Origin of the sequence: Sunxiuqinia rutila, from assembly GCF_050589705.1 — a bacterium.
Taxonomy (GTDB): Bacteria; Bacteroidota; Bacteroidia; order Bacteroidales; family Prolixibacteraceae; genus Sunxiuqinia; species Sunxiuqinia rutila.
This window is the reverse complement of sequence record NZ_JBNGOT010000002.1, coordinates 173,015-229,645: the sequence shown is the minus strand read 5'-3', so window position 1 is coordinate 229,645 and position 56,631 is coordinate 173,015. Positions and strand designations below refer to the sequence as shown.

Sequence of the window (56,631 nt, the reverse complement as noted above, 5' to 3'; positions counted from 1 at the left end):
AGAGTTTTTACTACCCAATGACATTGTTAGCCTGACTTTGATGAACCGGAGTCTGACTGATGAGTTTGGTAATTACCCGGCAGACAGTCTGCAAAACTATTTTTACCGCCGTGCTTTTAATGTAGATGCCGCTGTTTTGGACAGTTCAGCTTCAGATACGACTCTAAAGGTTTTAGCTGATTTACTGTTTGAATCCGGACGATATGATGTGGTCATTCCTGAAGAGCGAAATATACCGCGTACTGAGAGCTATTTTAAGGTTTTACCGCCTTTGGATTGGGATTATGTCACCGAAGTGTGTGAGACCTATCAAACCGATGCTTTGCTGGTTCTGGAGCGTTATACCAACAAAATCATGACCGATTATATGTTAGGTCCAGGTCCATATTCGGATTTCCACCTGGCCTCCATCGATTCAAAATACGATGCAGTTGTGAAGGTCTACGATCCTTCACGCGAAGAAATTCTAATCCAGCTTTTGGTGGGAGACACCATATTTTGGGAGGAGCAGGACTATTCATCCAAAAATTTATTCACCAACCAGTTGGTTCCAGTAAAACAGGCTTTGATTGAAACCGGAATTCAGGTAGCACTTGAACTGGACGCCAAGCTGGCACCTCAATGGCAAACCCAGGCACGAAATTATTTTGTTCTGAAAGAAGCCGATTCAGCCTTATTGGAATCAGCCATTCGGGAGAACAACTGGGGCAAAGCCTACGATCACTGGAAGTCAATTTTAAACCGCACAAGCAAAGCTTCTGATAAAAGCAAGCTGGAATATAATTTGGCTGTAGCCAGTGAAATGATTGGCAATTTGAATGAAGCCGCTGAATGGGCTACTCAATCCTACAAAACACAATACCGCAGACAAACGGAGTTGTATTTATACCAACTAAAAAGCCGCAAAAAAACGGTTGATGAATTTAAAAAGATTCTTTCCGATTAGTTTTTATAGATAACCGGAGCTCTTTTCAGAGCCCGGATCATCAGGTACAAACCGCCCAGAACAAATGGGATGCTTAGCAGTTGTCCCATATTCAAAGCCATTCCCGCTTCAAAAGCCTCCTGGTCTTCTTTGATAAATTCGATGAAGAAGCGAGCCAGGAAGATCATTACAAAGAACAAGCCGACAATGAATCCCTGACGATTGCGTAAATCGGTTTTCCAATACGTATAAAGCATAACTCCAAAAGTTATCAGGTAAGCAAAGGCTTCATACAATTGGGTTGGGTGTTTAGCAACAGTTTCACCATTGCGCTCAAAGATCATTCCCCAAGGCAAGCTGGTTTGAATTCCATAGATTTCAGAATTCATCAGGTTACCCGTACGAATCAGAGCAGCCACTAAAGCAGTAGGAACCACTACCCGATCCAAAACCCAGAAAACCGAGCGTTTGGACACTTTCTTGCTCCAAATCATTAAGGCAATAAAAATGCCGGCGGCACCGCCATGACTGGCGAGTCCACCGTGCCATACTTTCAGAATTTCAGCCGGATGCTGAGAATAATAGTCCCAACCATAGAAAAATACATGTCCGAGTCTGGCGCCAACAATCGTGGCCACAATCATATAGATAAAAAGACTTTCCAACCACTCCGGATTAATCTTTTCAAACTTAAACATGCGCTCTGCCTGGTAATAGCCAAATAAAAAGCCAAAGGCAAATAACAGGCCGTACCATCGAACAGATATTGGACCAAGACTAAAAATTTCAGGATCTATATTCCAGTGAATAAAGGCTAAAAATTCCATGTAGTTTTATTTTTTATTCGGCGTTTTTGCCGTGACAGCTTTTGTATTTTTTTCCGCTACCGCAAGGGCAAGGCTCATTACGTCCTACTCTTTTCTCCACCCTTACCGGTTGAACCCGGGGCTTCTCTCTTGTGTCCTGTCCTGCACTTCGCGAACCACCTTCCGGCATGTCAGACTTTTGAGTTGAGTATTTACTCATATCCGTCCGTTTCCGGTCTTCTGCTTCGCGTACTTCATTCGGATCAGAAATTGGGATATGCCCCTTCATTAAGGTTGATACAACATCTTTATTCACCTTTTGTACCATCACCTTAAAGAGGTTGAACGATTCAAACTTATAAATCAGCAAAGGATCTTTCTGCTCGTAGGTCGCATTCTGAACCGATTGTTTCAAGTCATCCATCTCGCGTAATTGCTCTTTCCATGCTTCATCAATGGTAGAAAGAACCACTTGCTTTTGGTATGACTTCACCAATTCTTTTCCGTGGTTATTATACGCTTTCTCCAGGTTGGTAATAATTTGGAAAATTCGTTTCCCATCAGAAATTGGAACAACAATATTTTGGTAAATATGAGATTTACGCTCGTAAACATCCTTAATAACCGGGTAAGCTTGCTTTGAAATGGTTTCAACTTTCCGGGTAAAGGTGTTGATCATGACCTGGTAGATTTTGTCAATAATTTCTTCCGGCTTCAATTTCCCAAAATCCTCTTCAGAAACCGGAGATTCAATAGAAACTAAACGAACCAATTCCAAGTTGAAGTCTTCAAACTGATCACTGCCATAGTATTCGTTCACCAGATTTTCCAGTGAATCATACATCATGTTCAACAAGTCAACTTCAAGTCGCTCACCAAACAAGGCATGGTGACGTTTTTTATAGATGACTTCACGTTGCGAGTTCATTACATCATCGTATTCAAGCAAACGCTTACGAATACCGAAGTTGTTTTCTTCAACCTTTCGTTGGGCACGCTCAATTGATTTGGTAATCATCGAGTGCTGAATCACTTCTCCTTCATCCAAGCCCAAACGGTCCATAATTCCGGTAATCCGGTCTGAGTTGAACAAACGCATCAAATCGTCTTCCAACGAAACAAAGAACTGAGAACTACCTGGGTCTCCCTGACGTCCGGAACGTCCACGAAGCTGGCGGTCAACGCGACGCGAATCATGGCGCTCGGTACCAATAATAGCCAAACCACCACGCTCTTTAACTTCTTTTGTCAGTTTAATATCGGTACCACGACCCGCCATGTTTGTAGCGATCGTCACCATTCCAGCAACACCGGCGTCAGCAACAATATCTGCTTCACGAGCATGCATTTTCGCATTCAGTACGTTATGCTTAATGCCTCGTATTTTCAACATCCGGCTCAGCAATTCTGAAATTTCAACCGAAGTCGTTCCCACCAAGACAGGGCGTCCGGCTTTATTCAGTTCAACGATTTCCAGAATAACGGCATTGTATTTTTCGCGTTTTGTCTTATAAACCAAATCTTCCCGGTCATCCCGAATAATCGGACGGTTGGTAGGAATAACTACAACCTCCAATTCGTAGATGTCCCATAATTCGCCAGCTTCGGTCTCCGCAGTACCAGTCATACCACTCAATTTATGGTACATCCTGAAATAATTCTGCAAAGTGACTGTTGCAAATGTTTGGGTGGCTGCTTCAACCTTCACACGTTCTTTCGCTTCAATCGCCTGGTGCAAACCATCCGAATAACGACGGCCTTCCATAATACGGCCGGTTTGCTCATCTACAATTTTAACTTTATTGTCGATTACCACGTATTCCACGTCTTTTTCAAACATGGCGTAAGCTTTCAACAACTGGTTAATGGTGTGTACCCGTTCTGATTTTACGGCATAGTTTTGCAATAAATCATCCTTCTTTTCCAATTGCTCTTCGTGAGATAACTGGCTGTCATTCTCAATTTCAGCAATCATGCCGCCCATATCGGGCAGTACAAAGAATTCCGGATCATCCACATCGGCCGAAATCAGGTCAATTCCTTTATCGGTAAGCTCAACTGAGTTTTGTTTTTCTTCGATGATAAAGTAAAGCGGATCCGTTACAATATGCATGTTTTTGCTGTTATCCTGCATATAGTAATTTTCCGTCTTTTGCATCGCTGCTTTAATTCCCTCTTCACTCAGGAATTTAATAATGGCTTTGGTTTTGGGAAGCCCTTTGTGCGCTCGAAGCAACTGCAATGCCCCTTCTTCCCGCTCTTCTTTGGTTGGATTATCTTTGGTTAGCAGGCGTTTGGCATCCGTTAAACATTGCGAAACAAAATTCTTTTGTGCCGAAACCAATTTCTCCACTTTGGGTTTCAGTTCGTCAAATTTTTGATTATCTCCCTTAGGTACAGGCCCAGAAATAATCAACGGCGTACGGGCATCATCAATCAATACCGAGTCAACCTCATCGACAATGGCATAATGGTGCTTGCGCTGCACCAGGTCTTGTGGGTTAATGGCCATGTTGTCACGCAAGTAATCAAAACCAAACTCATTGTTGGTTCCATAGGTAACATCCGAATTGTAGGCTTTACGACGGGCATCCGAGTTGGGCCGGTGCTTATCGATGCAGTCAACGCTCAGACCATGGAATTCAAAAATTGGCCCCATCCATTCGGAGTCACGTTTTGACAGGTAATCGTTCACGGTTACAACATGTACCCCACGACCAGCCAGCGCGTTCAGGAAAACAGGCAATGTTGCCACAAGCGTTTTACCTTCACCAGTCGCCATCTCTGCAATTTTTCCCTGGTGAAGCACAACTCCACCAATCAATTGCACGTCGTAGTGAATCATGTCCCAGGTTACCTCAGATCCTCCGGCAGCCCATTTGTTATACCAAACAGCTTGCTCACCGTCTATTTCAATGCTATCTCTTCCTGCTGCAAGCTCCCGGTCAAAGTCCGTTGCTGTCACCACCAAGGATTCATTTTCAGCAAAACGGCGTGCGGTATCTTTCACAACAGCAAATGCAGCCGGTAATATTTCATTCAGAACAGCTTCAATCTTTTCATTAATTTGTTCCTCTATTTTATCAACTTGTTGGTATATTTTTTCACTTTCCTGGATGTCAACTTCTTCAACCTTAGCTTTCAAAGTTGCAATTTCATCCAGATCAGCCTGTATGCGATCCTGAATTACCTGCTTTAATCGTTTGGATTCAGCTCTTAACTCATCTATGGAAAGTTTTGAAATACGTTCGTATTCAATTTTGATTTGTTCAACGATTGGGGTGATCTCACGAATATCGCGATCTGATTTGTTGCCCAAAAATTTGCCTAAAATTTTATTTACAAATGCCATTATCTAAAATTTCTTATATTTTAATGTGAACGGACACAAAAGTAGTCAATCTGTACTAGTTTATATATTTGTGTCTTGTTTTTTTTCAATAATAATCGTGCCACTCGCCTATTTTGACGAAAACACGCCATAATAACATAGCATGTTCGATAAACTGCCAATACAACAGGATTTCGCCTTATAAATCGTGCAATTTAGTAGTTTTGTAGTCTAAAATACAAGAAAAGAAATGAATGATTTTGCATCACGCTGTTTTGTGTGTCAACAAACAGTTGACCCCCAAACATCAACAACCAACAAGGAATTAAACCTTCCGGTGTGCCCTTCGTGCAAAGGCTCTGAGCAAGAAAAGGAAGCAGTGCAAGCCTTAACGGAAGGACTGGCCGATGGCTTTGTTTGCGGCTGTATTTAAAAGAAAAAGCTGCTCCTGGGGGGAAGCAGCTTTCGAATTGATGCTGTTTTTATTAAAAAACTAGTTCAGAAGATGTTGATAGCTCGGATTAATCAAGCTTGGCAAATAAGAAGCAATTAAGCCAAGAGCTTGATCATCGGTCACTTGATTAGGAGTCAGAATTCGTTGCCGATCCAACTCTTTTTCATTAAGCACGCTGCTTACGAGTTCCTCCGGAATTTCGCTGTACTGCGCTTTTACCCGTGTTGCTCCAAATCCTTTCTTGCAACACACATAAGAAACTTCGAAATGCTCTCCACGTACCACATAATTTTTTGAGCGTTTATTTTCATGCAGTGTAATGATGATTGGGGTTTCATCATGATCGTAGGATAGTACCCAGGCCTTATCAGCTGAGGCTGACAATTCATCATTGGCTACAGGTACAATGTCGTAATCGTTGAAAGAACGATTTGTGTCCGCTGCCTGAGAGGCAAGTGCGACCAGGCAAAATACAAAAAGGCTGATTCCGGTAATAATTCTGTTTTTCATGACTTTGGATTTAAGCGTTTAAATTGTTTCTGTTCTGAATTGAGATTTGCTACAATCCCATTGTTTTCTAATTGTTTACTTAATAGACGAGCAACTTTTTAGAAAATTACACCTTTTGGTCCGCTACTTGGGGCACTTTCGACAAACAACCTTTTTTGAGGGGTAAACGCGCCAAAATCGTCAACCAAAAAGCAGAAAAATTTTGCACAAAAAATCCAGTTAGCACGAAAAGAGAGGTATTCGAATTGAAGAACACAAAAAATTTCGCCCTTCATGTTCGAAGAAATGAGACTAGGCTGGAATTGATAGAAACGGAAGAAAATAAGGGTGGAAAACGAAAGGTTGATAGCGTTTAAACGCTACGAAACGGGGTTGAAAACCCGAATGAAATTACCAGATGCCTGGCTGATTTTGATTGGTAATGCTAAAACCGCCACCAATTTTGAATTTCTTGGACACTTTATATTCCAAAAACATCGATGCTCCGTAGATGCTCATGTCTTTCAGTGATGGATTCGCAGGAAGAGGATTAAAAACAGAATTCCCAACAAAGCTACTCCCGCCTAAACTTAGTTTATCGTTCAACTGATATTGTTTCTGGTTAGTTATTTCGAGCTGATTAACAAAGGGATGAAGAAAAGGCATTCCATTGGAGAGACTTAGTGTTTTCATACTTGAGAAAGGATCAAGATTGAAAACAAGATTGGGTTTGAAGTTCAAATTAGATTGTAAGCCGGCAGCGATCTCCAGTTCGAGGCTTCCAAAAGTGGAGTTGGGTGAAAAGTTGAATAACTCTTTATACAAAAAGTCATATTCAGGATTTATTGTACTTACCCGGACCGAATCGGATTGGGCTGATACAATAAATCCTGAAATCAAAAATAATATAGAAAGAATAAATGTTTTCATTCGATAATTTGCTGTAACAAAAATAGAAAGAATTGACTCAATCAAAAACCTTTAAGTTGGTATTTTATGATTATTAACAACTCTAAAATTAGCTTAATCACAAATCAATCGAATTATTCTGTAATTCAACAAGCCAGACTATAAAATTTTAAAGCCAAGGCTAATAATAAAACTTTTGCTCTTGCTTTCCAGGTTTGGCCCTGAATACAAATCTCCTGAACCATTTTCCATTCGGGCATCTAGCGTAAACATCATAAAATCGATTCCAAGTCCATATTGCCAAGCCAGGAAATTATCCTCCAATTGATCTTTATCAAAATCGACACTATTCAGCTCCTTCTTGGTCACAAATGAAAAGACCGGTCCGGCATTGGCTCGTAAAGCCACTGGCCCTTTTTTTATCAGATTAAGTCCGAGCAGTACCGGAACATCAACGGTTTTCAAGTCGAATGAATTAACGACACCATCATCTTTCAAGTCGCCACCCTTGGAGTTAAAATATGCTTCAGGCTGAACATAAATACGACCAATATTTACGCGAGCAAAAGCTCCCGCATGGAATTTACTGATACTTTCTTCGTTGTATTGACTAAGATCAGTTGTCAATTTCGAGCTGGTGAATCCCCCTTTTAATCCCAACTCCAAAGGTAGTTGCGCTGTTGCCGGAAGTAAAAAAGAAGTCAATAATAAAATGATTGCAAGTTTTTTCATGATATAATAAATGTTTGGTTTAAACTCTAACGCTAGTTGATAACATAAATTGTTTTGGCTGCTTTGAATATAAACCCAAAAATACAATATCATAAGCAATCTGTGGCAGTATTTCCCATCGAAATTACCGATCAGTTCTGGCTTAAAAGACCAAGTCGCAGGCTTCGGGTGGCATCCAGTGTCTGTCTTTGCCTTCCCACTTCACATTGCAACCAATTGGATTGGTAACAGGTACAGAAACTTTCTTTCCGGAAACAAGCTCATGAAGCGTTCGGTCCAAGTCGTTTTCAGTAATGCGTGAAGCATCCCGGGGAGAGTCCACGCCCCTGCCCGTATAAACCAAGTGCCGGCTTTGATCAAAGACATAAAAGTGAGGCGTTCTCAGAGCACCATATTTTCGGGCAATCTCCTGACTTTCATCACGTAAATACACCCAAGGAAAACGATGATTCTGCATACGCTCCACCATATGGTCAAAATCATCTTCCTGGTAGGTATTCGCGCTGTTCGAATTAATAGCGACAAACTGAACCCCTTCGGCTTTGTATTTTTCAGCTGTACTGCGTGTAATCTCATCGCTGCCTACAACATACGGGCAATGATTACAGGTAAAAAATATGACCAAAAACCGGGCCGACTCAAAATCGTTCAACGAGTACGCTTTGCCATCCGTAGCAGGAAGTCGAAAATCTTTAGCCTGGGCGCCTATTTCAAGTGTAAAACTCATTATTTATCATTTTATAGGTTACAAAATAGGTAACAAGCGAAAGGTGAAACTTGTTGGGAGTAACTTTTGAAGGATTTACTGGTCGAAAAAAAGCAGTACCTGATAACCAATCAGAACGTTATCTCGTAACGACTAACTAAAAAAACATCTAATCTGATTTGGAAATTAGAAAAAAAATTTTCTAGTTTACAAATACAATACCTCCGGGTATTGTTTAGATGTAAGTTATTAATTTAAAGATTATTAAAACAAAAATGAAATCAAAGAAAAGCTCCAAAAAAATGCAAAAGCACTTTGACTTTGAAGATGTTGATTCTGGGAGCAAATCACCAAAGGGTACCAAAAAAGATCGAGGTTCAAAACGCCGCCTGTCTATTTATGATGAATTTGATGATGAGATAGATTTTAATGACTTTAATTCAAGCGAAGACTTATACGAATAGATACTCCAAGTTCCATTTTTCGACCATTTCTGCTAGTTAATTACATTAAGCTTTTTTCTATTCAGGAAAGCTTTTAGGTTACCTACCGCAATGCTCATTAAGCGCTGGCGTGCTTCCTTTGTAGCCCAGGCAATATGGGGAGTAATGTAACAGTTTTTGGCCGTTAACAGTGGGTTGTCAGCTTCAGGTGGTTCGGTTGATAATACATCCAGCCCAGCTGCAGCCAGATGCCCACTATTCAGTGCATCTGCCAAATCCTGCTCGTTAATTAATGGACCGCGCCCGGTATTGATTAAGATTGAGCCAGGTTTCATTAAGTCCAGCTTGCTTTTATTGATGAACCCTGCGTTAGTTGCCGTTAACGGACAATTGAGGCTTACAACATCTGATTGGGTCAACAGTTCGTCCAGCTGGCATTGGGTAAATTCTTCGGGGATATCGGTTTTTACCGACCTGTTCTGGAATAAGATGGTCATTCCTAAGGCAGCTCCAATAGCGGCCACTTTTCGGCCTATTTGGCCAAATCCGACTATGCCAAGTGTTTTTCCGCTCAACTCAACCTGTGGAGAAACACAAAAAGAAAAATTCTTAGAATTCACCCAATCTCCCTGGCTTACTGCCTGCGCATGCAGGTGTACCTGGTTGGCAATATGAAACAGGTGAGCAAACACCATTTGCGCCACAGATTCCGTGCTATAAGCCGGTATGTTAGTCACCACAATCCCCGCTTTACTGGCGGCATCTAAATCAACCACATTATAGCCCGTAGCTAAAACACCCACATACTTTATCGAAGGACAGGCACTGAAAAGCGCTGCATCAAGTACCACTTTATTGGTGAAAACAATTTCAGCATTTCCAATCCGCTCAATGCGTAATTCGTTCGGGGTGTTGTCATATATGTCGCACTGCCCAATGGCTTTTAAAGCATCCCAACTCAAATCGCCAGGATTTAAGGTAAACCCATCTAAAACAACTATTTTCATTTTAAATCTTTTGTATTCGTAAGCCGAAAGTAAGGAAATAAAGCTGAAAAAAGGAATGGAACTTACAAGGATACCTAAACGCTATCCGCTCAAAAACTGAAATTGCATCAAATCCGGAGGCACAATAATGTATTCCAGAAAGACAATCCGCCCTTTTAACTCAAAGCCTTTCTATACTAACAAGGCATCAAACTATAGCTCGTCAAAGATGTTATGAATTCGAGCTGAGAGGACTTGAGACCGATTCGCGATTACAGCATAGTACTGCCTGATGGTTTTCTGATCATTTACAGGCAATTTCGTTAGGGCTTTCGTTATTAAATCATACGAAATATTTTTATAAAAAGCCTCAGCAAAAGCTCCTGTAAGGGCTGAAACATTGCTATTTCCAACATTTAGCTGACCCCCTCTTCTTATTGCATCTTCAAAACTATTCGTTTCGGTAAAGGCAGCCAGTGCCCGCCAAAAAATGTCTTCAGGGTTCTCTGGATTCCCTGCTTCCCTCTTTAATCTATCGAATGCCTTTCGATTAATTTTGACCTCAAATGCTTCAAAAAAACGATTCAAAGCCATTTCCTTCCTTTCGCAGTGCATAAGCAAAGAGACCAAGAGTGAACTTGCCCTTGAAAATTTCTCTGTTTCTATATGGACAGAAAACACTTGAGAAGCACTGTATGTCAATTCTTTTATTTCTTCTGAGCTTGTCAAAAAAGCCCCAATGGGTGTTAGCCCAATGCAAACTTCCGGAAGGTTTTTTGCTGAAGGTGTCAGCGTCTTTCTTTCGGCAAAGAAAGTTTCCTTAAGTGCTTTAGAATATTTTACTCCATGATGGGCAGTCGCCCTCTCTTTAGCCATAGCGGCCAGTCGCTCTGAGCAAATAATTCCTTTTTCTCCTGAAAAAACAAGCCAATTAGCACAAGCCATTGCCAGTACTGCCGAAAAAGACCAGGAGTGAGCATGTAAGAGCATTCGCTTGTCATTGACCTCATCACGGCTAATTTGGGCCTCTACTCCGGCCATATCTCCAATTATCAGACCTAACATTATCGTCTATAATTCTTTATTCATGCAAAAGACCATCTCTGATACAGAGACAGTCTTTCAAATTTTTATCTAAGCTGACGTTTATAAGTCCAGCAACAATTCTTCGGGGTTGATCCCCTGATTCAATAAACGCTCCGGATTTTCAATCAGTTCTTTTACTTTCACCAGGAATCCAACAGAGTCTTTTCCATCAATTATCCGGTGATCGTAGGATAAGGCCACATACATCATCGGGCGAATTTCCACCTTGCCATTGATGGCCACCGGGCGGTCAACAATGTTGTGCATGCCTAGGATAGCCGACTGTGGAGGATTAATAATTGGCGTGGACAATAAAGAGCCAAAAGTACCTCCATTGGTAATGGTAAAGGTACCGCCGGTTAATTCTTCCACCGAAATTTTCTTATTCCGAGCCTTTTCTGCCAAATCTTTCAGGTCTTTCTCAATCTGAGGAACCGACTTACTTTCAGTATTTCGAATAATAGGAACCATCAATCCCTTGGGGGTTTGCACAGCAATGCCCACGTCCACAAACTCAGGCTGAATAATCTCCTCTCCATCCAGCATGGAGTTGATTGCCGGATGAAAGTTCATGGCCACAGCTGCCGCTTTTGTAAAGAATCCCATAAAGCCAAGCTTGAAGTCGTGCTTTTCGATAAAACGCGCCTGATGATTTTTGCGCAGCTCCATCACCCGGCTCATATCAATCTCGTTGAAGGTAGTTAGCATGGCTGTTTCATTCTTTACAGCCACCAGGCGCTGACTCAACTTACGGCGTAGCGAACTCATACGCTCCCGCTTTTCCTCGCGCGAGAAGGCCGTCTGCGAAGGAGTAACTGCTGTTTGCGCCCTAGGCAAGTCAATAACCGCTTCAACCTCCTTTTTTGAAATTCGTTTTAAGCCTTGCAAAATATCATCCACCGACAGGTTATTTTCTTCCATCATTTTTTTGGCCACAGAAGTGATTTTCACATGCGATTGATCAGTGGTGCCAGCGGCTTGTGATGGCTTCTCCCCTTCTTCAGAACCCTTTTTATCCGGGGACTTCGCAGGGGGTGCAGCCTCTTTCTGCTGTTCTCCGGCAACTGCTTTCGTTGCTTTTTCCGCTGGCTGCTTTTCTTCCGATGCCTCCCCTTGAAATGAGGTATCAATGGTGCAGGCAATGGCGCCAACTTCAATGGTATCGCCTTCCTGTGCGTTAAATTTCACTTTTCCGCCTTCATCGGCCACCAAGGTCAAGGTTGCTTTATCCGATTCAATCTCGGCAATTTCGTCATCTTTATCAACAACAGCACCGTCTTCTACCAGCCATCTTCCAAGCTCGACTTCTGTTATTGACTCTCCGGGTGTTGGTACTTTTATTTCAATGATCATGATTTTTTTCTTATGCTTTTGCTAATTCTTCAGCATTAAATACTTGTTCCAGGATCTTATTTAATCGATTGTTGTGCTGTTTCATGAGCCCACCAGCCGGGCTACCGCTTTCCGAACGCGAAATCACCTCAAAAGGAATATCTTTCAGGTTGCGGGAAATAAACGGCCATGCTCCCATATTGCCAGGTTCGTCCTGTGCCCATACAATACGCTCTGCTTTCTTGTACTTTTTCAGAATCTCATGGATTTGATTCGTTGGAATAGGATAAACCTGCTCCAGCCGCACAATCGCAGTTGTGTCTGCACTTGACTCCCGTCGCCTTTTGACCAAATCATAATACAGTCTTCCGGAAGTAAAAACAAGCTGTTTAACCTTCTTTGGATCAGCTAACTGGTCATCGATTACCTCTTGAAAATGCCCATGAGCCAGTTCTTCCAGCGAACAAGTCACCATTGGGTGTCTGAGCAAGCTCTTCGGTGTAAAAACAATTAAGGGAACACGAGTGGGCATGTTCATATGCCTTCTCAGCATGTGAAAAAAGTTGTCGGGTGTTGTCGGCTCAACAATCTGCATGTTGTTGTTGGCTGCCTGTGCAAGGAAACGTTCAATTCGCGCGCTGGAGTGTTCAGGCCCCTGTCCCTCGTAACCATGCGGTAGAAAAAGCACCAGGTTATTCATCAAGCCCCATTTTTCATTGGCTGAAGTGATGTATTGATCAATGATTACCTGGGCAACATTGTTAAAATCACCAAACTGCGCTTCCCAGATCGTTAATGCCTGAGGCTGAGCCATGGCGTAACCATATTCAAACCCCATAACTCCATACTCTGAAAGCAGCGAATTATAGATGTGAAAAGGCCCTTGTTTTGGCGAGATATGTTTTAGGGGAAAATACTTATCTTCCTTGTCTTCAACAACAAAAGCGGCATGACGATGAGCAAAAGTTCCTCTTTCACAATCCTGCCCGCTGATACGCACCGGGTGTCCTTCGTCAACCAGGGTTCCATAGGCCAGCAGTTCGGCCATCCCCCAGTCCAGGCGATCATCCAAAATCATTTGCCGGCGGTCAGCCAGTATCCGATTGATTTTATTGAAAAACTTCATCCCTTCCGGCACCGAGTTGATTTTTTTGGCCAGCTCCACCAGCTTGGCTTTTGGAACGCCGGTTTTCACAACTTCAAAAAAATCTACTTTCTGAGGTTTCTCGTATGATTTGTACTCATCAACCAAAAACTGTTTGATTTTAAGCTTTTCAATTTCTTCTGAATCTTTGTATTTCGCATTCATCAATGCATCAAAAGCCTTGATGTCATTTTTCACTTCAGAAGCGGTCATAATGCCCTGAGCAATTAGCTTTTCGGCATAAATATCTCGTGGGTTCTTATGTTCCGAAATTGCTTTGTATAACTGAGGCTGGGTAAAACGGGGTTCGTCCCCCTCATTGTGTCCGTATTTCCGGTAACAAAGAATATCGATAAAGACATCCGTTTTAAATTTTTGACGGAATTCCATAGCTAGCTCAATCGTGTAAATCAGCGACTCCACGTCATCGCCATTCACATGAAAAACGGGAGAACGCGTCACTTTGGCCACATCCGTACAATAGGTACTTGAACGTGCATCGAGGTAATTGGTGGTAAAACCCACCTGGTTGTTAATCACCAAGTGAATGGTTCCGCCTGTCTTGTATCCCTTAAGCTGCGACATTTGAATCACTTCATACACCACTCCCTGCGCAGCAATAGCCGCATCACCATGAATAATGATAGGAGCTACTTTATCATAGTCGCCATCATAAAGCGAATTGATGCGCGAACGCGACATTCCCTCTACCAATGGAGCAACCGTTTCAAGGTGCGATGGATTGGGCATTAGGCTCAGTTTCACCTTCTTCCCTTGGTCCGAAATAACTTCATTCTCATAACCTAAGTGGTATTTCACATCTCCCAAGGCAATGTCTTCCTCGTATTCGGTGCCATAAAATTCTTTGAAGATATATTCATACGGCTTTTTCATGATATTAGCCAGAATATTTAACCGTCCGCGATGAGCCATACCAATGATAAATTCACGAATGCCCAGTTCTGCCCCTTGTTCAATAACGGCATCTAAAGCCGGGATCAGCGATTCGGCCCCTTCCAGCGAGAAGCGTTTCTGGCCCACAAATTTTTTATGAATAAAACTTTCGAAGCCCACTGCCAATTTCAAATGATAGAAAATATGCTTCTTCATTTCGGGTGTAAATGGCTGTGAGTTTTTTGTACTTTCCATCTTTTCCTGCAGCCAGCTCAATACCTGCGGGTCGCGCACGTACAAATATTCAACTCCTATGGAGTTACAATAGGTAGCTTCAAGGTGAGCAATTATATCTTTGAGCTTGGCCGCTCCAATACCAATGTTTTTTCCGGCTTCAAAAACTTTATCCAGATCACTTTCTTCCAGCCCAAAATTTTCAATGGCCAATGTCGGTGAATAGGTTCTCCGCGAACGTACCGGGTTTGTTTTCGTGAACAAATGTCCTCTTTGCCGATAGCCATGAATGAGATTGAGAATTGCAAATTCTTTATTAATTGGTTCATTCCAATCAATCTTTTCCGTAGCATAATTTGCCCGAGCCAATTCGAAACCTTTAAAAAAGTTTCTCCAGCTTTCTTCAACGCTTTCCGGATCATTCAGGTAATCCTGGTAAAGCTCTTCAACAGCAGCAATTTCTTGATTGCCGACTTCAGAGAATTTATCCATATGTTGATTTTATGGTTCTATAAAAATAGTTATTGTAGATTAACAATCCATCTGATTTTAAAGTTTAGTAAGCCTTCCAAAGAAAAGCAAGGAAGCTCAGAAAGCAGGTGTCTTAATTGCAATTCCGGGTGTTCAAAATAGCATACACATTCACGATTCAATTTTACAGGCCTCAGAAGCAGAATCTGCAAGACACTCATTTCCTGATTATAGCACAAACATTTTCAGAACATTGCTTATTGGCTACTTTTTCCTGTCATTTAACTGAACTGATGATTTACAAACTTTAAACTTGCAACAAATAGATCGATATTCCAATTTTCAGTATCTTAACAGCAACCTAAAAATACATCTCATGACAATCTTCTTTCGAATTCTGTTAGCCTTCCTTGCCATTCTGGTCTTACTCTATTTAATCGGTCCACGTCCGGAGAAACCGATACTTTCTTCAGAATTAAAGGATTTAAAAGTAAGTATAAACAACCTTGAATCATTTATACAGGACCGGGAATCCAAGCAGCCGGTAAAGCCGGACAACCAGGCAAGGATTGTTTGGGCTAACGACAGCATGAAATCCAAAACACCCTACTGCTTGCTCTACTTGCATGGGTTTTCAGCCTCTTGGTACGAAGGCACGCCCACGCATTTGAATTTTGCGCATCATTTTCAAGCCAACGCTTACCTGCCACGTCTTGCCTCCCATGGCTTGGATATGCCTGAACCTCTTCAGGACATGACTCCGGACCGCTTGTACGAATCAGCCAAGGAAGCACTTCAAATAGCTCATTTGCTCGGGGAGAAAGTGATTATCATGAGCACGTCTACCGGAGGTACCTTATCCTTGAAACTTGCTGCAGAATTTCCGGGTATGGTAGATGCCCTCATTCTTTTGTCGCCCAACATCCGAATTAACAACCCAGGGGCATGGTTGTTAGCAGGTCCTTGGGGGCTTCAAATCGGGCGAAAGGCTAGCGGAGGCAAGTACCGTGTGGTGAACGATAATCCTGCCCACGAAGAGTGTAAACACTGGAACTGCAGCTACCGGGTGGAAGCAATGGTTTACTTGCAACAATTGGTAAAAAATACCATGCATAAAAAACTGTTTCAGCGGATTAGCCAACCTGTTTTTCTGGGGTATTATTACCAGGACGAAGAACACCAGGATGAAATTGTACGTGTAGATGCCATGCTCAAAATGTACGAACAACTGGGAACTCCATCTGCCTTGAAACGCAAACAGGCTTTTAATGCCCAGGCGCATGTTATTGGCTGTGAGGCATTCTCAAAAGCACAGCCAGAAGTAGAGCAAGCCTGCATTCAATTTGCCACTGAGGTTTTAAAAATGCAAGCTGTCAGCCTTCCCATTGCAGAAGAATGATAAAATAACAAAGCCGTATTTCAAAGAAAATATCCTTGAAATACGGCTTCATTATTAGCCTTTATTATTGTTGCAGCCTTAAGACAAGCTGCCTATTAAATCAAATTCTGTTGAATCGGAAATTGCAATCTGGTAAAAATTACCAACCTCAATACGGTCATCCTTTTCAATCAATACTTCACCATCTACTTCAGGCGAATCATATTCCGTTCTTCCAATAAAGTAGTCGCCTTCTTCGCGATCAATCAATACGTTTAAGGTTTTACCAACCTTTTCTGTGTTCAATTTCTCTGAAATCGTCTGTTGAATCTCCATCAATTCGGCAGCACGAGCTTCCTTGGTTTCTTCCGGCACATCATCTTCGTACATTTTAAAGGCGTAAGTATCATCTTCATCCGAATAGGAGAAAACGCCCATCCGATCAAACTTTTGCTCGGCAACAAAAGCTTTCAGCTCCTCATAATCCGCCTCGGTTTCACCCGGATGACCAACTAAAAAGGTTGTACGTATGGCAATTCCAGGAACTTCTTCACGAATCTTCTGCAGAAGTGCAATGGTTTCTTCTTTAGTGATTTTGCGGCGCATACGCCCCAGCATGTGGTTGCTGATGTGCTGCAAAGGCAAATCCAGGTATTTGGCCACATTGTCGCGCTCCCGAATGACTTTCAACAAATCCATCGGAAATTTTGAAGGATATGCGTAATGCAACCGAATCCACTCCAGGCCTTTGATATCTGCCAAGCGGTCAATCAGCTCGGCCAGCTTACTTTCTCCATACATATCAATCCCGTAGTACGACAAATCCTGAGCAATAACCAACAGCTCCTTTGTTCCTTCATTGACCAGGTTTTCAGCCTCTTCAACCAGGCTTTCAATGCTGCGTGATTTATGAATTCCGGTAAACTGAGGGATTGCACAAAACGAACAATGTCGGTTACAACCTTCACTGATTTTCAGGTATGAAAAATGATTTGGTGTGGTTTTTACCCGACGATACATTTTTTGCTCAAAGAAGTTGGCATTCAGATCCTTAATAATTTCTTTGTAGTCGAACTTACCATAGAACTTGTCCACCTCAGGAATTTCATTTTCAAGATCACTTTTATAGCGGGCCGACAAACAGCCCATTACCAGCAACTTATCCAGCTTCCCGTTTTTTCGGGCTTCAGCATAGTTCAAAATCGAATTGATCGACTCCTCTTTGGCATCTTTAATAAAACCACAGGTATTTAAAATGACAATGTTGGCATCATCATCTTCACTGTCGTGAACAACCTTAAAACCATTCAAATCCAACTGGTTGAGCAGCATTTCGGAGTCTACTAAGTTTTTGGAACATCCCAGGGTTGATATGTTAACTTTTCCTCTTTTCATCGAATAAAAATTGTCTGTAATTAATTAATAACTCATAAAATACGCTACGAGTTTTAAGCATGCTCTTCTGTGCCTGGCAACTTTAAATTCGTTGCCACAAATTATTCGGAAGCTCAAAAGAGTCTCTCGTTGAAGTGCGCTTAAGCGCAGCATTCGTTCCGTAGGTGTTTAGGGTTATAAGTTAGAATCTTCGACCACTACAACAAACAAAGTCTGAAGTGGTTTTTATTTTACTTTGAAGATGGATATGACTTAGCTCTCTGTACGGAAAAACAGCTCCCGAAACCAGTTCGGGATAGCTTTCATTGCTTCGGGAAGTGGTTTTAAGAGAATAGTGACTCCACAAAAGCTTTTCTTCGGAAAAGCTGTAAATCTTCCACTTTCTCCCCAATACCGATGTACTTCACCGGAATTTTAAACTGGTCGGAAATTCCAATCACCACGCCTCCTTTGGCTGTTCCATCCAGCTTGGTCAGAGCCAATGCGCTTACCTCGGTGGCTTTAGTGAATTGTTTGGCTTGCTCAAAGGCATTTTGGCCGGTTGAGCCATCCAGAATAAGCAGTACTTCATGTGGCGAATCAGGAACGATTTTACGCATCACATTTTTAATTTTTGTAAGCTCATTCATCAGGTTTATCTTATTGTGCAAGCGGCCTGCTGTGTCAATAATAACCACATCAGCCCCGTTTGCCTTTGCTGATGCCAGTGTATCATAAGCAACCGATGCCGGATCAGACCCCATGCTTTGCTTTACCAAAGGTACATCCACGCGTTCAGCCCAAATTTGCAATTGATCGATAGCCGCCGCACGAAAGGTATCGGCTGCTCCAAGCACCACTTTTTTCCCGGCCTTTTTGAAATTATAGGCCAATTTGCCAATAGTTGTTGTTTTTCCAACACCATTGACTCCCACTACCATAATCACATAAGGATCATTACTTGCAGGAAGTTCAAAATCGGCTTCTTCGTTGGTATTATTCTCGTCAAGAAGTTTTTCAATCTCTTCTTTCAGTAACTGATTGAGCTCATCAACACCAAAATACTTATCTTTTGAAACCCGGGCTTCAATGCGTTCAATAATCTTCAGTGTCGTGTCCACACCAACGTCTGAAGAAATCAACACTTCTTCCAGATTATCAAGTACTTCATCATCCACTTTGGACTTACCAATGATGGCACGTCCCAGCTTTTTGAATACGCTTTCTTTTGTTTTTGAAAGCCCCTGATCAAGGCTTTCCTTTTTTGATTTTGTAAATGATCCAAATAGACCCATAGCTTTCTGAATTTGAGTGGCGCAATTTACGAAATTTGAATGATATAATTTAATTAAATCAGCGAGGATGTGAAAGACTTAACAAGAAGGCTAAACTATGACTTTCGAAGCCTTCTAATTTCTTCTTTCACCTCATTCAAAACAGATGAAATATGCGCGGCTTCAATATTTTCGGGCTTTGGCAACTCAAAACTCAAAACACCTATCGCTTTCCAGAGCTCCAGCACCTGCTCCATCTCAAGCGAATAAGGTTCGTAAGCCGAATTGTCTGACTTCAACAGCAGTTGATTATTAGCAGTGAAGAATACCCGTTTGTAAACCAGTCCCTCTTCCCTGGTGATTAAAACATACGGTTGCCCTTCGCGCAGGTCATTGATATCCGAAACATACTCGCAAAAAAGATAAGATTCGGGTGTTACGGGTAACATACTATCCCCTCGAACCTGAAAAACCCGATAAGTAGCAGTTCTCGACAATTCGGGAATAGGCATATAAAAACGGGGCAATGCTCCCACATATTCCGGATCGGCAAAACCGCTCAGGTAACCAGCCGACGCCTTAGCCGGAACAATTGGTATAAGTTCTTCATTATCCTGATCCACCACAATGGGCAATATCCGTGGCATGGCCTTGCTTAGGGCCCGCTCTGCCTCCAAGGGCGTATCAAGCAGGCGATCAATGGTTGATTCAGACAAAGCCGCCAAACGCTGTATTACCGGGATCTTGGGCGTTGCTCTCCCCTCTTCATAAGAACCTATTAAGGCACGTTTTACCTCCAGTTCGTCCGCAAGTTGCTGTTGCGTCCACTTCTTTTTCCTGCGTAAGTATTTAATATTCTGAGCTAAGAAATTCACACCTTCAATTTTTTATAAAATCCATCATATCTTTCCTAACAAAATTACCAAAAATATTAGCACATACTAATATTATTAGTATTTTTGTAATAACAATAAGGAGCCAGAATCCTTGAATTAACGGGTAAAGATAAGGCAAGATGACTCAAAAAGTTCAGGAAAAACTAAAAATATTAGCAGATGCTGCTAAATATGATGTTTCCTGCTCTTCGAGTGGAAGCAGCAGAAGAAATACGCCAGGAGGAGTTGGAAATTCGGTAGCGGCTGGCATTTGCCACAGCTTTACCGACGATGGGCGGTGCATTAGCTTGCTTAAGATTCTGATGACGAATCATTGCATTTACGATTGCGCCTATTGCATTAACCGACGCACCAACGATCGTCCGCGTGCCACGTTTACCGTGCAGGAAGTTGTTGATTTGACCATCGGCTTTTACCGAAGAAATTACATTGAAGGGCTTTTTCTGAGTTCCGGGGTAATTAAGAATCAGGATTATACGATGGAACGCCTGATGCTGGTAGCTAAAAAATTACGTTTGGAAGAGCGCTACAACGGATACATTCACATGAAAGCCATTCCGGGTGCCAGTCAAGAGCTGATACAGGCTGCCGGACACTATGCTGATCGGCTAAGTGTTAATATTGAAATTCCAACCGAACAGCAACTAAAGAAGCTGGCTCCGGAAAAAGATTTTCAAAGCGTATTGCAACCCATGAACCAGATTCATCAGGGAATCCAACAATACAAAGATGAACGCCGAAAATTCAGGCATATACCGAAATTTTCACCAGCCGGCCAAAGCACTCAGCTCATTGTTGGTGCCAGCCCCGAAAGCGACCGGCAAATCCTGCAATTGTCCTCCAACCTTTATCAACGTCAAAAGCTGAAACGCGTGTACTACTCGGGCTACCTGCCCGTCAATGAATACGACCAACGGTTGCCGGCCATTCAGACTCCCCCACTTGTTCGGGAAAACCGGCTTTACCAAAGCGATTGGCTGATGCGTTTTTATGAATTCTCTGCTGATGAGATATTGAGTCCCGAACAACCCTTTCTCGACTTGGACGTTGATCCCAAACTGGCTTATGCCATCCGCAACCTGCACCTGTTTCCGGTTGATATCAATAAGGCCGACTATCACATGATCCTGCGGGTCCCCGGCATAGGTGTGCAATCTGCCAGAATGATTGTAGATGCCCGCCGCTTTCGTCACTTAACGAGCTACCACCTCAAAAAAATAGGCGTTGTATTAAAGCGTGCGCAGTACTTTATTACCTGCAACGAATTACCTGCTCGAATGACTGATTGGGATCCGGCGCAGCTAAAAAGCCACATTATTGCTGAAAGCCTAATGAAACGCAGAAAGGCTGGCGACACCCAGCTCATGCTATTTCCTCCTCAAACGGGAATGAGCAAGACTCCCAAACAACTTCATTTTAGAAACTGATGCTATGACTTACTTGGTTTACGATGGAAGTTTTGAAGGCTTCTTAAGTGTAATTTTTCAATGTTACCAGCAAAACCTAAGCCCTGCAAACATCTGCAGGGAAGCGGCTTTTCAAGAAATCCTGTTTGCCGAAAAACAATTCATTTCAACCGATGAAAAACAGGCAGAAAGGGTTTGGAAAGGCCTGCAGAAAAAACTCCATCGGCGCAATAAAGATTTGCCCTACCGAACTTTTCTATCAGAACAACCCGGCATTGAGATGATGCTTTACCGTTTCATTTGTCGTTTGTTTGACAACAATTTTAGCATTGAAACCGATTACGGAGATGCCGATGTACTTCAACTCAAAAAAATTGAACGCCAGGTACTGCAGGAAACAGCCCGGCTACTTGAATTTGTAAGATTTCAGGAAACCAAAGATGGCATCTACTTCGCCCCCGTTGAGCCTGCTTTCGATGTATTGCCTTTTGTTCTTCACCATTTTAAAAATCGTTTTGCCGATCAGCAGTGGATCATTTATGACATCAAGCGAAATTATGGCTTCTATTACGATTTGAAAACAACACAGGAAATCGTTCTTTCAGAACAGAATTTTTCGGCATGGGATGGGAAAGTAGACGCCAATCTCTTGCAGGAAAATGAAGTCAATTATCAAAGACTCTGGAAAAACTATTTTGACAGCATCAACATCAAGGAACGAAAGAACCCTAAGCTGCAACGTCAACACATGCCCCAACGCTACTGGAAATTCCTTCCGGAAAAGTCGCCCAAGTAATACTTACAGGCCCTAATCACACAACAAGCCAAAGGTATACAAACAAAAAAGCTCCCATCAAATGATGGAAGCTTTTCCGTTAAGTCAAACTAATATCTTTATTTTTTAAAGAAGTCTTTAACCATTTCATTAGGAACGATTTCTTCCTGAAATGTGTATGCTCCGGTTTTTTCTGATTTTACCATTTTAATTACTTTGGCAAAACCTTTACCGGCACCTTTTTGCAATGATGCAACTGCTTTCTTAGCCATATCTCAATTTATTTAATTTCGCGGTGAACAGTTACTTTTTTCAAAATTGGGTTGTACTTTTTCAACTCCAAACGATCAGGCGTATTTTTCCTGTTTTTCGTTGAAATGTACCTTGATGTTCCGGGCACACCACTTTCTTTGTGCTCGGTGCATTCCAAAATAACCTGGACTCTATTTCCTTTTTTAGCCATTGTTTACGCTTTTAAATATTCGTTACGAATCCTTTTTCTTTAGCTTCTTTTAATGCGGCAGTTAATCCTTTTTTGTTAATAGTACGGATACCTGCTGCAGAAACAGTTAACGAAATCCAACGATCTTCCTCTGGAAGATAGAATTTCTTCTTGAACAAATTCGGGAAAAACCGACGTTTTGTTCTTCTTTTTGAGTGTGAAACATTGTTTCCCACCATCATTTTTTTTCCGGTAACTTGACAAACTTTTGACATTGTCTTATTTTTTATTCAGAATCACACATTTTTCAAACAGTTCGCAAAATAAGCGTTTTTTCTTGTAAAAATCAAATTGTTTCGGTTTTTTTTCTTGGTTTTTTCAACAACTAATGGTTTAAAAATCAAAAAGTTTTTCTTCCTCTGTGTCAACAGGCTCTTAAATGACAACTTTTCTAGAATCAATTACCCAACAAAGATAGTCTTTTCCCGAAGTTAAGGAAAGCCCTTATTACCAATAATGGAAGAGATACTTTCACCTAACTATAAAAACATTTATGACGACATCCTGTTGAAGGAAGTCAGACGGGGATTGCTAATAATCGTCAGCCCTGTTTCTTTTTATCGAAAAGTCCGCTATTTTAGAGCAAGTTTTATTTGACCTATGAATTCAACTCAAATACGCCATTATCCAACGATTTTAGGAGCCGCTCATTTGGTTATCCTTTACATCTTTATTCAAACGGTTGTTGATTTTCCGTTGGCCATTTGGGACTATTATCATGGCACCGAGTATTTATCGCACCCCATCAAAAAAATTGTTCTTTCACTCGGATCCATATTGTTCATACTGTATTTTGCTTACCGAAAAGCCCAAACTAAAATCAGCAGGCTGTTTCCGGCTAAACGATTCAACCTGCTTATCTTTATTCCAATCCTGACATTTCTTGCAGCGGCTCATGTGTTTCTTGGAGAAATCAACCGGGAAGTCGAGCGTGTGTTTCCGGCTCCGCCTTGGTTTTGGGAGCTTTTCGCACGGATTTTTGAAAATGACTTCGGTTTTTGGGGAGCCTTGCTTAAAGTGGCTGTTGTTGCCCCCATTGTTGAAGAACTCATTTTTCGTGGCGTCATTATGCATGGTTTTATGCGAAACTACCCTAAAATCGTTGGGATTGTTGTTTCGGCCCTGTTCTTCGCCTTGTTTCATTTAAACCCCTGGCAATTTCCAGCCACCTTCCTGCTTGGGCTGCTCCTGGGCTGGGTTATGGTCATTACCCGAAATATCTTTGCCTGCATTATCGGGCACTCCATCAATAATCTGCTGGTTTTGCTTTCCATTGAATACTGGGAAGAAATGACCCAGTTTTCCTTCTTCTTGCTTGAAAAGGAAGACCAATTAACAATCAGCTACCTGGTAGCCGGTTTCAGCCTGGTTGTTATCGGCTTGCTGGCCACCTTTTCAAATAAATCAAACAAACAGCTTTCTTCATAATGGATTACGTTTTAATTGTCTTGGGCATCCTGTTTCTGATTAGTGGTATTTTGGGAGCCGTTGTTCCCGTATTGCCCGGTCCTCCACTCAGTTATATTGGTTTATTGCTGCTGCATATTACCGGGCGATACCACTTTTCAAGCCGTTTTTTAATTCTTTGGGCTGTTATTACTGTGGTGGTTTACCTGCTCGACTATTTTATTCCGATATGGGGAACTAAAAAGTTTGGCGGAAGCAAGCGCGGTGTTTGGGGAAGTATCATTGGCTTAGTTGTCGGCATGGTATTTTTCCCTCCCTTTGGCATTATTATCGGGCCGTTTCTGGGAGCCGTACTGGGCGAATTGAGCAGCGGGAAACAGTCGCACGAGGCTTTTCGCTCCGGCCTGGGATCATTCCTTGGCTTTCTGGCAGGAACCCTGCTCAAGCTCATCGTATCGGGCATGATGGCCTGGTATTTTGTTGCTGAAATGATCTAGCTGATAAGGTTTATTTTATGATTACTCCCTATATTTAAGCTGATCTTGATATTAACCCAACAAGGTTTTCGGGAAAAAATTCTACCTTTAACCAATTCTAAAGACGTTTGATGTTTAAAATTGAAATGGATCTGGTCTGGTAAATAACCTTTGACATGTTGTCTCAGGTTATCCCGTATCTAAACTCAGGCATAAGTTTGTCGGAGGTATTTTCATGTCTTTTTTGTAATAACATTTTGAGGCCTACCCCACCAATCAGATAATTCATCGGGCATGGTTTCAATCCTTTAAAAATCAAACATCAATGAGTAACGATAATACATCCATTCACGATTTCGACTTCAATCTAATCTGCGAGTATTTTTCCAGTATCGACAGACAAGGCCCTGGCAGCCCGGGAGTGACGCTAAAAGCCCTGAGTTTTGTCGATCACCTAACCGATGAATCGCGTATTGCGGATATTGGTTGCGGCACTGGCGGACAAACCATGGTTTTGGCGCAGCACGCGCCCGGACAAATTACCGGCGTTGATTTGTTTCCACTGTTTATTGACTTGTTCAATCAAAATGCTAGCAGGCTGAACCTACAGCATCGAGTAAAAGGACTTGTTGGCTCAATGGACAAGCTCACTTTTCAGAAAGAAGAACTGGACCTGATTTGGTCTGAAGGAGCAATCTACAATATTGGCTTTGAACAGGGACTAAAGGAGTGGCGCAAATTTCTGAAACCAGGCGGTTTTATTGCTGTCTCCGAAGTGTCGTGGTTTACAGACGAGCGCCCTGCCGAAATCGACCAGTTTTGGCAGGATGCCTACCCTCAGATTGACACCATTCCCCATAAGGTAGCTCAAATGCAAAATGCGGGCTATGTTCCAGTGGCTAGTTTTATATTGCCTGAAACGTGTTGGCTTGATCATTTTTACAAGCCACAAATTGCAGCACAGGAAGCCTTTCTGAAAAAACATGCCGGGAATCAAACTGCAGAAGCGTTTATTGCCAACCAACGCCATGAAGAAAAACTATACCAAAAGTACAAAGCCTTTTATGGCTACGTATTCTACATCGGGAAGAAACTTTAATCCATCTGAAATAAAGGAAGGATTGCTCCTTTAAACTGGACAATCCTTCTATTTAATAATCCCATTAAACAAAGAAAGAAGCCCTTGCAAGGCTTCTTTCTTTGTTTATCGTCGGAATGAGCGATTTTGTGCTTTGTTTCTGTTGGCAAAGAATTCTTGCCTACGCTGCCTTTTTTCCTTTTCAAAGGCTTTCTTTTCATTGGCCGTCATTGGCTTGTCGGTTTGTGGAAACGGATTATCCTTCACCTGATCAATTTTACGTTTAATCAAGCGCTCAATATCCCTGATGTACTCGTTTTCTTCTGGTTCGCACATCGAAATAGCAATCCCTTCGTCACCAGCCCTACCCGATCGTCCAATCCGGTGAACATAGGTTTCTGCCACATTAGGAATATCATAATTAATAACATACTTCAACCTATCAATATCAATTCCGCGGGCAGCAATATCAGTTGCTACCAACACCCGAATTTCCCGATCTTTGAATTTAGCTAAAGCTTTTTGACGCTGATTCTGGGCTTTATCGCCATGAATAGCAGCCGATTCGACACCATGTTTTTTCAGATAACGGACAATTTTATCGGCTCCGTGTTTCGTACGTGAAAACACCAACACCTGGTCCAAGTCCTGGTTTTTCAGAATGTGTACCAACAAATTGTTTTTATCTGCCCGGTTGGTGTAATACAAATACTGACTAATCGTTTCCGCCGTTGACGACACCGGACTAACCTCTACTTTGGCCGGGTTATGCAGAATTTTGGTCGAAAGCTCCATGATGTTTTTAGGCATGGTAGCCGAGAAAAACAACGACTGTCGCTTTGTCGGAAGCTTGGCAATAATCTTCCGTATTTCATGAACAAAGCCCATATCCAACATGCGGTCGGCTTCGTCCAGTACAAAATATTCAATGTGGTTCAGCTTGATAAATCCCTGGTCCATCAAGTCAAGCAAACGCCCGGGAGTTGCTACTAAAATATCTACCCCATTGCGCAAGGCATTGGTTTGCGCCCCCTGCTTTACGCCTCCAAAAATAACCGTATTCTTAAGGCCGGTATATCTTCCATAGGTCGATAAACTCTCACCAATCTGTATGGCCAACTCACGTGTTGGAGTGATAATCAGCGACCTTATGGCACGCTGATGGTTTCGCTGGCGCTGTTCTTGAAAAAGATGTTGTAAAATTGGAATTGAAAAAGCGGCTGTTTTACCGGTTCCTGTTTGTGCACTTCCCAGTACATCTTTGCGTTGCAAAATAATTGGGATCGCTTTTCCTTGTATGGGTGTTGGTTCTGTATATTTTTCTTCGTTTAATGCCTTTAAGATAGGCTCAATAATTCCTAGTTCTTCAAATAATGTCATTCACTAATTTTTGTTCCCACCTAAAAATAAACTGAATTAGAAATGATGGGATGATAAATAAAGGGCGCAAAGGTAGCATTTAAATCTTACTTAGGTTGATCGCACTCTTCAGCACTGCTTATAAGCCGCCGATTTAATATTACCAATACCTTATCGATGGAAGGACATAAGTTCAGTCCGGGCTGAAAACTTACAGGTTGAAGCTACTCCTCAGTCTGGCAAACAAGAATTAAGCCCGGATCAGAGATCCCAAATCCCTTCGTTTACAGCTATGTTAAGCCTTTGTAAAGAAGCCTAAACAAATAGAAGTGAAAATCGTTAACAGTATTGACTGAAATGAACAAATGACGAATTCTTTCTCAGCCCATTTCGTCCTGGAAAACCAAACAGATTAAAAACCATAAAACAAAAATGCACATGAAGTACTACATTGAAAAAATTACGAACTACACCTTTGACCAGGCCGTTGAAAAAGTAACGGATGAACTGAAAAAAGAAGGTTTTGGTGTGTTAACACAAATCGACATTCATGATAAATTGAAAGAGAAGCTGGATGTCGACTTTAGAAAATACCGCATACTTGGAGCCTGCAATCCTCCGGCGGCCTACCAGGCCTTGCAAGCCGAAGATAAAATTGGCACTATGCTTCCTTGCAATGTAATTGTTCAGGAAACCTTGGATAAAAAGGTTGAAGTAGCTGCTGTAAACCCCATCGCCTCGATGATGGCGGTGGAAAATCAGAAACTGACTACAATTGCCGAGGACATTACCAGTCGGCTGGAGCGCGTTATTGCTGCCGTTTAGCAAGCAACTTCCAACCAATTACCCATGAAAAGCAGATTGTAACTCCTTTCGAAAAAAAAAGGTGGAATCATCTGCTTTTTATGTTCTTTTAAAAATCCATTGGAAAGCAATCAAAAAATGCAGCCCTTATTAAACCACTAATAATCAAATCTCCATCACCGGCAAGACGCCACACTTCCTGTCTTTCATTTTTCAGAAGTTCAGACTGCAAGAAAGCTGTAAACCAATAAGCATAAGAAACACTTAAGCGTTACGACACAACAAACTGAAGTCCAATGAACTTAGGCCTGATCTTAATGAAAAGCGATGGCAAATAAGCCCTGCAGCTACCATTCAAAAAGAACAATTAATACCTTTGCAGGTCTTGTCAACAGTAAGAAACAGGACCAAATACCCCAATTAAAAAGTGGAAATCAAACGAATAAGCATGGTGAGAAGAAAAGGAAAACAATTGATTCGGGCTGAGGAAATTGCCAATTCGGTTTCACACGGAATTGGTGTTGCATTGGCTATTGCCGGAGTAAGCCTTTTAACGGTTTTCGGGGCACTTTATGGCACCGTCTGGCACATTGTAAGTTTTGCCGTGTTCGGCGCCAGCATGGTGTTGCTTTACCTGGCCTCTACCCTTTTTCACAGCGTTAAAAATCCGCGGCTAAAAGCAAAATTGAACCGTTTTGACCATTCAGCCATTTACATTTTGATTGCCGGCTCCTATACGCCAATATCGCTGATTGCCCTTCGCGGCTGGATTGGCTGGACCATTTTTGGCTTGATCTGGTCAATGGCTGTTGCAGGAATTGTATTTAAAATCTGGTTCTATTCATCCAAATGGCGCAACCTGTCAGCTTGGCTTTATGTCGCGATGGGCTGGTTAATCGTGTTCGCCATTGTGCCTATGATCAAAAACGTACCCCCAGTTTCTCTTTGGTTTTTGCTGGCTGGTGGGCTGAGCTACACAGTGGGTGCCTTGTTTTACTTATTTCCCAAAGTACCGTTTTTTCACCTGGTTTTTCACTTGTTTATTTTGGGTGGCTCGGTGTGTCATTTCTTTTCGTTTTTGTATTTACTTCCCATTTAGGCGGGCACAACACACCTTGCCAGTTCTCCGCTATGAATTTATTTGATTGCCACAGCTTCAAGTAACTGTTCAAACTCCTCCGGGAGTGTTGCCTCAAACTCAAGCTTTTCACAGGTAATCGGATGGGTAAAGCCCAATTTGGAGGCGTGCAGCATAAGGCGGTTAAAACCCCATTCGGCTTTTATCAACTTGTTCAGAGTAAAGTCGCCATGATGCGAATCACCCACAATGTCGTGCCGGTTTTTAGCAAAATGCTGCCTGATTTGATGCCAGCGACCGGTTTCGGGCAGCACGCGAACCAAGCTCAAGCACACATTGGTATGCTCCTTATAAGAAATGGCAGTTTGAACCGTACGTATTCTCTGAAAACGCGTCAACGCACTTTTCTTGAATTTGCTTTTTTTCTTTACCACCACTTTCTCATCAAAAACACCTTCCTCGGCTACCTCTCCCAGCACAATAGTGGCGTACTCCTTTACAACTTCCTTGCGCTCAAACTGAAGGGTTAAATCATGCGCCACCTCTGAGGATTTGGCCAAAATAATCAGGCCCGATGTTTTTGAATCCAGCCGATGCACGTTATAAATCCACTGACCGGTTTCATCGCCAATCAACTTGGTCAGGTATGGAGCATCGTGCGGCATAAAATCATTTTTGTGCACAGGTAAATCAACAGGTTTATTCACCACCAGTAAATGGTCATCCTGAAAAATAATTGGTATATCCATGAGGCGTTTTAAATGGGTTGTTTTTGTTTGCGGCTGCAAGATACCTTACTTTTAACATATCTGACTAAACAAATTCATAAATCCAGCTGTCTCGTTTAAATAAAGCAGAAAAATGGCCACCAAGGCCTAAAAAAGAATAACAATGAAACTAAATCCCTTGAATCCATTTGAAGAGCATGTAATCCGGTACAAAGGAACTGAACCGGCCTTTTCCGGGAAATATTACAAAAATAAGGAGACCGGAACCTATTGCTGCAGGCAATGTAATGCACCACTGTACCGATCGACCGACAAGTTTGACTCGGGCTGTGGTTGGCCCAGTTTTGACGATGAAATTGAAGGAGCAGTCCACCAGACACTTGATGCAGACGGCAGACGAACTGAAATAACCTGCGCCCAATGTGGTGGACACTTGGGGCATGTTTTTAAAGGCGAAGGGTTTACTCCGAAAAACACACGCCATTGTGTTAATTCGGTTTCGCTAAGCTTTGTTGCTGAAAAGAAATAGAAAAGGCTGCAAATGATGCAGCCTTCGAATAATTTATTGCAGCTCTTCGCTTGTAATCCCATCCAAATAGAAAATGGAGTAATAGCCTTTGCCGGTAGCCTCAATCTTTTCCCGCATTTCAGCAATTTGCTCCAGCTGATCCCGGTTGTGGTTACCTCCGTCCACTTCATGATTACCTTCGCCGTCATGGCCTAAGGCATGATCTTCGTTGCTGGCAACTCCTTCTTCTTCCAGCTCTGCAACCATTTCAGCCACATAGGCATCGTCAATTCTGATTTCCTGCAAAATTCCCTTCACTTTCAGGTCGCTGCCCATTTGCTCCTGATTGAATGAACCAATTTGATTGCCGGCTTCAACACGAATGGTTGCATCTTCGCTACTTCCCATCAGGAAACAACGCTCGCCACCGTGCTTGCAAACATGCGATACCATACCGGTTATCAGCACTTCTTTTCCAACAAATGCATCGCCTTTTTGCTGAATTTCATCAACAGTAAATACAGTTAATTCTTCGGAAGCCGCTTCCGACTTTTTCGAGGTTTGCTGGCATGCCGAGCCAATCAGCAGCATCGCCAGAATAAAGCTTAGTCTTCTCATACGTAGTGGTTTTTCTTTTGATGATCAAGATATATAAAATACAATAAAAAACAGCGGAAGCAGAATCCCCAGCAGCGTAAGCCACAAACCTCTGCCTGTTAGACCATTTTGGCCTTTTAAGATAAATAAGCCGGACAAGGCCACAAAAATCAGAATGGCAGCCAATACATCGGAAACCCACACCCAGGCTTTTAAGGTAGCAGCCATGTGCAACTTATTGATGTGATAAAAGACCGGCCGTTTCAGCAGCAGCTCCAACTTGGCTTGCCCACCTGTCGGGTCGAAAATAACCATTCCGTTCTCAACAAATACTTTCACCACACCCTCGTCGCTGTTAAAGTGCTTTTTGTAAACCGGGGCTGCCTCAAATTGCTGCAAAAGCTGCCCGATTTCATCTGAACTGTATGTTTTCCACTCCCCTTTTTCAAACTGAATGGATTCAGAAACAACAGAATAATCGGGATTCCAATCTTTCCGATGATTTAGCGCGATCCCTGAAACGGCGTAAATCAACAAGATTCCTGTAATGAAATACCCTAAATCCCGATGCCATTTCCTCAAAAAACGTCTCATGTTCATTTTTCTCTTTATTGTGAACCTAAGTTCATTATATTTGTATCGAATTTTGCAACGAAAATAAACAAAAATTAATCATAAAAAAGATGATAAAGATAGCAATCCCTTCAAAAGAGAACAGCATTGATAACCACTTTGGTCATTGCGAATATTTAACCATTGTTGAGTTAAACGAACAGCTTGAGATAATCCGGGTGAGTCCGAAAGCAACCGATAAAAGTTGCGGCTGCAAAAGCAACCTGGCCGAGGAGCTAGCCAGCGAGGGCGTTCAACTGCTTTTGGCAGGAGGAATTGGACAAGGCGCCATTAATAAGTTGAAGTCTCAACATATTGAGGTAATCCCCGGTTTCCAGGGAACGATAGAAGAAGTTATTGCCAAATGGAAAGCGAAAGACTTTCCGGCAGACCTTTCAATTTGTACTGAACATCAAAGTTGCTCGCATTAAGATTGAGTGAAATCAGCGAATTGAACCTGGGCGCTAATCAACTGATAAACATCGGCAAATGAATTAGCGCCCATTAGGCTGGTGCGCAAATGGGCAGCACCTTCAAACCCATTGACATAGATTTTGTAAAACCGTTTAAGGATATTGAAATTCTTTACACCTCCCCAGTTGGCCTCAAACAAGCGGGTGTGAAAAACAAGTTGTTCCAGTTTTTCTTCCCGGGTAGGATTTTGCGGAGTTGAATTGAAAAACCAGGGATTGTGAAAAATCCCTCGTCCAATCATGACCCCATCAACACCATACTGTTGCGTATAGTCTACGGCCTGGGCGTAGGAAAGCACATCGCCATTGCCCAAAACAGGAATTTCAAGCCCTGAAGCATCGCGCAAATCCACAGCTTTGGCTATTTCATCCCAATTGGCTTCACCATCCGACTGCTGCTTTTGTATGCGCCCGTGCAGCGTGATGGCGGCCGGTTTCGTCTCCAGCAATTGATTAATCCAGCGCTCCGTTTCGTGTTGTCTGATTCCGGTTCTTGTTTTTACTGAAACAGGTAGCTTGGTTGCTTCTTTCGAAGCCAGAATAATTTCCTGCGCCAAAGCAGGCTGATCGATCAGTGCACTGCATGATCCTTGTTTTACCACATTTTTAACCGGACAGCCCATATTAATGTCTATCCCATCAAAATCATACTCTTCCGAAATCTCCTTGGTAATTTTATGGAAAACTTCTGGTTTGTTCCCCCAAATCTGAGCAATCAGTTTAATCCCTTTTTCCTTCAGGACTTCCCGTTCACTTTTACTCACAATCAGGCGCTCTGAAACCCTTTCCTTCCCCTTCGGATGATTCATTCCGTCTACTGCCGTAAACTCAGTAAACAAAAGATGTAAACATTCGGGATATGAAATGCGGGCTACCAACTCACGAAATGAAGTGTCGGTAACATCTTCCATAGGCGCCAAGGCCATGATTGGAGCTTTTATCTCTTTCCAAAAATTAGTCATGCTCAACGGTTGCGCTTTGGCTTTCTGTTTTTAGCCGGTTATCAATGCTTTTTCGAAAACTTTTTCGGTTGCCAAATTTACGTTTGAAAGTTTGAACGTGCAACAAGCGCTCTTCTTCCGTGGCATGCAATACCGACTGACACTCACTAGTGCAACAGCCTTCGTATTGCAGAGCACAGGTCTCGCATTGAATAAAGAGGATGTGACACAAGTCATTGGCGCAGTTGGTATGCGTATCGCACTTACGTCCGCACTGGTGACAGTGGGCAATCACTTCCCCACTGACCGTTTCCCCCAAGCGCTGATCAAAAACGAAGTTTTTACCTATGAACTTTGACTCAAGATCAAGCTGTTTAATTTGCCGGGCATACTCAATAATACCTCCATGCAGTTGGTTAACATCGCTGAAACCATGGTGTCTCAAATAGGCACTTGCTTTTTCACAACGTATACCTCCCGTACAATACAACAGGATCTTACGCTCTTTTTGCTCCTTCAAATCATTGACAACCATTTCAATTTCTTCGCGAAAAGTATCCGCCTCAGGGCAAATAGCTCCTCTGAAATGGCCAATCTCACTCTCGTAATGGTTGCGCATATCCACCAGCAAAACGTCCGGCTGATCAACCAGATCATGAAATTCTTTCGCCGATAAATGGGTTCCAACATTGGTGGTATCAAAAGCACGTTCGTCCAAGCCGTCGGCCACAATTTTCGGACGCACTTTAATGGTCAGCTTATAAAATGACTTACCGTCATCCTCAATGGCATACTTGATCGGCATAGCCTTGAGCTGCTCCATTTCTTCCAAATGCGACAGAAATGCAGGCAAGGCTTGCTCCGGCACGCTCATCTGGGCATTAATTCCTTCCCGGGCCACATAGATGCGCCCCAAACATCCAAGCTTATCCCATTGAAAATAAAGCTCATTCCGGAACTCCTGAGGCTCATCAATCGCTACATAGCGGTAAAATGAAATCGTTCTTCGCTTGAAAGTCTCTTCATTCAAGCGCCTGGTCAACTCCTTTTTACTGTATCGGTTATACAAATGCATCTTGCTAAATTTTGCTGCAAAGATAAAAAATCCTTCCATATAGGAGTAGCGCATCTTTAAATGTGTTTCTCTACTGGCAGAAGTAAACTGTTCAGCCCTTTTTTGCTCATTTTCCGAAAATGCTGGTTATAAATGCAAATATATTCTATAACATATTGGCATTTTTTACACCCTGAAAAACAATTATTTATAATAGCCGAAATCGGCTGTGTTTTCTATTTGTTAAGAAATTTTAAGGTTTTTTTAATATTGGAATGAAATATATGCTATATTAGCAGAGCATTTAAAAACAAGTGCTTTTAAATGAAATAATTATAGATACCTTTTCTCTTTTAAACCAATAATTATTTTCTGGTCTAACTAAACTAAATTATGGACAACGGGTTATCATGACGATGGTAACCCGCTTTTTTTTGCACCAACCAGTCAATAAGGATCTTAGCCTATAAACACCCTTCACAACAATCCTTCGGAATAAACAGGGCTCTTTCATGTTATTTATCTATAAATTAAATTTTACGAATTTTATTCTCATAAGCGTTTTTAGAATACACCCACTTCTTTTTTGTAATTGTTCTCCTGCTGACGACATTCAGGCAAAAACTTCTGCCTGATTAATAGCAAATTACATACGGATTAATTATATTTGGTTGACAAGGATTATTTTCACACTTGACAGTTTTTTATACCATCCTTTCAAGAATTTACATCGAAGATTAATCCTACTTGTGCGTGTGCTTAAACAAGAAGAACAAGAAAGGAAATATTGCTGACTAGTCTTTCAATAGGACAAAGATTAAATCGGCTTAAGATAGAAGGTGTTGGAATTACAGCAGTAATTGCTATGAATAAAGCGCAAAATACAGGTAATGGAGAAGGAAAACTACAATCAAAAAAACACAGGTAAAAATACTAACTCTTCGGGGAATGACACTGCTCAGGTTCCCGCAAGTACCAATAATGTCAAAGTTAATCCGATAAAAATACTTCATCTGGAAGACACACCCGAAGACTCTGAACTGGTGTTGATGGCTCTGAAAAGAGATGGCTGGCGTATCGACTACACCCGCGTGGATAGCGAAGCTGATTTTGAAAAAGCTTTACAACAAGCCAGTTTTGATATTATTCTGGCTGATTATCATTTACCCGGATACAATGGGATTGCCGCTTTGCAATTATGCGCCGAACACTATCCTGAAACTCCGTTTATCATTGTTTCAGGCACTCTGGGCGAAGAGATAGCTGTTGAAATGTTAAAAGTTGGGGCCAATGACTACCTCCTGAAACAGAATCTTCAACGACTAAGTCCGGCCATCAAACAAGCCTTGGCTGAAACCGAACTGAAAAAGCAAAAACAAAAAGCCGAAGAAAATCTCAGGCAAAGCGAAGAGAAATACCGTAAGATCTTTGAAAATATTCAGGATGTATTTTTCCAGATTGATACACATAACCATTTTCTAGAAGTAAGCCCTTCCATATCTCGCATGATTGGCTACTCCCCTTCTGAGTTGATCGGTCATCATGCCTTTCATTTTTTTGAACATCCAGAAGAATATGACTTCCTGATCGAGGAAATTCAGCAACATCTGGAAGCTTGGGACTACGAAGTTCGGCTAAAAACGAAAAAAGGCGCCATTAAGTACGTTTCGCTAAATGCGCACAAACTATTTGACGACAATGGAACCTTAATCGGAATAGAGGGCTCCATGAGAGATATTGACGAACGAAAGCGCGCTGAACAAGAACTCATTGAAGCCAAGAATCACGCAGAAGAGAGCGATCGGTTAAAGTCCGCTTTCCTGGCCAATATCAGTCATGAAATAAGAACTCCAATGAACGGTATTCTTGGATTTGCCAGCCTTTTAAAAGAACCTTTTTTAGAAGAAAGGGAGCAACAGCGATACATCAAAGTCATTGAAGAAAGCGGCCAACGCATGCTAAACCTGATCAATCAAATCATCGATATTTCAAAGATTGAATCCGGCCAAATGAAAGTCGTTAGTTCCAAAGTCAATGTCAATGAAGAGTTCCAGCGTCTGCTGACCTTCTTTTCACCCATGGCCAAAAGGAAGAACCTTCTTCTTCGTTGCACGAAGCCTCTTCCGGAGAAACATACCTTGATTTATACCGATCAGGAAAAGCTTTTTGCCATTTTATCCAACCTGCTGAACAATGCGCTGAAGTACACCAAAGCCGGCTGGGTTGAGTTTGGTTGTAAACTCGAAAGTAATCAGCTTCATTTTTTCGTCAAAGACTCAGGCATTGGTATTTCAGACCAAAAACAAGCTGCGATATTCAATCGTTTCGTTCAGGCTGACATATCGGTTTCCAAAGCCTACGAAGGTGCAGGCCTTGGACTTTCGATCTCCAAAGCCTATGTTGAGATGCTTGATGGAACGATCCGCCTTGAATCAGAAAGAGACAAAGGATCCTGCTTTTTCTTCAACATCCCCTACCGGCCTGCTTAAACGCCTTTATGCTATTGCTTTCAGGGCCTCCTCAATGTCCTCAATCAAGTCCTCCGCAGCCTCTATCCCCACTGACAAACGCATGGCCGTTGGGCTGATTTTCATGGCCTTTCTGTCCTTCTCCGAAAACTCCACAAAAATGGTTGACCAAGGATGAATAATCAACGATTTGTTGTCGTTCAAGTTGGTTGCACGGCGAATCATTTGCAGATGATTCATGAAGGTAAAGCACGCCTTTTCCGACTCCAGCTCAAATGTCAGGATCGTTCCTGGCTTTCCCTGAAACTGAGTTACGGCCAACTCATAATCCTTGGAACCTTTCAGCCCGGGATAAGTAAGCCCACAAACCTTGGGATGCCGGGTCAAAAATTCACCCAACTTCATACAACTGCTATACGAACGCTCGAAACGAAGTTCCAGCATATCGAGTCCCAGAATCTGATAGTGAGCAGTGTGTGCAGACATTGCGCTCCCCGTATTTCGGAAATAATTTTTCCGCAAACGAGCCATAAAAGTATCTTTCCCAAACTTTTCTGTCAGTGATTTCAGGTTTGGGTTAAGCGACCAGTCATAGTTTCCATGATCCAGAATCACCCCTCCAAAGGACGTACCTCCACCAGAAATATGCTTGGTCGTTGACATCACTTCGATATCGACTCCTAGAGAGCGGCCATTAAAAACGACCGGAGGAGTAATGGTACTATCTGCTATTAACAGCAAATTATATTTGCGCGCAATGGCCGACAGTTTTGAAATATCTGCCAACTCCAACTGCGGATTGGTAACTGTTTCAAAGTAAATTGCCCGGGTATTTTCATCAATCAGTCGCTCCACCAAATGCGATTGGGTAGTATCAACAAACCGTGTTTCCAAGCCATAGTTTCGTAAACTTTGATCAAGCAAAGAGAAAGAATGGGCAAACAGATGATTGCCTGAAATAATGTTGTCGCCACTTTTGCAAACCGACAGAACTGTGTTGCTGATGGCAGCCATCCCCGATGCAACAGCCAACACCTGATGCGCTCCGGTCAGCGCCTTCATCTTCTGCTCGAAATATTCGACTGTTGGATTACTTGTTCGTGAATAAACATGTGCCGGAAGCTCGCCTCTGAAATTGGCCGACATGCTTTCCGAAGAATCAAACTCATAAGCAACAGTTTCATAAACGGGCATGTCCAGCGCTCTATGCGCATCATTCCGCGGAAACGGAACATGAAGTGATCGGGTAGTAAAACTCTTTTTCATTCTTTCTTTGCTTGTTTATACACCCCAAAGATAACAGCTCGAAGCGAAATCAGTTTTAAGAAAGAGCACCCTATTTCAGCAACAGCAAATCGCAATCGCTCAACTGCTACAAAAACAAGCTATTTTAAAGCCACTTACAACAATTGCAGATCAATAAAGAATAATGCTTAAATGCCCTTCAAAAACCAACTGGCAATCCAGCTTAGCTAATTCCGAAAAATTCCACTTTCTTATTACCTTTGTTTTTTTCAATAACTGGCTATGAAAACAAGCTGTCTGACATTACTATTTTTGCTTCCTGCCCTTCTTCTATTTGGCCAAAATCCCAATCTAAAGCTGGGCCTACTCAAATACAAAGGAGGCGGAGACTGGTATGCTGATCCAACGGCTTTGCCAAATTTGATACGATTTTGCAATCAGGAGCTTCAGACCAGCATCGATCCAGAGCCCGCTACTGTTGAGCCGGGAAGCATTGAACTATTCAATTATCCGCTGGTGCACATTACCGGGCATGGCAATCTGATTTTTTCGGAGGAAGAAAGCCGCAACCTACGTGCCTACCTGGAAGCCGGCGGCTTTCTGTACATTGATGACAATTATGGACTTGATCCTTATATCAGGCGGGAGATGAAAAAGGTTTTTCCTGATCAGGAATTTACCGAACTCCCAGCCAATCATCCGATTTACAATCAAAAATTCAAATTTAAAAATGGCCTACCCAAAATTCATGAACATGACAATAGGCCCCCTCAGGGTTTTGGCCTGTTTCATGAGGGGCGCCTGGTTTGCTTTTACACCTACGAGTCGGACTTAAGCGATGGCTGGGAAGACCCGTCAGTGCACAACGACCCACCGGAGGTTCGCCAAAAGGCCTTGCAAATGGGAGCAAACCTGATCACCTACGTTTTTAGTCATTAACATCAACAAAAAAAACACTTGTGAAAGTACTTGCAATTAACGGAAGTCCGCGGAAACGCGGAAATACTCAACTTTTAATACAGAAAGTTTTCGAGCCGCTTCAGGCTGAAGGAATTGAAACCGAACTTTACCAACTTGGAGGCAAACAGGTACATGGGTGCACCGCCTGTGGCAAATGCCGCCAGGTAAAAGACGGACGATGTCACATTAAAAATGATGCTATAAACGAATGCATTGAAAAAATGCTTGAAGCCGATGCCATCATTCTGGGCTCGCCGGTCTATTTTGCTGATGTCAGCACCGAAATGAAGGCTTTAATTGACGTATCCGGCTATGTAACCCGAGGCAACGGCCACTTGCTCAAACGCAAAGTTGGCGCCGGAGTTTTAGCCGTTCGACGAGGCGGCGAGTTGCATGCTTTCGAAACACTCAACAATTTCTTTTTAATCAGCCAAATGATCATCCCCGGCTCAAGCTATTGGAACTTTGCATTTGGAGGCCCGGAAGGAGCGGTTCTGGAGGATGCCGAGGGGATGCAAATCATGAAAACGCTAGGTGAAAATATGGCTTGGTTATTGAAAAAATTAAAAGCCTGATCAAGCTTGAACTATGTGACAATCTGCTTGTTTTCAAGAATAAAATGACGATCATGAATTGGAATAAAGAAGCAGAGAAAATCACGAAAGAGTTCATATTTAAGAATTTTACCGAAGCGCTTCGGTTTGTCAATAAAGTCGGCGAATTAGCCGAAAGCATGGATCATCATCCTGATATCTTGATTCATGCCTACAAAAAAGTAAGTATCAGCCTGACCACACACAGCAAGGGAGGATTAACCGACAAAGACTATCAGCTGGCTGAAAAAATTGATAATATTTAACACATGCACCCCTGAGAAGGAATGAAACACATCTCTTCTCCCGTGCATAAAACCAGATTCCAGGCCTGTCAGGATGCATTGGGATTCAAACAACGAAAATGCATGAATTTACGCGTGAAGTTAAAATTCCTTTTTAACAATATTCTGAAGGGCTTACTCTGGATGGCAATTTTGGCAGCCTTGTATTTGCTTGCCAAGGAATACATTGTTGCTGACAATCACGACATCTGGCTTGAACGATTTTACAGCCGCCCAATGCTTATCTACAGCATCTACATAGGCTCTGAAATATTATTCGGCCTGTTCCCGCCCGAAATTTTTATGCTTTGGGCTTACTTTAAAGGCGATGTCTGGCACTATACCGCCAACGTCCTGTTTTTCGCCGGCGTTTCCTACGCTGCAGGTTATTTAGCATTTTTAATTGGGCGCTACCTGCGCAAAGTTGTTTTGTTTCGCTTTCTAGGTCGCAAGTTCTTTAGTAAATACTGGCCCTTGTTTCGTAAATATGGCTCCTTTCTAATTATCACGGCAGCCCTTACCCCCCTTCCCTGGTCGTTAATTAGCATGTTGGTTGGCACTACAGAATATCCCATGAAGAAATACCTAAACTTGGCCTTGTTTCGAATTCTGCGTTTTGGAGTCTACGGCTACATCATTTTTCAATCGCACCAATTGGCCTGACCGTGAATCTTCTGGGAAGCCCAGCGGGAGCGCAATGCCTTATTTAGACAAGCTTTTTTCAACCAATCGACACTAATCTTGTTTAGTAAGTGAACTCTAAAGATGAACTATGTTTAAACGATTAAAAGAAAAATGGGAGGTGGAGTCAAACATACAGCTGGCCCTCATTTTCTTGGTTTTTTCCATATCAGGAAGTGGTGCTCTTGTCATACGAAAGTTGGTCTTTCACCTGGTTGATTATTCGCCGGAATGGCCATTCTGGCTTACTGCTGTGACTTATGTTCTTACCATTGTTCCGGCTTACCAGATCATGCTAATCTTTTTTGGTACCTTGTTTGGGCAGTTTGATTTCTTCTGGAAATTTGAAAAGAAACTTTTGCGGCGGTTTGGAATCAAGCTAGACAATTAGCCCAGCCCTGCTTTTGCCAAAAAGAAGACGAGGCAACCAGAAAATTAACAGTTAATCAATCAAAGAAAAAAGCAATGGAAATAGCAACATTTGGAGCGGGGTGTTTTTGGTGTACCGAAGCCGTTTTTAAAGAGCTGAAAGGCGTTGAATCGGTTGTCTCGGGCTACTCCGGAGGCGAAATTATCAATCCCTCCTACCGGGAAGTAACAACCGGACGCACAGGGCATGCTGAGGTTGTTGAAATTGAGTTTGATCCTGCCACAATCAGTTTTCCGGAACTATTGGAAGTATTCTGGGCAAGCCATGATCCCACCACCCTGAACCAGCAAGGAGCTGATATCGGTACGCAATACCGCTCAGTCATTTTCTATCACAATGAAAAACAAAAGCAGCTTGCTGAAACCATGAAACAGCAGCTCAATGATGAAAAAATATTTAATGCGCCGATAGTAACAGAAATTAGTCCCTGGCAGAATTTTTTCAAAGCCGAAATCGACCATCAAAATTACTACCAAAACCACCCCATCCAAGGCTATTGCCAGTTTGTTATTGCCCCTAAATTGAGTAAATTCAGAAAGACCTTTCAAAGCAAACTAAAATAAGGCATCATAAAATTCAAACTGCTTTACCTCTCCTTATTTCTTGCACTAACAATACCTGCTTTGGCTCAGCGTGAATTCAAAATGACTGAAGGAGACACCACATTTGTGATGAAACGTTACTTGTTTATGTATCTTCTGGCTGGCCCCGAATGTAGCCAGGATTCAACGGAAGCCAATCAAATACAACAACAGCACCTGGCTCATTTAAACAAGTAGGCCAAAACCGGAAAGCTTGTTATGGCAGGTCCTTTTCAGGATGGAGGAAATTATCGGGGACTGCTCATTTTTGATGTAGCAACCATAGCTGGAGCGCGAAGACCCCGCCGTTCAAAAAGGACGGCTAAAAATGCAACGCTTTTACTGGTGGGGAGCCAAAGGAACAGCCCTCCCTTAAACGCTAGTCAAACTCCATTTCAAAAGACAGTTAACTTCGGGCCAAATCGGTTAAAGCATTTTTAGTCCGGTCAAGGTAGTTGTCAATCTGGGCAGTGGTTTCAAAACCAACAATCATCATATCAACACACCCCAACCCAAGGACAAACTTCAGGGCGTGATTGATTTTATCGCTGTCGTTCCGATACTCTCCATTTCCAACTAATTTCATCCCAACAACTCCTTTCCCTCTCTCATGAAGCTGATTAATAACCTGAACAACTTCTGCCGGATCGGGCTTATCCATTGCAATACCGTAAGGATTAATTCGAACATGGACAATATCCACCCAGTCGCTCGCAGCAGCTGCTTTCATGGCATCCAACGAATGCACCGAAACACCATGAGCCCGAACTATGCCCTTATCTTTTAGCTTTTGCAGAATATCCATCTGTCGCTTTTGCGTGTCCGTCCACTCGCTATCCACCATGCAATGAATCTGAACCATGTCAAGGTAATCCGTATTCAATTCTTTTCTGAAACGGTCAATCACCACATCCGCATCCGGCCTTTCAGGTTCGGGAATACCTCCTGGACGAACCCATATTTTTGAGCAAAGTGTAATTTTTTCACGCGCCATTCCCTCCAGCGCTTCTTTCATTAAAGGATGTGTTCCGTAGCTGTCGGCACAATCGAAGAAGCGAATTCCACGCTCATAAGCATGCCGAAGTACGCCCAGGCTCTTGCTCTTGTCCTGGCGGGTCAAAAAAGCGGTACGCCCTCCGGCATGTACTCCAGTCCCAATCCCAATTAAGCTCGTCTCCAAGCCAGATTGCCCCAGCCTGATCGCCTGCAACGGATCGGTTGAAAAGCTGTTTTTGCCAGAAGCCAATAAAGGGTTTGAGAATAAAAGATGTGCTGTTCCCATCGATAAAGCAGCAACAAATTTTCGGCGATTGAAGCTGGAAGCATCCATAGTTTCCTGATTTTAGTGTTGTTAGTTTCAACAAATATATCATAAAAATGGTTGATCAAGCTGAGTTTTAATGCCTTGAAGCTTGCCAGACAACATATAAAAATCAAAGCCAGTTTTGAAAACACCTGCCTATCTATATATTAGATACCTCGTAAAGCTTACCATTGGCTACCGATGCATCTCATGTCAAATCCGAATTGGACATCCAAATAACCTTTAGCATTCATAAAATGCGTTTTCTTTTCAGGTTCTATCCCAAAAGACTAAAAACAAAGCACTGCAAAAACACTCCATAACGAAACAAGCCTCAAGAAGCTACAAGCTGACTATGAGCACCCTCACTCAACTAGTCCCCTTTTAAAATTACATTATGAATCATGGTTCATAATAAAAAAGTTCATCCTCCCCAGAAACATGATAAAAATACAGGTTAATATTTTTTCGCTTAACATTAACTTCACAATGAGGGCCGTATTAATTAGACCCCTTTTAAATAAGATTTGAAGCCATACGATTGCTGTTTTAATTTTTATATTTGGTCGCGAAAATTATAGCGCAATCTATTCTAATTCACAATTATGAAGCAAATCAAATACATTACTCCTGAAGAAGCAGTAAAAGTTATAAAATCCGGAGATCGTGTTCACTTAAGTAGTGTGGCTGTTACACCACATACGCTTATCAAACCAATGGTCGAGCGTGGACGCGCCGGAGAGCTCTACGACGTTAAAATCCAACACATTCACGTGGAAGGAGAACTTGAGTATGCCAACCCCGAATTTGAAGGAATTTTCGTTTCCGAGCAATTCTTTGTTGGAGCCAACCTGCGCAAGCAAACGCAAGCGGGTTATGCCGATTACATTCCGGTTTTTCTGAGCGAGACTCAAAAGTTAATTCGTGAAGGTTACCTGAAAGTCAATGTGGCCATGATTATGGTGTCAACACCCGACAAGCATGGTTTTGTTTCACTCGGAACATCTGTTGACGCAACTAAAGCGGCTATTGAGTGTGCTGATGTTGTTATTGCAGCCGTTAACCCGAATGTGCCAAGAGCCTGGGGAGATGCCATGATCCACATCAATGAGATCGATTTATTTGTAGAAGATAACATTGAGCTTTATGCTCACGACATGGCTCCACTGACTGAAACGGATATTCAGATTGGTAAAAATGTAGCCGAGTTGGTTGAAGATGGTGCCTGCCTGCAAATGGGTATCGGTGGAATCCCCAATGCAGTACTGGCTCAGTTGGGCAACCACAAAGACTTAGGTGTTCATACCGAAATGTTTGCTGATGGTATTCTTCCTTTGGTTGAAAAAGGAGTGGTTACTGGAAAACACAAAGCGATTGATAAAGGTAAAATGGTAGCCTCTTTCTTGATGGGAACCAAAAACCTGTACGACTTTGTAGACGATAACCCCATGGTAGCCATGATGGATGTTGCCCACACCAACAATGTACATGTCATTCGACAAAATGATAAAGTAACAGCCATTAACTCAGCATTGGCTATTGACCTTACTGGACAAGTTTGTGCTGACTCAATTGGTATTAAACACTATTCAGGTGTTGGCGGGCAGATTGACTTTATCCGTGGTGCTGGCCATTCAAAAGGTGGCAAGCCCATTATTGCTCTACCATCGGTAACTGCCAAAGGGGTCTCTAAAATCAGCCCAATCCTCATTCCAGGATCAGGTGTTGTAAGTACCCGGGCTAACATGCACTGGGTAGTAACCGAGCAGGGAGCCGTTAACTTATATGGAAAGACCTTGCAAGAGCGTGCACGTTTGCTTATTTCAATTTCTCACCCACAACACCGTGAAGAATTGGAAAAAGCAGCCTATGAACGCTTCGGTTCTCATTTCCACTTTATACAAAAAACACAAAATGCATAATGCATAACAACAGGCAGGCTCGACCTGCCTGTTTTGGTATTTTAATGTTTTTAATAAAGAGAGAGTTTATTTTTTTAAATCAACTTCGAATTTTTGAGTCTTTTGTTTGAATATATTTCAAAGAAAGAAAAATGAAATCAGATCGTTTTGTTTTAGGAGCTCCAAGTAACTCTTCCCCGACTTTTCGCAGCAATGTGTCTGGTCCGCCAAAAGAGCAACACTCCTGAAACAGGCAAGCAGAAATACTTTATTAATCATCATAAATTAAATCAGCATGAGCGTATCACATATCGAACACATCGGAATTGCAGTTAACAGTTTAGAGGAAGCCATTCCTTACTATGAAAAGGTTTTGGGCTTAAAATGCTATGCCATTGAAGAAGTAGCAGATCAGAAAGTGAAAACAGCCTTCTTTAAAGTTGGCGACACAAAAATTGAATTGTTGGAGTCGACTGATCCTGAAGGACCAATTGGCAAATTCATTGAGAAAAAAGGTCAAGGCATTCACCACCTGGCTTTTGCCGTTGACAATGTTAACGAATCATTGAAAGAAGCTGAAGCCAATGGTGTCCGTTTGATTGATCAGACCTCACGTAAAGGAGCTGAAGGATTAAACATCGGCTTTCTGCATCCGAAATCAACCTTGGGTGTACTGACTGAATTTTGCAGCGAAAAATAACCAATTATCATTTATTCAATTACAATGAGCAATCAAGATAAAATCAACAAACTAATCGAGTTACGGGCTGAAGCCAAGCTTGGAGGTGGAATCAAACGCATTGAATCCCAGCACGCAAAAGGAAAATTTACAGCTCGCGAACGTATTGAAATGCTACTGGACGAAGGTAGCTTCGAAGAATTTGACATGTTTGTCACGCACCGTTGTACCAACTTTGGCTTGGAAAAAACCAAATTTATGGGTGACGGTGTAGTTACCGGACACGGAACGATTGACGGACGTGTTGTTTATGTATTCTCTCAGGATTTTACCGTATTTGGCGGATCATTATCTGAAACTTTTGCACAGAAAATTTGCAAAGTGATGGATATGGCCATGAAAGTCGGAGCTCCTGTTATTGGAATCAACGACAGTGGTGGTGCCCGTATTCAGGAAGGGGTTACCAGCTTGGCCGGATACGCCGAAATTTTCGAGCGCAACATCCTGGCTTCCGGAGTTATTCCTCAAATTTCTGCCATCTTCGGTCCTTGTGCCGGTGGAGCCGTTTACTCTCCTGCCCTGACTGACTTCATCATGATGACAGAGGAAAACTCGTACATGTTTGTAACCGGACCAAAAGTTGTTAAAACAGTTACCGGTGAAGACATCACAACCGAAGACTTAGGAGGTGGTAAAGTTCATGCCTCTAAATCAGGAGTTTCTCACTTCTTGGTAGAAAACGAAGAAGAAGGTGTTCTGATGATTCGCAAACTGCTTTCTTACCTTCCTCAAAACAATCTGGAAGAAGCACCAATCACCGAATGTGATGATCCAATCGATCGTCTGGAAGACTCATTGAATGAAATCATTCCGGATAACCCCAACCAACCATACGATGTAAAAGATGTGATTCACTCGTTGGCTGACTATGGTGAGTTTCTGGAAGTACACCGGAACTATGCTAAAAACATTGTGGTAGGTTTTGCGAAATTCGACGGACAACCGGTAGGAATTGTAGCTAACCAGCCCAACTACCTGGCCGGAGTATTGGACATCGAAGCTTCGCGGAAAGCAGCTCGCTTTGTACGTTTCCTTGACTGCTTCAACATCCCAATCATTACCTTAGTTGACGTTCCTGGATTCCTTCCTGGTAGCGGACAAGAATATGGTGGTATCATTACTCACGGAGCCAAGCTTATGTTTGCTTACGGAGAAGCAACGGTACCAAAAATTACCATCACGCTGCGTAAATCATACGGTGGAGCACACGATGTAATGTCATGTAAACAATTGCGCGGAGACCTGAACTATGCCTGGCCTTCAGCCGAAATTGCTGTAATGGGTGCTGCTGGTGCCGTTGAAGTATTGGAAGGACGTAAGTTACGCGAGATTGAAGATCCGAACGAACGCGCTGAATTCATCGCCAAACACGAAGAAGAATACAAGGAGAAATTTGCCAACCCATACCAGGCAGCTTCTTACGGATACATTGATGATGTGATTGAACCACGAAATACACGGATCCGGATTATTCGGGGATTACAGAGCTTAGCAACGAAAAAGCTGGTAAATCCTCCTAAAAAACATTCAAACATTCCATTATAATCACACCGTAGTTATGAATAATTTATTAATCCTTTTGGCTTCTCAGATGGATTTCGGATGGACTGTTGCCTTGGTCGGCTTTATGATCGTATTTGTTGCACTAACCACATTGGTTATTGTATTCTTACGACTTCCGAAGTTGATCAACATGAACTTCAAACGGAAAGAACCGAAGAAAGCCAAACCCCATTGCGAAGAAGAAGATACTGATTGTCATATTCAAGGTAATGTTACCGCTGCAATTGGTATGGCTATTCATCTTTATTTTAAAAATCAACACGACGAAGAAAGCAATATTGTAACCATTAAAAAGGTACGTAAAGCTTATTCGCCATGGAGTTCAAAAATCTATAGTGTGACCAATAACTGGCCGCGATAACCGTTTCATTGCATAACAAAACAAAACATGAAAAAATATAAATTCACCATCAGTGGCGATGAGTATGATGTCCATATTAAAGACCTGGAAGACAACGTAGCCACCATCGAAGTAAACGGCACCAAATACGAAGTTCAGATCAAGAGCGAAGTTAAAGCAACTAAAACGCCTAAGCTGATTCGTAAACCTGTCGTTCAGCAACCCGGCGAAGGTATGATCAAGAAAAAACAGTCCAGCGGAGGCATGCAGGTAAAAGCACCACTCCCAGGAACAATCTTCAAGATGAATGTGGCTGTTGGCGACCAGGTGAAAGAAGGCGACACGCTGTTGATCATGGAAGCCATGAAAATGGAAAACCAGATCCTTGCAGAAAAAGATGGCCAGGTTTCTACCATCAAGGTGAAAGAAGGCGATGCTGTACTGCAAGATGATGTATTATTGGAAATTAGCTAAAAAAGATTCTGGTAATGAAAAAACTATTCTATATAATTGCTGCTTTGCTGTTGACGCTTCCCTCTTTTACAGAGGCGGCTGAAAACAGCGACTTGGCAAAATCGATTACGGATGGGAAATGGATTAACCGAAGCGACGGTTACGTGGCGTCGCCAACATTCGATCCCAGTGTAGACAAAAAGGAAGATTTTGAGTCAGCAAAACGCTACAAAACCCTTTCTTTTTCTGAAAACTACACCTTTACAATGGACTCGCTGAAACAGCGGTATTCCGGTAAATGGACGGTTAAGGACGACAAAATTGTTATGACGTTCAACCCCAAAACAGTAACTCACCTTTACAAAAACACTGATCCTAATGCTCAAGCAGGTGGTTATGTGTCAGAGGATGAAGTTTTGGAATTGGGTACCCGCCAACTGGTTTTGCAAGATGGCAAACTCTCCGGAGACGGCTATGAGTACAAAAACTATTCAGGAGCGGTGTCGGGCTTGTTTAACTTTTACGAGTTTTCTGGTTTTGCCAATGCTACCTGGAAGCACTTGCTGATGATGATGATCGGATTCATCTTCATCTACCTGGCTATTAAGTATGACTTCGAGCCGCTGTTGCTGGTTCCTATTGGTTTTGGTATTCTGATTGGAAATATCCCGATGTTCCAGGCTGTTGACTTCAACCTGAAACTGGGTATTTATGAGCCTGGTTCAGTAATGAACATTCTTTACCAGGGTGTTGTGCAAGGTTGGTATCCCCCCTTAATTTTCTTGGGTATTGGTGCCATGACGGATTTCTCATCACTGATTTCAAACCCTAAATTGATGCTATTGGGTGCTGCCGCTCAAATCGGTATCTTCCTTACCTTTTTAGGAGCCCTTTGGATGGGATTTGCCCCACCAGAAGCCGGTGCCATCGGTATTATTGGTGGAGCTGACGGCCCTACGGCTATCTTTATTTCATCGAAGCTGGCTAACGGATTGAACGTAATGGCCAATGGCGAAACGGTGAAAAACCTGATTGGACCAATTGCGATTGCGGCCTACTCCTACATGGCCTTGGTACCAGTAATTCAACCACCGGTAATCAAATTGCTGACGTCGAAAAAAGAACGCTTAATCCGGATGAAACCTCCAAGAGCAGTTTCGAAACTGGAAAAAATTCTGTTCCCGATTGTTGGCTTGATCTTAACGGCCTACATTGCCCCTTCTGCCCTTCCGCTATTGGGTATGTTGTTCTTCGGTAACCTGCTGAAAGAATCAACTGTAACAAAGCGTTTGGCCGATACGGCGAACTTTGCCCTGATCAACACCATTACTATTCTGCTTGGAATTACGGTAGGAGCATCAACTCAGGCTGATGTCTTCCTGACTCCTTCATCAATCAAAATCTTCATGCTTGGAGCCATCTCGTTTGTGATTGCTACAGCCGGAGGTGTGATTAGTGCTAAAATCATGAACTTGTTCTATAAAAAAGAGAATAGAATCAACCCAATGATTGGAGCAGCCGGAGTATCTGCCGTTCCTGACAGTGCCCGTGTGGTTCAAACAATGGGACTGAAAGAGGACCCAACCAACCACCTGCTAATGCATGCCATGGCTCCAAACGTTTCCGGAGTGATTGGTTCAGCCATCGGTGCTGGTATCCTGCTTAGTTTCTTAATGTAAGAAATACATATTTCGATATGTTTTAAAAGGCTGTTCTCGTGGAGAGAACAGCCTTTTTTTTTGTATACTTGTATTCTTTAACCTAAAACAACACGATCATGAAGAAATTGCTACTTCTTAGCATTTGCATTTGCTTTTTATTTTCTGCACAAGCACAAGGTCCGGATGCTTTCCCTGAAAAGACCTTGAATGTCTTGGTGTTCTCCAAAACATCAGGCTGGAAACATCGTTCCATCTCCAGTGGGTTAAAAATGTTTAGTGATTTGGCAACAACTGAAGGCTGGAACCTAACAGCAACCGAAGATGCTAATCTATTCACCATGGACTTTCTGGTTAACTTTGATGTAGTGGTATTTTTAAACCCCACCCTGGACATTTTAACTGATAAGCAGCAGATGGCCTTTGAAAACTTTATGAAGACAGGAAAGGGCTTTGTTGGCGTTCATGCTTCGGCCGACTGCGAATACGACTGGGAATGGTATGGCCAACTGAATGGAGCCTATTTCCTGAACCACCCCCCCTCTCAAAAAGGAACTGTAATTTTTGAAGATCATAACCACCCCGCCATGAAAGCTTTTGAAGGTATGAATAAGTACACCACGGTTGATGAATGGTACACCTTTAAAGCCAATCCACGAGCCAAGGTAAATGTTCTGGCACGTCTGGACGAATCATCCATTAAAAAATCGGAAAATGATAAGTGGAAAATGGGCGACCATCCATTAATTTGGTGGCAGGAATTTGAAGGAATCCGGTCTTTCTATTCAGTATTCGGACATACGCATGAGGCATTTGAAGATCCAAAAATTCAAGCACACTATGCCGGTGCCGTCAACTGGGCCGGTAAAAGATAAAGAACAAACTGGACGAAAAAAGAGCCGGTAGCGTTAAACGTTACCGGCTCTTTTATTTTTATCAAACTGTATCACGATCAGATTCCGGATGCTTCATATTCCCCTAAGCAGCCGGCATAACCCGCTTTCTAGAGGAAATAAGAACTTGCCAGTCCTTTGGCCAGCAACAAGTCATTCAAACAATAAAAGTCGCCTATGGCCCTTATATTTTCATGACTGGTAAGTACCTCCTCAGGAACCCGGATGTACAAAACAGCCAGATAGCGACCATATTTTCCTTTGGTGTCTTTAATTGTTTCAACGATCGCCAAGCTTCCTTTTCGGATTAAAGATTTAACAAAATCAGAGGAAGCTTTCCCCAACTGATACTCGGGCGAATCTTTACGAACACCATAAACCTCGGGGGTATTCACGCCATAAAGTCGAATCCGTTCTTTGCGCACCCACACGCTCATCCCCAAGTCGATATCTACATCATAGGTATCGCCATCCACTACCCTTTGTATTTCTGCTTGATATTGAAACATGGTTGTCAGTTTTAGAATTACAAAGTATAATGTACAAAAAATGCTGCCAAAATTGACAGCATTTTTAAAATTATTTAGGAAGTTGCATCCCTCGTTCTTTGGCCATTTGCTCTAACCTTTTTTGGAAGTTAGACTTTTTAGCCGGCCCTTTCTTTTTGTTGGCGTACAGCTGTACCCGTATTTTATCCTCGTCAATCAAACTCCGGAACAAATACATTTGCCCGATGGTAATCAGGTTGGCCAGGAAATAATAGTAACTCAAACCTGAGGAGTAGTTATTCAAAATAAACAGGAACATAACAGGCATGATGTACATCATTGTTTGCATACCTGGCATTTGCTGGCTGCTTGCCGCCTGTGAGTTCAGTTTTGTTGAGAAAACAGTGGTCACTGTCATTAACAAACAGAACAAACTCACGTGGTCGCCATAGAAAGGGATCGTAAATGGCAGATTCAAAATAGAATCATACGATGACAAGTCGGTTGCCCACAAGAAGCTTTCCTGCCGCAGCTCGATAGAGGTTGGGAAGAAAAAGAACATCGCAATCAGAATCGGGAACTGAAACAACATAGGTAAACAGCCTCCCATCGGATTTACGCCTACTTTCTTGTACAGGGCCATGGTAGCCTGCTGTTTTTCCATTGGCTTATCTTTGCCAAACTTCTCATTCAACTCATCAATCTCCGGCTTCAACGCACGCATTTTGGCTTGTGAGATGTATGATTTATAGGTAAATGGGAAAACAATCAGTTTGATAAATACCGTGAGCAGGAGAATGATGATCCCAAAATTGTCGATGTATTTCCGCAGAAAGTTGAACGTTGGGATAATCAGGTATTTGTTTACCGGACGAACAATGGCATATCCCAAATCAATCAAGCGCTCCAACGACAAATCATACTGTTTTAAGGTATTGTAATGGTTGGGGCCAAAATAAAACTGCATGTCATAGTTTTCCGTTGTTTGGCCTTCAAAAGGGAAAGCAATATCGGTAAAGAAGCGCCCCAGGTGTTTCGGATCATCTTCCAAATACTCATAGCGCACATCGGCTGTTGGGAAAGCTTCATCAGCAATAATTGTTGAGTTGAAGAACAATTGCTTCATGCTAATCCATTTCACTTTGGTCGTCAGAGTTTCCTCACTGGTCTTGGCCGTACTTAATTTTTCCACGTCATCTTCAAAAAACTTGTAGTTGATCGTAGTGTAACGGTCTTCTCCGTACTGCGATTTACGCTCCAAGCGTGGAGCTGTAAAAGCCCAGTTGAAATTAAGGTAGTTGGTGTTTTGCGAAAGTAGCTGATTCAGCCCTTGACTTGTTACATCAAACCCAACCATAAAAGAGTTATGCGCCAGCGTGTACTCGTATTCCAAGTAACGACCGTTTCCGGCATTCAACCGCATGCTCAATGTTTTGCTCCCTCCTGGGTGCTCTTCGTTGAATTTTACGCGGCCTTCTTTGCCTTTGTCAACTTCCGGGCCATTAACTACAAGCTGGCTTTGTCCGGAAGAAGGAACAAAATACAGGTCATCCGTGCGAATGCTCCGATTCTCTGAAAAGAAATTGAACCCAAACAAGTTATCATCCCCTTCAAACAAGATCAAGGGCAATGAATCATAGGTTTGGTAATCTTTCAACTCAACCGAATAAATTTTTCCTCCTTTGGTTGAAACCTTAATTTTCATCAGGTTATTTTCGAGGGTAATGAATTGCTCCTCACCCACTGCAGCTTCACCAAAAGCGCCGTATTGGTCTCTGATACTTTTGACAACAGTTGAAGAGTCATCATCAAAGTTCCCCTGAAGCGCTGCTGACTGCTCCACCTCTTTAATCTGAGCCAAAGCTTCAGCTTCCTTGGCCCGCGATGCTTCTACCTGTGCGATGGAGTCCTGCCTTCTTTTTGCGGCTGCAATCTCTTCTTCTGACGGTTGGTTTAAGTAGCTAAACCCAATCAGAATGGTAAAGATCAGGACGATCCCGATAATCGTATTTTTATCCATATAAATGTTTTTTTCTTTATTAGCTTATAGTTGCCTTAACAAAAGCAACAAATAACGGGTGTGGATTTAAAACCGTACTGCTGTATTCCGGGTGAAACTGAACACCAACAAACCACTTGTGGTTCTGAATTTCCATCACTTCAACCAGGTCCGTATCCGGATTAATCCCCACAGGCTTCATATCAGACTGCTTGAATGCCTCCAGGAAGTCGTTGTTAAACTCATACCGGTGACGATGGCGCTCGCGGATATCGGTTTTCCCGTACGCTTTATAAAAATTAGACTTCTTATTGACAATGTGGCAATCATAAGCACCAAGTCGCATGGTTCCGCCTTTTTCGGTAATTCCTTTTTGGTCTTCCATCAGGTCGATCACCGGAGCCGTCGTTTTATCATTCATTTCTGTTGAGTCAGCACCGGTCATTCCCAGTACATTTCGAGCGTATTCGATGACCGCAATTTGCATTCCCAAACAAATACCCAGGAATGGAATGTTATTCTCACGTACGTATTGTGTTGCTTTAATTTTCCCTTCAATACCACGATGCCCAAATCCCGGAGCAATGATCACACCTTTCAAGCCCTGAAGTTGTTCTTCAACATTCTCAGGAGTTAACTCTTCCGAGTGTATCCAGCGCAGTTTAATTTTTGCACGGTTGGCTGCTCCAGCATGAACAAGTGCTTCAACAATTGACTTGTAAGCATCCTGCAATTCAACATACTTTCCTACCAGGCCAATCTCAACTTCTTGTTCCGGATTTTTATGCTTACGCAAAAACTCGTTCCACTCTTTCAGGTCTGGTTCAGTTTTGGATGGCAATTTCAGCTTTTTCAAGACCGTTAAGTCAAGCTTTTCTTCCTGCATCTTATTGGGAACCTCGTAAATTGTTGAAACATCGATGGACTGGACAACAGCATCAATATCAACATTACAGAAAAGAGCTACTTTTTTCCGAATACTAATCCCCAAATCATGCTCGGTGCGCAATACCAGTACATCTGGCTGCACCCCGTTTTCTAGAAGCATCTTAACAGAATGCTGTGTTGGTTTGGTTTTAAGTTCGCCCGAAGCGGCCAGGAAAGGAACTAAGGTCAGGTGAATTACCAGTGCATTGGAGCCCAACTCCCATTTTAGCTGACGAACAGCTTCTACATAGGGAAGTGATTCGATATCACCTACGGTTCCACCAATCTCCGTCACAACTATATCGTAATTGCGCTTATTGCCCAAAAATTTGATTTTCCGCTTAATTTCATCTGTAATGTGCGGTATAATTTGAACTGTTTTTCCCAAGTAATCACCGCGACGCTCTTTGTTGATCACTGATTGGTAAATCCGCCCGGTAGTCACATTGTTTGCCTGCGAAGTGGGAACATTTAAAAAACGCTCATAATGACCTAAATCCAAGTCGGTTTCGGCACCATCGTCCGTTACAAAGCATTCTCCATGTTCGTATGGATTTAGTGTTCCCGGATCAACATTAATATAGGGATCCAACTTTTGTATGGTGACAGAATATCCTCTGGCTTGCAATAACTTAGCCAATGAGCTGGCTAAAATTCCTTTTCCTAATGAGGAGGTCACACCTCCTGTGACAAAGATGTACTTCGTTGCTGACAAAATCGTATATTTTTATTAGTTCCTAAAAACCCACAAAGTTAATCAATAAAAATTATTGAGCTTTAAATTCGATCCATTATAATTCAAAAATTAACCATTAAAAAACCCGCTAAATTTAGCGGGCTTGGTATTTTTGAAGTTAATCTTCATCATCCATCGAGTCGATTATATTAATCTTCTCTTTTAGGAATTCAATTTTTTCTTCAGTGTCCTGGATCTTTCGATTGACATCATCAATCAATGATTCTGCATTCTTCGTATTGGCAAAAAATCCAATATTGTTGTTTAATAGAGTCAGGTCGTTCTCCAGTTGCTTCAGTTTATTGACATATTTATCACGCTCATAGCGCATTTTATTATTGCCTCGGGTAGTACCTGAAATATTGGACATTTTAGTTTTAAACTTCAACAAATCACGCTGCTGATCATCAATTTTCAGGCTATCAAAGTGCTTATTGATGGCATCTCTGAACTCATTCTGAACCACATCCTTTTCTTTAAATGGCACATGCCCGATGTCCGTCCAACGACGTTGAAATTCTTTAATATTGGCCAAATCAATGGCTTCGTCCTTGGTTAATTTGTAGTTCTTTACTTCCTCAATCAAATCCTTTTTCAATTGCAGATTATCCACCTGCTCCTCATCCACATGATGAAAATGATTGGATTTATTATCGAAGAAAAAATCGCAGGCTGCCCGGAATCGTTTCCAAATGACATCCGAATGCTTACGTGGAACCGGCCCGATTTCTTTCCATTTTTTCTGAATCCGAATAAACTCATCGGTTGTTTTACGCCAGTCCGTACTGTCTTTCAAGGCTTCGGCCTGAACACACAAGTCTGTTTTCATTTGCAGGTTATTCATCTGCAATTCTTTATTCTGAGTGTAAAATTCTCGTTTTGCGTCAAAGAATTGATCACAGGCACTGCGGAATCGTTCATAAATCCGATTGTTATCCTTCTTAGGGGCAAAACCAATCGTTCGCCACACTTTCTGAAGCTCAATCAGCTCGCGCGACTTTTTGTCCCATTCCCGGTGGTTTTGGATTTGATGATTCGCAATTTCTTCGGCCTTTTCACAAAGAACCGTTTTGGCCTCCAGGTTTTTCTTCTGTTCTTGCTTGCGTCCTTCAAAATACCCTTGATGCTTTTTATTTATTTGCGCAGTGGCTGCTTTAAAGCGCTCCCACAGTTCCTCCTTTTTATCGCGCGGAACAGGACCAATTTCACGCCATTGCTCGTGGTATTTTTGCAAAATATTGAACGCTTTAATGATGGATGGCTCCACCAAAAGCTCCTCAGCTTTTTCGCAAAGAATAATTTTAGCTTCCAGGTTTTTCTTTAGATCCAAATCACGCAGTTCGCGATTGATTTTAATATAGTCGTAGAAGTTTTCAACATGGTGATGGTAGGTTTCCCATAAATCTTTCAACTTCGATTGCGGAACCAGACCTATTTCACGCCACTCCTGCTGCAAGTCCCTGAATTCCTGAAAAGTCTTATTGATTGATTCTTTCCGATTGACCAGATTTTTTATTTCATCAATAATCTCATATTTCCGCTGGAGGTTCTCTTCTTTTTCATCTTCCAGCTGGCGGTGTTGTTTATTTCGTAGCTGACGGAAATCTTTTAATAAGTTGCGCAAATCTTCTTCATAGGGCGTATTGGAGGCTTCAAAATCTTCTTCATTGCCTCCTTCTTCCAAAAAGACCTTTTTTTCAGCATCAGCAATTGCCCGATGCTTTTTATAGAAATTGATTTTGATGCTATCGATATCTGCCTTGATATCTTCATTGGCATGATTTTGCAGCAAGTCACGCAAGGCATTGATCAACTCCACTTCACTTAAAGCGGTGTAATCGATCATTTCCCGAACCGGCTTTTCTTCAACACTTTCAGCGTCAACTGACTTCTCAGTCTCTACTTTGGCGGATGCTTCACCTGAAGACTCGATGTTTTCTTCATCTTTTTCTTTTTCATCCTGATTTTCAACAACTGGTTCGTTTTTCAGCTCGGCCTTCACCTCCTCCTGAGCTTCTTCCCCAGATATGGGCTGCTCCACTTCAGAATCCGGCTCCTTTTCCGTTGGTACCGTTTCTTCCTTAGCGGAAGTTTCATTTTCTTCTTTCACTTCAGAGTTCTCAACCTCTTTGGATTTCAAGGTATTCTCAGGGATCAATTCAGGTGCATCAGCAGCACCATTTTCCTCAGGTGTTGCTTTTAACTCTTCGTTCGAGTTTTTTAGGTCTTCAGGTGTCATGTAATATAAATTTAAATTACTAAGTAATTATCAGAGAATTAGGCTCCTCTTCTGTATACGAAAATATAATATAATGTACGAATACTCAAAGAAATCAGCAATAAAGTAAGAAAAACATCCACTCAGAAACAACAAATGCCGCTTAAATAAGCAGCATTTATTGTTTCCAGCTCAATTTTCGAGCTTATGCGATTTCAATTTCGCGTTTCACAGGAATGGCTTCTTGTTTCTTTTCCAGGCTAATGGTAAGAATACCATTGGCTACTTCGGCGTGAATTTTATCCTGATTCAATTTATCTGAAAGTTTGAATTTCTTTTCGAATTCTCTTTTTCGAAATTCAACCCGTGAATAGCTTATTGCATCTTTCTCGTCGGTTGTTTCTTTTGCTTTAGCCTCTTCTAAATTGCTCTTTACAAGCAGTACGTTATTCTCTATAGCTATTTTGATTTCGTTCTTTGAATATCCCGGAACCAACAATTCCAAAACA

At 42.2% G+C, this 56,631-nt stretch carries 57 protein-coding genes (2 of these 57 only partly in view); 28 read left to right on the top strand and 29 right to left on the bottom strand.

All coding sequences use genetic code 11. From position 1 onward, the window contains the following. Positions 1-946, top strand: the 3' portion of a protein-coding gene (locus ACRD6K_RS02850; protein ID WP_430971988.1) for a DUF6340 family protein. The gene continues 110 nt to the left of window position 1, outside the view; 946 of the gene's 1,056 nt are visible here — the last part of the coding sequence; the start codon falls outside the window, past its left edge; it ends in the stop codon at positions 944-946. Here ACRD6K_RS02850 and lgt read toward each other — a convergent pair. Then, positions 943-1,752, bottom strand: a complete 810-nt coding sequence (gene lgt / locus ACRD6K_RS02845) for a prolipoprotein diacylglyceryl transferase (protein ID WP_430971987.1) — start codon at positions 1,750-1,752, stop codon at positions 943-945. The two genes, ACRD6K_RS02850 and lgt, sit on opposite strands and share 4 nt — an antisense overlap. Before the next feature lie 13 nt (positions 1,753-1,765). Beyond that, the gene (gene secA / locus ACRD6K_RS02840; RefSeq protein ID WP_299577739.1) at positions 1,766-5,083 is read right to left on the bottom strand and encodes a preprotein translocase subunit SecA; all 3,318 of its coding nucleotides are present in this window, start codon (positions 5,081-5,083) and stop codon (positions 1,766-1,768) included. Between the two features lie 229 nt (positions 5,084-5,312). On the opposite strand from secA, the gene ACRD6K_RS02835 reads away from it, so the two are divergent. Further along, positions 5,313-5,495 carry a hypothetical protein gene (locus tag ACRD6K_RS02835; RefSeq protein ID WP_430971986.1) on the top strand — a complete coding sequence of 61 codons (183 nt, stop codon included), beginning with the start codon at positions 5,313-5,315 and terminating at the stop codon, positions 5,493-5,495. A 60-nt stretch (positions 5,496-5,555) separates the two neighbouring features. Here ACRD6K_RS02835 and ACRD6K_RS02830 read toward each other — a convergent pair whose 3' ends face one another. From ACRD6K_RS02830 to ACRD6K_RS02815, 4 genes are all read right to left on the bottom strand, one after another. Beyond that, positions 5,556-6,026 carry a hypothetical protein gene (locus ACRD6K_RS02830; protein ID WP_299577737.1) on the bottom strand — a complete coding sequence of 157 codons (471 nt, stop codon included), beginning with the start codon at positions 6,024-6,026 and terminating at the stop codon, positions 5,556-5,558. 390 nt (positions 6,027-6,416) lie between these two features. Further along, positions 6,417-6,935: a hypothetical protein gene (locus ACRD6K_RS02825; protein WP_430971985.1), complete on the bottom strand. Its 519-nt coding sequence runs from the start codon at positions 6,933-6,935 to the stop codon at positions 6,417-6,419. 138 nt (positions 6,936-7,073) lie between these two features. Further along, positions 7,074-7,646, bottom strand: a complete 573-nt coding sequence (locus tag ACRD6K_RS02820) for a porin family protein (RefSeq protein ID WP_430971984.1) — start codon at positions 7,644-7,646, stop codon at positions 7,074-7,076. 142 nt (positions 7,647-7,788) lie between these two features. After that, positions 7,789-8,373, bottom strand: coding sequence for a thioredoxin family protein (locus tag ACRD6K_RS02815; RefSeq protein WP_430971983.1), 585 nt, complete (start codon positions 8,371-8,373; stop codon positions 7,789-7,791). A 254-nt stretch (positions 8,374-8,627) separates the two neighbouring features. On the opposite strand from ACRD6K_RS02815, the gene ACRD6K_RS02810 reads away from it, so the two are divergent. Next, on the top strand, positions 8,628-8,816 hold the full coding sequence (locus tag ACRD6K_RS02810; protein WP_299577733.1) for a hypothetical protein: 189 nt from the start codon (positions 8,628-8,630) through the stop codon (positions 8,814-8,816). Between the two features lie 32 nt (positions 8,817-8,848). Here ACRD6K_RS02810 and ACRD6K_RS02805 read toward each other — a convergent pair whose 3' ends face one another. The 4 genes from ACRD6K_RS02805 to ACRD6K_RS02790 all read right to left on the bottom strand — a co-directional run bounded on the left by ACRD6K_RS02805 (position 8,849) and on the right by ACRD6K_RS02790 (position 14,963). Beyond that, the gene (locus tag ACRD6K_RS02805) at positions 8,849-9,802 is read right to left on the bottom strand and encodes a D-2-hydroxyacid dehydrogenase (protein ID WP_430971982.1); all 954 of its coding nucleotides are present in this window, start codon (positions 9,800-9,802) and stop codon (positions 8,849-8,851) included. A 192-nt stretch (positions 9,803-9,994) separates the two neighbouring features. Then, the gene (locus ACRD6K_RS02800; RefSeq protein ID WP_430971981.1) at positions 9,995-10,822 is read right to left on the bottom strand and encodes a hypothetical protein; all 828 of its coding nucleotides are present in this window, start codon (positions 10,820-10,822) and stop codon (positions 9,995-9,997) included. A 105-nt stretch (positions 10,823-10,927) separates the two neighbouring features. After that, positions 10,928-12,220 (bottom strand): 2-oxoglutarate dehydrogenase complex dihydrolipoyllysine-residue succinyltransferase, encoded by a 1,293-nt coding sequence (odhB, locus tag ACRD6K_RS02795; protein ID WP_430971980.1) that lies wholly within the window; start codon positions 12,218-12,220, stop codon positions 10,928-10,930. A gap of 10 nt (positions 12,221-12,230) precedes the next feature. Continuing rightward, positions 12,231-14,963 (bottom strand): 2-oxoglutarate dehydrogenase E1 component, encoded by a 2,733-nt coding sequence (locus tag ACRD6K_RS02790; RefSeq protein ID WP_430971979.1) that lies wholly within the window; start codon positions 14,961-14,963, stop codon positions 12,231-12,233. A gap of 355 nt (positions 14,964-15,318) precedes the next feature. On the opposite strand from ACRD6K_RS02790, the gene ACRD6K_RS02785 reads away from it, so the two are divergent. After that, positions 15,319-16,341: an alpha/beta hydrolase gene (locus ACRD6K_RS02785; protein WP_430971978.1), complete on the top strand. Its 1,023-nt coding sequence runs from the start codon at positions 15,319-15,321 to the stop codon at positions 16,339-16,341. A 78-nt stretch (positions 16,342-16,419) separates the two neighbouring features. Here the strand turns inward: ACRD6K_RS02785 and rimO are convergent, their stop codons facing one another. The 3 genes from rimO to ACRD6K_RS02770 form a co-directional block, all read right to left on the bottom strand. Beyond that, a complete protein-coding gene (rimO, locus tag ACRD6K_RS02780; RefSeq protein WP_430971977.1) occupies positions 16,420-17,715 on the bottom strand; it encodes a 30S ribosomal protein S12 methylthiotransferase RimO in 1,296 nt (431 codons plus the stop codon). 323 nt (positions 17,716-18,038) lie between these two features. Beyond that, entirely contained in the window at positions 18,039-18,989 is a 951-nt protein-coding gene (ftsY, locus tag ACRD6K_RS02775; RefSeq protein ID WP_299577726.1) for a signal recognition particle-docking protein FtsY, read from the bottom strand. 95 nt (positions 18,990-19,084) lie between these two features. Next, on the bottom strand, positions 19,085-19,843 hold the full coding sequence (locus ACRD6K_RS02770; protein WP_430971976.1) for a helix-turn-helix domain-containing protein: 759 nt from the start codon (positions 19,841-19,843) through the stop codon (positions 19,085-19,087). Between the two features lie 140 nt (positions 19,844-19,983). On the opposite strand from ACRD6K_RS02770, the gene ACRD6K_RS02765 reads away from it, so the two are divergent. Both ACRD6K_RS02765 and ACRD6K_RS02760 read left to right on the top strand, forming a co-directional pair. After that, positions 19,984-21,291 carry a putative DNA modification/repair radical SAM protein gene (locus ACRD6K_RS02765; RefSeq protein WP_430971975.1) on the top strand — a complete coding sequence of 436 codons (1,308 nt, stop codon included), beginning with the start codon at positions 19,984-19,986 and terminating at the stop codon, positions 21,289-21,291. 4 nt (positions 21,292-21,295) lie between these two features. Continuing rightward, entirely contained in the window at positions 21,296-22,066 is a 771-nt protein-coding gene (locus ACRD6K_RS02760; protein WP_430971974.1) for a TIGR03915 family putative DNA repair protein, read from the top strand. 98 nt (positions 22,067-22,164) lie between these two features. On the opposite strand, the gene ACRD6K_RS02755 is transcribed toward ACRD6K_RS02760, so the two are convergent. Genes ACRD6K_RS02755 through rpmB form a run of 3 tightly spaced genes read right to left on the bottom strand, consistent with a single transcriptional unit; the run spans position 22,165 to position 22,762 of the window. Then, positions 22,165-22,317, bottom strand: coding sequence for a DUF4295 domain-containing protein (locus ACRD6K_RS02755; RefSeq protein ID WP_299577722.1), 153 nt, complete (start codon positions 22,315-22,317; stop codon positions 22,165-22,167). Between the two features lie 8 nt (positions 22,318-22,325). Further along, positions 22,326-22,508, bottom strand: a complete 183-nt coding sequence (gene rpmG, locus ACRD6K_RS02750) for a 50S ribosomal protein L33 (RefSeq protein WP_299577721.1) — start codon at positions 22,506-22,508, stop codon at positions 22,326-22,328. An 11-nt stretch (positions 22,509-22,519) separates the two neighbouring features. Next, a complete protein-coding gene (rpmB, locus tag ACRD6K_RS02745; protein WP_299577720.1) occupies positions 22,520-22,762 on the bottom strand; it encodes a 50S ribosomal protein L28 in 243 nt (80 codons plus the stop codon). 385 nt (positions 22,763-23,147) lie between these two features. Here rpmB and ACRD6K_RS02740 point away from each other — a divergent pair, with 385 nt between their 5' ends. The 3 genes from ACRD6K_RS02740 (at position 23,148) to ACRD6K_RS02730 (ending at position 25,529) form a co-directional block, all read left to right on the top strand. Next, complete coding sequence (locus ACRD6K_RS02740) at positions 23,148-23,975, top strand: CPBP family intramembrane glutamic endopeptidase (RefSeq protein ID WP_430971973.1); 828 nt, start codon at positions 23,148-23,150, stop codon at positions 23,973-23,975. Beyond that, a complete protein-coding gene (locus tag ACRD6K_RS02735; protein ID WP_430971972.1) occupies positions 23,975-24,451 on the top strand; it encodes a DUF456 domain-containing protein in 477 nt (158 codons plus the stop codon). The genes ACRD6K_RS02740 and ACRD6K_RS02735 overlap by 1 nt, the downstream gene beginning before the upstream one ends. 304 nt (positions 24,452-24,755) lie before the next feature. After that, a complete protein-coding gene (locus ACRD6K_RS02730) occupies positions 24,756-25,529 on the top strand; it encodes a class I SAM-dependent methyltransferase (RefSeq protein WP_430971970.1) in 774 nt (257 codons plus the stop codon). 105 nt (positions 25,530-25,634) lie between these two features. Here the strand turns inward: ACRD6K_RS02730 and ACRD6K_RS02725 are convergent, their stop codons facing one another. Continuing rightward, positions 25,635-26,888 (bottom strand): DEAD/DEAH box helicase, encoded by a 1,254-nt coding sequence (locus ACRD6K_RS02725; RefSeq protein WP_299577716.1) that lies wholly within the window; start codon positions 26,886-26,888, stop codon positions 25,635-25,637. 417 nt (positions 26,889-27,305) lie between these two features. On the opposite strand from ACRD6K_RS02725, the gene ACRD6K_RS02720 reads away from it, so the two are divergent. Beyond that, a complete protein-coding gene (locus ACRD6K_RS02720) occupies positions 27,306-27,692 on the top strand; it encodes a DUF302 domain-containing protein (protein ID WP_430971969.1) in 387 nt (128 codons plus the stop codon). A 427-nt stretch (positions 27,693-28,119) separates the two neighbouring features. After that, complete coding sequence (gene trhA, locus ACRD6K_RS02715; RefSeq protein WP_430971968.1) at positions 28,120-28,770, top strand: PAQR family membrane homeostasis protein TrhA; 651 nt, start codon at positions 28,120-28,122, stop codon at positions 28,768-28,770. Between the two features lie 38 nt (positions 28,771-28,808). Here trhA and ACRD6K_RS02710 read toward each other — a convergent pair whose 3' ends face one another. Further along, positions 28,809-29,498 (bottom strand): RluA family pseudouridine synthase, encoded by a 690-nt coding sequence (locus ACRD6K_RS02710; protein ID WP_299577713.1) that lies wholly within the window; start codon positions 29,496-29,498, stop codon positions 28,809-28,811. Positions 29,499-29,640: 142 nt separating this feature from the next. On the opposite strand from ACRD6K_RS02710, the gene ACRD6K_RS02705 reads away from it, so the two are divergent. Further along, positions 29,641-30,006, top strand: a complete 366-nt coding sequence (locus tag ACRD6K_RS02705; protein WP_299577712.1) for a methionine-R-sulfoxide reductase — start codon at positions 29,641-29,643, stop codon at positions 30,004-30,006. A 33-nt stretch (positions 30,007-30,039) separates the two neighbouring features. Here ACRD6K_RS02705 and ACRD6K_RS02700 read toward each other — a convergent pair whose 3' ends face one another. After that, positions 30,040-30,603 carry a hypothetical protein gene (locus ACRD6K_RS02700; RefSeq protein WP_299577711.1) on the bottom strand — a complete coding sequence of 188 codons (564 nt, stop codon included), beginning with the start codon at positions 30,601-30,603 and terminating at the stop codon, positions 30,040-30,042. Positions 30,604-30,627: 24 nt separating this feature from the next. Continuing rightward, positions 30,628-31,176: a PepSY-associated TM helix domain-containing protein gene (locus tag ACRD6K_RS02695; protein ID WP_430971967.1), complete on the bottom strand. Its 549-nt coding sequence runs from the start codon at positions 31,174-31,176 to the stop codon at positions 30,628-30,630. A gap of 89 nt (positions 31,177-31,265) precedes the next feature. Here ACRD6K_RS02695 and ACRD6K_RS02690 point away from each other — a divergent pair, with 89 nt between their 5' ends. Next, on the top strand, positions 31,266-31,625 hold the full coding sequence (locus ACRD6K_RS02690) for a NifB/NifX family molybdenum-iron cluster-binding protein (RefSeq protein ID WP_430971966.1): 360 nt from the start codon (positions 31,266-31,268) through the stop codon (positions 31,623-31,625). On the opposite strand, the gene ACRD6K_RS02685 is transcribed toward ACRD6K_RS02690, so the two are convergent. Both ACRD6K_RS02685 and trhO read right to left on the bottom strand, forming a co-directional pair. Further along, positions 31,622-32,629, bottom strand: a complete 1,008-nt coding sequence (locus tag ACRD6K_RS02685) for a tRNA dihydrouridine synthase (RefSeq protein WP_299577708.1) — start codon at positions 32,627-32,629, stop codon at positions 31,622-31,624. The genes ACRD6K_RS02690 and ACRD6K_RS02685 overlap by 4 nt on opposite strands. After that, positions 32,622-33,683 (bottom strand): oxygen-dependent tRNA uridine(34) hydroxylase TrhO, encoded by a 1,062-nt coding sequence (gene trhO, locus ACRD6K_RS02680; protein ID WP_299577707.1) that lies wholly within the window; start codon positions 33,681-33,683, stop codon positions 32,622-32,624. The genes ACRD6K_RS02685 and trhO overlap by 8 nt, the downstream gene beginning before the upstream one ends. Positions 33,684-34,552: 869 nt before the next feature. Here trhO and ACRD6K_RS02675 point away from each other — a divergent pair. Next, complete coding sequence (locus tag ACRD6K_RS02675; protein ID WP_299577706.1) at positions 34,553-36,151, top strand: ATP-binding response regulator; 1,599 nt, start codon at positions 34,553-34,555, stop codon at positions 36,149-36,151. Positions 36,152-36,157: 6 nt separating this feature from the next. Here the strand turns inward: ACRD6K_RS02675 and ACRD6K_RS02670 are convergent, their stop codons facing one another. Continuing rightward, entirely contained in the window at positions 36,158-37,396 is a 1,239-nt protein-coding gene (locus ACRD6K_RS02670) for an aminotransferase class I/II-fold pyridoxal phosphate-dependent enzyme (protein WP_430971965.1), read from the bottom strand. 261 nt (positions 37,397-37,657) lie between these two features. Between ACRD6K_RS02670 and ACRD6K_RS02665 the strand changes: the two genes are divergently transcribed. The 7 genes from ACRD6K_RS02665 (at position 37,658) to ACRD6K_RS02635 (ending at position 41,102) form a co-directional block, all read left to right on the top strand. After that, positions 37,658-38,314 carry a DUF4159 domain-containing protein gene (locus ACRD6K_RS02665; protein ID WP_299577704.1) on the top strand — a complete coding sequence of 219 codons (657 nt, stop codon included), beginning with the start codon at positions 37,658-37,660 and terminating at the stop codon, positions 38,312-38,314. A 20-nt stretch (positions 38,315-38,334) separates the two neighbouring features. Then, positions 38,335-38,910 carry a flavodoxin family protein gene (locus ACRD6K_RS02660; RefSeq protein ID WP_299577703.1) on the top strand — a complete coding sequence of 192 codons (576 nt, stop codon included), beginning with the start codon at positions 38,335-38,337 and terminating at the stop codon, positions 38,908-38,910. Between the two features lie 53 nt (positions 38,911-38,963). Continuing rightward, positions 38,964-39,194, top strand: a complete 231-nt coding sequence (locus ACRD6K_RS02655) for a 4a-hydroxytetrahydrobiopterin dehydratase (RefSeq protein ID WP_430971964.1) — start codon at positions 38,964-38,966, stop codon at positions 39,192-39,194. 102 nt (positions 39,195-39,296) lie between these two features. After that, complete coding sequence (locus ACRD6K_RS02650) at positions 39,297-39,875, top strand: VTT domain-containing protein (protein ID WP_430971963.1); 579 nt, start codon at positions 39,297-39,299, stop codon at positions 39,873-39,875. Between the two features lie 109 nt (positions 39,876-39,984). Next, a complete protein-coding gene (locus ACRD6K_RS02645; protein WP_299577700.1) occupies positions 39,985-40,284 on the top strand; it encodes a DUF6787 family protein in 300 nt (99 codons plus the stop codon). A 74-nt stretch (positions 40,285-40,358) separates the two neighbouring features. Then, on the top strand, positions 40,359-40,886 hold the full coding sequence (gene msrA / locus ACRD6K_RS02640; RefSeq protein WP_430971962.1) for a peptide-methionine (S)-S-oxide reductase MsrA: 528 nt from the start codon (positions 40,359-40,361) through the stop codon (positions 40,884-40,886). A 60-nt stretch (positions 40,887-40,946) separates the two neighbouring features. Next, a complete protein-coding gene (locus tag ACRD6K_RS02635; protein WP_430971961.1) occupies positions 40,947-41,102 on the top strand; it encodes a hypothetical protein in 156 nt (51 codons plus the stop codon). 208 nt (positions 41,103-41,310) lie between these two features. Here the strand turns inward: ACRD6K_RS02635 and ACRD6K_RS02630 are convergent, their stop codons facing one another. Beyond that, the gene (locus ACRD6K_RS02630) at positions 41,311-42,234 is read right to left on the bottom strand and encodes an aldo/keto reductase (protein ID WP_430971960.1); all 924 of its coding nucleotides are present in this window, start codon (positions 42,232-42,234) and stop codon (positions 41,311-41,313) included. Positions 42,235-42,812: 578 nt separating this feature from the next. On the opposite strand from ACRD6K_RS02630, the gene ACRD6K_RS02625 reads away from it, so the two are divergent. The 7 genes from ACRD6K_RS02625 to ACRD6K_RS02595 all read left to right on the top strand — a co-directional run bounded on the left by ACRD6K_RS02625 (position 42,813) and on the right by ACRD6K_RS02595 (position 49,736). Next, positions 42,813-44,129 carry an acetyl-CoA hydrolase/transferase family protein gene (locus ACRD6K_RS02625; protein ID WP_430971959.1) on the top strand — a complete coding sequence of 439 codons (1,317 nt, stop codon included), beginning with the start codon at positions 42,813-42,815 and terminating at the stop codon, positions 44,127-44,129. 274 nt (positions 44,130-44,403) lie between these two features. Next, a complete protein-coding gene (mce, locus tag ACRD6K_RS02620; protein WP_299577696.1) occupies positions 44,404-44,808 on the top strand; it encodes a methylmalonyl-CoA epimerase in 405 nt (134 codons plus the stop codon). 24 nt (positions 44,809-44,832) lie between these two features. Next, positions 44,833-46,392: an acyl-CoA carboxylase subunit beta gene (locus ACRD6K_RS02615; RefSeq protein WP_299577695.1), complete on the top strand. Its 1,560-nt coding sequence runs from the start codon at positions 44,833-44,835 to the stop codon at positions 46,390-46,392. Positions 46,393-46,405: 13 nt separating this feature from the next. Further along, entirely contained in the window at positions 46,406-46,771 is a 366-nt protein-coding gene (locus ACRD6K_RS02610) for an OadG family protein (protein ID WP_430971958.1), read from the top strand. A gap of 27 nt (positions 46,772-46,798) precedes the next feature. Next, a complete protein-coding gene (locus ACRD6K_RS02605; RefSeq protein WP_299577693.1) occupies positions 46,799-47,224 on the top strand; it encodes a biotin/lipoyl-containing protein in 426 nt (141 codons plus the stop codon). 14 nt (positions 47,225-47,238) lie between these two features. Beyond that, positions 47,239-48,882 (top strand): sodium ion-translocating decarboxylase subunit beta, encoded by a 1,644-nt coding sequence (locus ACRD6K_RS02600; RefSeq protein ID WP_299577692.1) that lies wholly within the window; start codon positions 47,239-47,241, stop codon positions 48,880-48,882. Between the two features lie 98 nt (positions 48,883-48,980). Then, positions 48,981-49,736, top strand: a complete 756-nt coding sequence (locus ACRD6K_RS02595) for a ThuA domain-containing protein (protein WP_299577691.1) — start codon at positions 48,981-48,983, stop codon at positions 49,734-49,736. A 128-nt stretch (positions 49,737-49,864) separates the two neighbouring features. On the opposite strand, the gene ACRD6K_RS02590 is transcribed toward ACRD6K_RS02595, so the two are convergent. The 5 genes from ACRD6K_RS02590 to ACRD6K_RS02570 form a co-directional block, all read right to left on the bottom strand. Further along, a complete protein-coding gene (locus tag ACRD6K_RS02590; RefSeq protein WP_299577690.1) occupies positions 49,865-50,263 on the bottom strand; it encodes a thermonuclease family protein in 399 nt (132 codons plus the stop codon). A gap of 70 nt (positions 50,264-50,333) precedes the next feature. After that, positions 50,334-52,262, bottom strand: coding sequence for a membrane protein insertase YidC (gene yidC / locus ACRD6K_RS02585; RefSeq protein WP_430971957.1), 1,929 nt, complete (start codon positions 52,260-52,262; stop codon positions 50,334-50,336). Between the two features lie 19 nt (positions 52,263-52,281). Next, a complete protein-coding gene (gene pyrG, locus ACRD6K_RS02580) occupies positions 52,282-53,883 on the bottom strand; it encodes a CTP synthase (RefSeq protein ID WP_299577688.1) in 1,602 nt (533 codons plus the stop codon). Positions 53,884-54,022: 139 nt separating this feature from the next. Further along, a complete protein-coding gene (locus ACRD6K_RS02575; RefSeq protein ID WP_430971956.1) occupies positions 54,023-56,143 on the bottom strand; it encodes a DUF349 domain-containing protein in 2,121 nt (706 codons plus the stop codon). 184 nt (positions 56,144-56,327) lie between these two features. After that, positions 56,328-56,631, bottom strand: partial view of an Hsp20/alpha crystallin family protein gene (locus ACRD6K_RS02570; protein WP_430971955.1) — the 3' portion only. 158 nt of this gene lie beyond the right edge of the window; 304 of the gene's 462 nt are visible here — the last part of the coding sequence; its start codon lies beyond the right edge, outside the window — the gene reads right to left on this strand; it ends in the stop codon at positions 56,328-56,330.

What these genes read in the sequence shown, in the direction of transcription:
- lgt (WP_430971987.1), bottom strand. Translation starts at nt 1,752, where the DNA reads ATGGAATTTTTAGCCTTTATTCACTGGAATATAGATCCTGAAATTTTT.
- secA (WP_299577739.1), bottom strand. Translation starts at nt 5,083, where the DNA reads ATGGCATTTGTAAATAAAATTTTAGGCAAATTTTTGGGCAACAAATCA.
- ACRD6K_RS02835 (WP_430971986.1), top strand. Translation starts at nt 5,313, where the DNA reads ATGAATGATTTTGCATCACGCTGTTTTGTGTGTCAACAAACAGTTGAC.
- ACRD6K_RS02830 (WP_299577737.1), bottom strand. Translation starts at nt 6,026, where the DNA reads ATGAAAAACAGAATTATTACCGGAATCAGCCTTTTTGTATTTTGCCTG.
- ACRD6K_RS02825 (WP_430971985.1), bottom strand. Translation starts at nt 6,935, where the DNA reads ATGAAAACATTTATTCTTTCTATATTATTTTTGATTTCAGGATTTATT.
- ACRD6K_RS02820 (WP_430971984.1), bottom strand. Translation starts at nt 7,646, where the DNA reads ATGAAAAAACTTGCAATCATTTTATTATTGACTTCTTTTTTACTTCCG.
- ACRD6K_RS02815 (WP_430971983.1), bottom strand. Translation starts at nt 8,373, where the DNA reads ATGAGTTTTACACTTGAAATAGGCGCCCAGGCTAAAGATTTTCGACTT.
- ACRD6K_RS02810 (WP_299577733.1), top strand. Translation starts at nt 8,628, where the DNA reads ATGAAATCAAAGAAAAGCTCCAAAAAAATGCAAAAGCACTTTGACTTT.
- ACRD6K_RS02805 (WP_430971982.1), bottom strand. Translation starts at nt 9,802, where the DNA reads ATGAAAATAGTTGTTTTAGATGGGTTTACCTTAAATCCTGGCGATTTG.
- ACRD6K_RS02800 (WP_430971981.1), bottom strand. Translation starts at nt 10,822, where the DNA reads ATGGCCGGAGTAGAGGCCCAAATTAGCCGTGATGAGGTCAATGACAAG.
- odhB (WP_430971980.1), bottom strand. Translation starts at nt 12,220, where the DNA reads ATGATCATTGAAATAAAAGTACCAACACCCGGAGAGTCAATAACAGAA.
- ACRD6K_RS02790 (WP_430971979.1), bottom strand. Translation starts at nt 14,963, where the DNA reads ATGGATAAATTCTCTGAAGTCGGCAATCAAGAAATTGCTGCTGTTGAA.
- ACRD6K_RS02785 (WP_430971978.1), top strand. Translation starts at nt 15,319, where the DNA reads ATGACAATCTTCTTTCGAATTCTGTTAGCCTTCCTTGCCATTCTGGTC.
- rimO (WP_430971977.1), bottom strand. Translation starts at nt 17,715, where the DNA reads ATGAAAAGAGGAAAAGTTAACATATCAACCCTGGGATGTTCCAAAAAC.
- ftsY (WP_299577726.1), bottom strand. Translation starts at nt 18,989, where the DNA reads ATGGGTCTATTTGGATCATTTACAAAATCAAAAAAGGAAAGCCTTGAT.
- ACRD6K_RS02765 (WP_430971975.1), top strand. Translation starts at nt 19,984, where the DNA reads ATGACTCAAAAAGTTCAGGAAAAACTAAAAATATTAGCAGATGCTGCT.
- ACRD6K_RS02760 (WP_430971974.1), top strand. Translation starts at nt 21,296, where the DNA reads ATGACTTACTTGGTTTACGATGGAAGTTTTGAAGGCTTCTTAAGTGTA.
- ACRD6K_RS02755 (WP_299577722.1), bottom strand. Translation starts at nt 22,317, where the DNA reads ATGGCTAAGAAAGCAGTTGCATCATTGCAAAAAGGTGCCGGTAAAGGT.
- rpmG (WP_299577721.1), bottom strand. Translation starts at nt 22,508, where the DNA reads ATGGCTAAAAAAGGAAATAGAGTCCAGGTTATTTTGGAATGCACCGAG.
- rpmB (WP_299577720.1), bottom strand. Translation starts at nt 22,762, where the DNA reads ATGTCAAAAGTTTGTCAAGTTACCGGAAAAAAAATGATGGTGGGAAAC.
- ACRD6K_RS02740 (WP_430971973.1), top strand. Translation starts at nt 23,148, where the DNA reads ATGAATTCAACTCAAATACGCCATTATCCAACGATTTTAGGAGCCGCT.
- ACRD6K_RS02735 (WP_430971972.1), top strand. Translation starts at nt 23,975, where the DNA reads ATGGATTACGTTTTAATTGTCTTGGGCATCCTGTTTCTGATTAGTGGT.
- ACRD6K_RS02730 (WP_430971970.1), top strand. Translation starts at nt 24,756, where the DNA reads ATGAGTAACGATAATACATCCATTCACGATTTCGACTTCAATCTAATC.
- ACRD6K_RS02725 (WP_299577716.1), bottom strand. Translation starts at nt 26,888, where the DNA reads ATGACATTATTTGAAGAACTAGGAATTATTGAGCCTATCTTAAAGGCA.
- ACRD6K_RS02720 (WP_430971969.1), top strand. Translation starts at nt 27,306, where the DNA reads ATGAAGTACTACATTGAAAAAATTACGAACTACACCTTTGACCAGGCC.
- trhA (WP_430971968.1), top strand. Translation starts at nt 28,120, where the DNA reads ATGGTGAGAAGAAAAGGAAAACAATTGATTCGGGCTGAGGAAATTGCC.
- ACRD6K_RS02710 (WP_299577713.1), bottom strand. Translation starts at nt 29,498, where the DNA reads ATGGATATACCAATTATTTTTCAGGATGACCATTTACTGGTGGTGAAT.
- ACRD6K_RS02705 (WP_299577712.1), top strand. Translation starts at nt 29,641, where the DNA reads ATGAAACTAAATCCCTTGAATCCATTTGAAGAGCATGTAATCCGGTAC.
- ACRD6K_RS02700 (WP_299577711.1), bottom strand. Translation starts at nt 30,603, where the DNA reads ATGAGAAGACTAAGCTTTATTCTGGCGATGCTGCTGATTGGCTCGGCA.
- ACRD6K_RS02695 (WP_430971967.1), bottom strand. Translation starts at nt 31,176, where the DNA reads ATGAGACGTTTTTTGAGGAAATGGCATCGGGATTTAGGGTATTTCATT.
- ACRD6K_RS02690 (WP_430971966.1), top strand. Translation starts at nt 31,266, where the DNA reads ATGATAAAGATAGCAATCCCTTCAAAAGAGAACAGCATTGATAACCAC.
- ACRD6K_RS02685 (WP_299577708.1), bottom strand. Translation starts at nt 32,629, where the DNA reads ATGACTAATTTTTGGAAAGAGATAAAAGCTCCAATCATGGCCTTGGCG.
- trhO (WP_299577707.1), bottom strand. Translation starts at nt 33,683, where the DNA reads ATGCATTTGTATAACCGATACAGTAAAAAGGAGTTGACCAGGCGCTTG.
- ACRD6K_RS02675 (WP_299577706.1), top strand. Translation starts at nt 34,553, where the DNA reads ATGGAGAAGGAAAACTACAATCAAAAAAACACAGGTAAAAATACTAAC.
- ACRD6K_RS02670 (WP_430971965.1), bottom strand. Translation starts at nt 37,396, where the DNA reads ATGAAAAAGAGTTTTACTACCCGATCACTTCATGTTCCGTTTCCGCGG.
- ACRD6K_RS02665 (WP_299577704.1), top strand. Translation starts at nt 37,658, where the DNA reads ATGAAAACAAGCTGTCTGACATTACTATTTTTGCTTCCTGCCCTTCTT.
- ACRD6K_RS02655 (WP_430971964.1), top strand. Translation starts at nt 38,964, where the DNA reads ATGAATTGGAATAAAGAAGCAGAGAAAATCACGAAAGAGTTCATATTT.
- ACRD6K_RS02650 (WP_430971963.1), top strand. Translation starts at nt 39,297, where the DNA reads ATGAATTTACGCGTGAAGTTAAAATTCCTTTTTAACAATATTCTGAAG.
- ACRD6K_RS02645 (WP_299577700.1), top strand. Translation starts at nt 39,985, where the DNA reads ATGTTTAAACGATTAAAAGAAAAATGGGAGGTGGAGTCAAACATACAG.
- msrA (WP_430971962.1), top strand. Translation starts at nt 40,359, where the DNA reads ATGGAAATAGCAACATTTGGAGCGGGGTGTTTTTGGTGTACCGAAGCC.
- ACRD6K_RS02630 (WP_430971960.1), bottom strand. Translation starts at nt 42,234, where the DNA reads ATGGATGCTTCCAGCTTCAATCGCCGAAAATTTGTTGCTGCTTTATCG.
- ACRD6K_RS02625 (WP_430971959.1), top strand. Translation starts at nt 42,813, where the DNA reads ATGAAGCAAATCAAATACATTACTCCTGAAGAAGCAGTAAAAGTTATA.
- mce (WP_299577696.1), top strand. Translation starts at nt 44,404, where the DNA reads ATGAGCGTATCACATATCGAACACATCGGAATTGCAGTTAACAGTTTA.
- ACRD6K_RS02615 (WP_299577695.1), top strand. Translation starts at nt 44,833, where the DNA reads ATGAGCAATCAAGATAAAATCAACAAACTAATCGAGTTACGGGCTGAA.
- ACRD6K_RS02610 (WP_430971958.1), top strand. Translation starts at nt 46,406, where the DNA reads ATGAATAATTTATTAATCCTTTTGGCTTCTCAGATGGATTTCGGATGG.
- ACRD6K_RS02605 (WP_299577693.1), top strand. Translation starts at nt 46,799, where the DNA reads ATGAAAAAATATAAATTCACCATCAGTGGCGATGAGTATGATGTCCAT.
- ACRD6K_RS02600 (WP_299577692.1), top strand. Translation starts at nt 47,239, where the DNA reads ATGAAAAAACTATTCTATATAATTGCTGCTTTGCTGTTGACGCTTCCC.
- ACRD6K_RS02595 (WP_299577691.1), top strand. Translation starts at nt 48,981, where the DNA reads ATGAAGAAATTGCTACTTCTTAGCATTTGCATTTGCTTTTTATTTTCT.
- ACRD6K_RS02590 (WP_299577690.1), bottom strand. Translation starts at nt 50,263, where the DNA reads ATGTTTCAATATCAAGCAGAAATACAAAGGGTAGTGGATGGCGATACC.
- yidC (WP_430971957.1), bottom strand. Translation starts at nt 52,262, where the DNA reads ATGGATAAAAATACGATTATCGGGATCGTCCTGATCTTTACCATTCTG.
- ACRD6K_RS02575 (WP_430971956.1), bottom strand. Translation starts at nt 56,143, where the DNA reads ATGACACCTGAAGACCTAAAAAACTCGAACGAAGAGTTAAAAGCAACA.